This window comes from Larkinella humicola (genome assembly GCF_008727875.1).
Taxonomy (GTDB): domain Bacteria; phylum Bacteroidota; class Bacteroidia; order Cytophagales; family Spirosomataceae; genus Larkinella; species Larkinella humicola.
In genome coordinates this window covers 115,344-173,014 of record NZ_VTWS01000010.1, presented here as the reverse complement: position 1 = coordinate 173,014, position 57,671 = coordinate 115,344, and the positions used below count along the sequence as shown (strand labels likewise).

Annotated in this window: 42 protein-coding genes (2 of these 42 cut by a window edge); 11 read left to right on the top strand and 31 right to left on the bottom strand. The window is 54.2% G+C overall.

What is annotated here, in order from left to right; all coding sequences use genetic code 11:
- Both F0P93_RS28360 and F0P93_RS28355 read left to right on the top strand, forming a co-directional pair.
- Positions 1 to 188, top strand: partial view of a response regulator gene (locus F0P93_RS28360; protein WP_150881180.1) — the 3' portion only. 241 nt of this gene lie to the left of the window's left edge; only the last 188 of its 429 coding nucleotides appear in the window; the start codon falls outside the window, past its left edge; it ends in the stop codon at positions 186 to 188.
- Between the two features lie 142 nt (positions 189 to 330).
- Positions 331 to 1,248, top strand: coding sequence for a hypothetical protein (locus tag F0P93_RS28355; protein ID WP_150881179.1), 918 nt, complete (start codon positions 331 to 333; stop codon positions 1,246 to 1,248).
- 112 nt (positions 1,249 to 1,360) lie between these two features.
- Here the strand turns inward: F0P93_RS28355 and F0P93_RS28350 are convergent, their stop codons facing one another.
- Positions 1,361 to 4,744, bottom strand: a complete 3,384-nt coding sequence (locus tag F0P93_RS28350) for a 3-keto-alpha-glucoside-1,2-lyase-like domain-containing protein (RefSeq protein ID WP_150881178.1) — start codon at positions 4,742 to 4,744, stop codon at positions 1,361 to 1,363.
- Positions 4,745 to 4,781: 37 nt separating this feature from the next.
- Entirely contained in the window at positions 4,782 to 6,053 is a 1,272-nt protein-coding gene (locus F0P93_RS28345) for a Gfo/Idh/MocA family oxidoreductase (RefSeq protein ID WP_150881177.1), read from the bottom strand.
- A gap of 310 nt (positions 6,054 to 6,363) precedes the next feature.
- Here F0P93_RS28345 and F0P93_RS28340 point away from each other — a divergent pair, with 310 nt between their 5' ends.
- On the top strand, positions 6,364 to 7,767 hold the full coding sequence (locus tag F0P93_RS28340) for a Gfo/Idh/MocA family protein (protein ID WP_150881176.1): 1,404 nt from the start codon (positions 6,364 to 6,366) through the stop codon (positions 7,765 to 7,767).
- A 108-nt stretch (positions 7,768 to 7,875) separates the two neighbouring features.
- On the top strand, positions 7,876 to 8,574 hold the full coding sequence (locus F0P93_RS28335) for a 3-keto-disaccharide hydrolase (RefSeq protein WP_150881175.1): 699 nt from the start codon (positions 7,876 to 7,878) through the stop codon (positions 8,572 to 8,574).
- Positions 8,575 to 8,665: 91 nt separating this feature from the next.
- Here F0P93_RS28335 and F0P93_RS28330 read toward each other — a convergent pair whose 3' ends face one another.
- From F0P93_RS28330 to F0P93_RS28320, 3 genes are all read right to left on the bottom strand, one after another.
- Positions 8,666 to 9,433, bottom strand: a complete 768-nt coding sequence (locus tag F0P93_RS28330) for a LytR/AlgR family response regulator transcription factor (RefSeq protein ID WP_150881174.1) — start codon at positions 9,431 to 9,433, stop codon at positions 8,666 to 8,668.
- Complete coding sequence (locus F0P93_RS28325) at positions 9,405 to 10,607, bottom strand: sensor histidine kinase (protein ID WP_225309685.1); 1,203 nt, start codon at positions 10,605 to 10,607, stop codon at positions 9,405 to 9,407. Before F0P93_RS28325 ends, F0P93_RS28330 begins: the two co-directional genes overlap by 29 nt.
- 141 nt (positions 10,608 to 10,748) lie before the next feature.
- Positions 10,749 to 15,668 (bottom strand): glycoside hydrolase family 44 protein, encoded by a 4,920-nt coding sequence (locus F0P93_RS28320; RefSeq protein WP_150881173.1) that lies wholly within the window; start codon positions 15,666 to 15,668, stop codon positions 10,749 to 10,751.
- 291 nt (positions 15,669 to 15,959) lie between these two features.
- Here F0P93_RS28320 and F0P93_RS28315 point away from each other — a divergent pair, with 291 nt between their 5' ends.
- Entirely contained in the window at positions 15,960 to 16,994 is a 1,035-nt protein-coding gene (locus tag F0P93_RS28315; RefSeq protein ID WP_225309684.1) for a DUF3500 domain-containing protein, read from the top strand.
- Between the two features lie 20 nt (positions 16,995 to 17,014).
- On the opposite strand, the gene F0P93_RS28310 is transcribed toward F0P93_RS28315, so the two are convergent.
- Positions 17,015 to 18,397, bottom strand: a complete 1,383-nt coding sequence (locus F0P93_RS28310; protein WP_150881172.1) for an FAD-binding oxidoreductase — start codon at positions 18,395 to 18,397, stop codon at positions 17,015 to 17,017.
- Positions 18,398 to 18,403: 6 nt separating this feature from the next.
- On the bottom strand, positions 18,404 to 18,808 hold the full coding sequence (gene arfB, locus F0P93_RS28305) for an alternative ribosome rescue aminoacyl-tRNA hydrolase ArfB (protein WP_150881171.1): 405 nt from the start codon (positions 18,806 to 18,808) through the stop codon (positions 18,404 to 18,406).
- A gap of 133 nt (positions 18,809 to 18,941) precedes the next feature.
- Between arfB and F0P93_RS28300 the strand changes: the two genes are divergently transcribed.
- Positions 18,942 to 19,259 carry a hypothetical protein gene (locus F0P93_RS28300; protein ID WP_150881170.1) on the top strand — a complete coding sequence of 106 codons (318 nt, stop codon included), beginning with the start codon at positions 18,942 to 18,944 and terminating at the stop codon, positions 19,257 to 19,259.
- 203 nt (positions 19,260 to 19,462) lie between these two features.
- Here the strand turns inward: F0P93_RS28300 and F0P93_RS28295 are convergent, their stop codons facing one another.
- From F0P93_RS28295 to F0P93_RS28255, 9 genes are all read right to left on the bottom strand, one after another.
- Complete coding sequence (locus F0P93_RS28295; RefSeq protein WP_150881169.1) at positions 19,463 to 20,647, bottom strand: FG-GAP repeat domain-containing protein; 1,185 nt, start codon at positions 20,645 to 20,647, stop codon at positions 19,463 to 19,465.
- Between the two features lie 77 nt (positions 20,648 to 20,724).
- The gene (locus F0P93_RS28290) at positions 20,725 to 21,579 is read right to left on the bottom strand and encodes an MBL fold metallo-hydrolase (protein WP_150881168.1); all 855 of its coding nucleotides are present in this window, start codon (positions 21,577 to 21,579) and stop codon (positions 20,725 to 20,727) included.
- A 105-nt stretch (positions 21,580 to 21,684) separates the two neighbouring features.
- On the bottom strand, positions 21,685 to 22,710 hold the full coding sequence (locus tag F0P93_RS28285; protein WP_150881167.1) for a methionine synthase: 1,026 nt from the start codon (positions 22,708 to 22,710) through the stop codon (positions 21,685 to 21,687).
- A complete protein-coding gene (locus F0P93_RS28280) occupies positions 22,650 to 23,648 on the bottom strand; it encodes a phosphotriesterase family protein (RefSeq protein ID WP_150881166.1) in 999 nt (332 codons plus the stop codon). The genes F0P93_RS28285 and F0P93_RS28280 overlap by 61 nt, the downstream gene beginning before the upstream one ends.
- Positions 23,645 to 25,009 carry an FAD-dependent oxidoreductase gene (locus tag F0P93_RS28275; RefSeq protein WP_150881165.1) on the bottom strand — a complete coding sequence of 455 codons (1,365 nt, stop codon included), beginning with the start codon at positions 25,007 to 25,009 and terminating at the stop codon, positions 23,645 to 23,647. The genes F0P93_RS28280 and F0P93_RS28275 overlap by 4 nt, the downstream gene beginning before the upstream one ends.
- A 19-nt stretch (positions 25,010 to 25,028) precedes the next feature.
- Entirely contained in the window at positions 25,029 to 25,907 is an 879-nt protein-coding gene (locus F0P93_RS28270; RefSeq protein ID WP_150881164.1) for a sugar phosphate isomerase/epimerase family protein, read from the bottom strand.
- 31 nt (positions 25,908 to 25,938) lie between these two features.
- A complete protein-coding gene (locus F0P93_RS28265) occupies positions 25,939 to 26,727 on the bottom strand; it encodes a sugar isomerase domain-containing protein (protein WP_150881163.1) in 789 nt (262 codons plus the stop codon).
- 28 nt (positions 26,728 to 26,755) lie between these two features.
- Complete coding sequence (locus F0P93_RS28260) at positions 26,756 to 27,634, bottom strand: ROK family protein (protein WP_150881162.1); 879 nt, start codon at positions 27,632 to 27,634, stop codon at positions 26,756 to 26,758.
- A 140-nt stretch (positions 27,635 to 27,774) separates the two neighbouring features.
- Positions 27,775 to 28,566 (bottom strand): SDR family NAD(P)-dependent oxidoreductase, encoded by a 792-nt coding sequence (locus tag F0P93_RS28255; RefSeq protein WP_150881161.1) that lies wholly within the window; start codon positions 28,564 to 28,566, stop codon positions 27,775 to 27,777.
- Between the two features lie 256 nt (positions 28,567 to 28,822).
- On the opposite strand from F0P93_RS28255, the gene F0P93_RS28250 reads away from it, so the two are divergent.
- On the top strand, positions 28,823 to 29,554 hold the full coding sequence (locus tag F0P93_RS28250) for a GntR family transcriptional regulator (RefSeq protein ID WP_150881160.1): 732 nt from the start codon (positions 28,823 to 28,825) through the stop codon (positions 29,552 to 29,554).
- 3 nt (positions 29,555 to 29,557) lie between these two features.
- On the opposite strand, the gene F0P93_RS28245 is transcribed toward F0P93_RS28250, so the two are convergent.
- Together F0P93_RS28245 and F0P93_RS28240 are read right to left on the bottom strand one after the other, a co-directional pair.
- Positions 29,558 to 31,216 (bottom strand): sensor histidine kinase, encoded by a 1,659-nt coding sequence (locus tag F0P93_RS28245; protein ID WP_150881159.1) that lies wholly within the window; start codon positions 31,214 to 31,216, stop codon positions 29,558 to 29,560.
- A 28-nt stretch (positions 31,217 to 31,244) separates the two neighbouring features.
- Complete coding sequence (locus F0P93_RS28240; RefSeq protein WP_150881158.1) at positions 31,245 to 32,438, bottom strand: Gfo/Idh/MocA family protein; 1,194 nt, start codon at positions 32,436 to 32,438, stop codon at positions 31,245 to 31,247.
- A 121-nt stretch (positions 32,439 to 32,559) separates the two neighbouring features.
- Between F0P93_RS28240 and F0P93_RS28235 the strand changes: the two genes are divergently transcribed.
- From F0P93_RS28235 to F0P93_RS28220, 4 genes are all read left to right on the top strand, one after another.
- Positions 32,560 to 32,925 (top strand): DUF8478 family putative metalloprotein, encoded by a 366-nt coding sequence (locus F0P93_RS28235; protein ID WP_150881157.1) that lies wholly within the window; start codon positions 32,560 to 32,562, stop codon positions 32,923 to 32,925.
- 144 nt (positions 32,926 to 33,069) lie between these two features.
- Entirely contained in the window at positions 33,070 to 35,367 is a 2,298-nt protein-coding gene (locus tag F0P93_RS28230; RefSeq protein ID WP_150881156.1) for a TonB-dependent receptor, read from the top strand.
- Positions 35,368 to 35,614: 247 nt separating this feature from the next.
- Positions 35,615 to 35,926, top strand: a complete 312-nt coding sequence (locus tag F0P93_RS28225; RefSeq protein ID WP_150881155.1) for an isoamylase early set domain-containing protein — start codon at positions 35,615 to 35,617, stop codon at positions 35,924 to 35,926.
- Between the two features lie 138 nt (positions 35,927 to 36,064).
- Complete coding sequence (locus F0P93_RS28220; protein ID WP_150881154.1) at positions 36,065 to 37,486, top strand: sulfatase family protein; 1,422 nt, start codon at positions 36,065 to 36,067, stop codon at positions 37,484 to 37,486.
- Between the two features lie 52 nt (positions 37,487 to 37,538).
- Here the strand turns inward: F0P93_RS28220 and F0P93_RS28215 are convergent, their stop codons facing one another.
- From F0P93_RS28215 to F0P93_RS28155, 13 genes are all read right to left on the bottom strand, one after another.
- The gene (locus F0P93_RS28215; RefSeq protein WP_150881217.1) at positions 37,539 to 38,474 is read right to left on the bottom strand and encodes a hydroxypyruvate isomerase family protein; all 936 of its coding nucleotides are present in this window, start codon (positions 38,472 to 38,474) and stop codon (positions 37,539 to 37,541) included.
- Positions 38,475 to 38,491: 17 nt separating this feature from the next.
- Positions 38,492 to 41,602, bottom strand: coding sequence for a PVC-type heme-binding CxxCH protein (locus F0P93_RS28210; RefSeq protein WP_150881153.1), 3,111 nt, complete (start codon positions 41,600 to 41,602; stop codon positions 38,492 to 38,494).
- 65 nt (positions 41,603 to 41,667) lie between these two features.
- Positions 41,668 to 42,660 (bottom strand): FAD:protein FMN transferase, encoded by a 993-nt coding sequence (locus F0P93_RS28205; protein WP_150881152.1) that lies wholly within the window; start codon positions 42,658 to 42,660, stop codon positions 41,668 to 41,670.
- A 12-nt stretch (positions 42,661 to 42,672) separates the two neighbouring features.
- Positions 42,673 to 43,827, bottom strand: coding sequence for a hypothetical protein (locus tag F0P93_RS28200; RefSeq protein WP_150881151.1), 1,155 nt, complete (start codon positions 43,825 to 43,827; stop codon positions 42,673 to 42,675).
- Between the two features lie 233 nt (positions 43,828 to 44,060).
- Entirely contained in the window at positions 44,061 to 45,443 is a 1,383-nt protein-coding gene (locus tag F0P93_RS28195) for an FAD-dependent oxidoreductase (RefSeq protein ID WP_150881150.1), read from the bottom strand.
- A 119-nt stretch (positions 45,444 to 45,562) separates the two neighbouring features.
- Positions 45,563 to 46,999 (bottom strand): RagB/SusD family nutrient uptake outer membrane protein, encoded by a 1,437-nt coding sequence (locus tag F0P93_RS28190; RefSeq protein ID WP_150881149.1) that lies wholly within the window; start codon positions 46,997 to 46,999, stop codon positions 45,563 to 45,565.
- Positions 47,000 to 47,117: 118 nt separating this feature from the next.
- Positions 47,118 to 50,423, bottom strand: a complete 3,306-nt coding sequence (locus tag F0P93_RS28185) for a TonB-dependent receptor (protein ID WP_150881148.1) — start codon at positions 50,421 to 50,423, stop codon at positions 47,118 to 47,120.
- A 236-nt stretch (positions 50,424 to 50,659) separates the two neighbouring features.
- Entirely contained in the window at positions 50,660 to 51,688 is a 1,029-nt protein-coding gene (locus F0P93_RS28180; RefSeq protein ID WP_150881147.1) for a FecR family protein, read from the bottom strand.
- A 105-nt stretch (positions 51,689 to 51,793) separates the two neighbouring features.
- Positions 51,794 to 52,369, bottom strand: a complete 576-nt coding sequence (locus F0P93_RS28175) for an RNA polymerase sigma-70 factor (RefSeq protein WP_150881146.1) — start codon at positions 52,367 to 52,369, stop codon at positions 51,794 to 51,796.
- A gap of 123 nt (positions 52,370 to 52,492) precedes the next feature.
- Positions 52,493 to 53,848: a hypothetical protein gene (locus F0P93_RS28170; protein ID WP_150881145.1), complete on the bottom strand. Its 1,356-nt coding sequence runs from the start codon at positions 53,846 to 53,848 to the stop codon at positions 52,493 to 52,495.
- Positions 53,849 to 53,858: 10 nt separating this feature from the next.
- The gene (locus tag F0P93_RS28165) at positions 53,859 to 55,184 is read right to left on the bottom strand and encodes a hypothetical protein (protein WP_225309683.1); all 1,326 of its coding nucleotides are present in this window, start codon (positions 55,182 to 55,184) and stop codon (positions 53,859 to 53,861) included.
- The gene (locus F0P93_RS28160) at positions 55,181 to 56,677 is read right to left on the bottom strand and encodes a RagB/SusD family nutrient uptake outer membrane protein (RefSeq protein ID WP_150881144.1); all 1,497 of its coding nucleotides are present in this window, start codon (positions 56,675 to 56,677) and stop codon (positions 55,181 to 55,183) included. Before F0P93_RS28160 ends, F0P93_RS28165 begins: the two co-directional genes overlap by 4 nt.
- Before the next feature lie 19 nt (positions 56,678 to 56,696).
- Positions 56,697 to 57,671, bottom strand: partial view of a SusC/RagA family TonB-linked outer membrane protein gene (locus F0P93_RS28155; RefSeq protein WP_225309682.1) — the 3' portion only. It continues 2,469 nt past the right edge of the window; only the last 975 of its 3,444 coding nucleotides appear in the window; the start codon falls outside the window, past its right edge; its stop codon occupies positions 56,697 to 56,699.

Below are 57,671 nucleotides of genomic sequence, written 5' to 3'. Positions count from 1 at the left end.
ACCTGATGCCGGTGCTGATTTTCAGTACGTCGAATGCCCAGCCCGACATCGACCGGGCGTATGAACTGGGAGCCAATTCGTACGTCAAAAAACCGGATTCGTTCAATGACTACAAATCTGTGGTCGAAGACCTCTGCAACTTCTGGTTGCGCGTAGCCTCCACCCCTTCCAGCCGCTTTTATCGGTAAAGCCAGTAGAATCCTTCCGGGATTTTTTTATCTGATTTAATCAAAAACCTTTTGCTATACCGGAAGTTATAAAGACATTACTACGGTTTTTGGTAACCGCAGTTTTGGAAGAATTTCTATTCACTAACTCGTAACAAACGGTATGGAATCGAATGTGTTTCATGATTCGCAACAGGCGGACCTCGTATCCAACGAAAATGCTGATACAAAATACGGTCAGGATCAGGCCGATACACATATGGTCAAATTAGTCAATGGGAAATTAGTGCCGACGGCCCATCTCGAAACAGAAGTAACCGACGACCTCAGCGATCGGTATACCGACGATGTGGAGCGCGGTCTGAACTCGCCCAACCAACGGACGTATGATGTAGTCGATATCAAATCGGATCATCCTCAGGCGGATATGATTCCGGAACTCCCGTCGACTCCCAACCCGAACAATCCGATTCCGTCGTCGCCTGATTCACCCAATCCGCCGACGCCACACACTCCCGGCCCCGAAATCCCGGATTTTCCGTCGACCCCGAAACCGGACAAACCCGAAATTACGGAACCCAGTGAACCCGGGCGGTCGCACGAAGTGAACAACTCCGGGAACGCCGATGGCCAGATTTCCAACGAAGGCAACACAAAAGATACGCCCACCAGCGGACTGGCGGATACCATGCCTGGCGCGGATGTGCCGACGCAAAGCCAGCACCCCGGAGAAAAAGAAAAAGCCCCGGATCTGGTCGACTCCGACGCCAACCAGGGCCCCGGCCCGGCCAATTACATCAAGCCCAAAACCGACGAAGGCATGACCGAAAACCCGGATACGGGCTCCTCGGAACATCCCTACGACGTCAACGAAAAAGACAAGGAACCGTATCAATCCGCCGAACGCCCGGAAGAAACCGCCCAGATGCTGGATCAGCCGAAGGAAACGCTAGACGAAAGCGCGATCAAAAAACAGCCAATGCAGGAATCATCCGCTCAGGCTGCATCGGAGCTGAAGTCGACCGATCAACTGGATCGAAAATACAACGATCCGGCTGCGGCACGGGAAGATGTGGTATAATAAAAAGAATGTAAAATAATAAATGCTAAATGTTGAATGTAAAAGTACCCGCGTGGGGAACACTTTTACATTCAACATTTAGCATTTTACATTTATAATTTGAAGTTTCATTTCACAGTTCCTTCACCCGAATGTTCCGAAACCGCAGCACGGAACCGTGGCCCAGAAAACCGATGTGGCCTTTGGTGCGTTGCAAACCGGGATGTTCTTTATGGTCGAGAGTCCCGTTTTTGCTGGCTTCGGCAATATCACCGTTCAAAATCTGAACCCCGTTTAATACCACTTTTACCTGAGTGCCTTTTACAGTTACTTCCTGTTCGTTCCACTCACCCAGCGGTTTGAGCGCCCCGCGTTTCGCCGGAATCACGCCGTAGACCGAGCCGTGGTACTGATATACCTCCAGCTTTTTGTAAATATCTGCGTCATTATCCAGAATCTGGAGTTCCATACCCACATAAGCGGCATCACCTTCCAGCGGAGCGCGGATGCCCAAGCCATTGTTCGCTCCGGGAGTTAGCTGAAACTCGAACCGGAATACAAAATCCGCGTATTCTTTTTTCGTGTACAGATTACCTTTCCCCCCGTTGTTGTACCAGACGATATCGCCATCTTCGGCCACATAATCCTTCGTATTGCCGGTCCACTGGCTGAAATCACTGCCGTTGAACAACGCCTGAAAACCGTCCTGTTTTTCGGCTTCGGTCACTTGATACGGTTTGGGTTGGGGTAATTCTTTGATGTAGATATTCCGGTAGGCCACGTAAGTACCATGCGCCTGGAGTTCAATCTGTTCCGACGGAAAAATAGGCTGGCTGCGATCCCAGTAATTTTCCAGCACCGTATTGTCCGTTACCAGTTCGCCATTCAGATAAACCGTCACGCGTTCGCCTTTCATGATGATCCGGAACGTGTTCCACTCGCCCACCGGGTTATCGGCCCGTTTCAGCGGTTTGCTGGCAAACTTCTGGTTGTTATACAATCCGCCCGAGCCAACCTGTGCGCCCACATTCGTCCGCGCCGGGTCCCAGATCTGCACCTGCGGGGTGCCTCGCAGGTAAATACCGGCGTCGCCTTCTTTGGTAATTTTCCAATCGACCAGCATCTCGAAATCCTGGTACGGTTTTGTCGTGCAGATGTTGTTTCCATGTCCGTTGAAAACCAGCAACCCGTCTTTCACCGACCAGCCTGCCCGCATGAGTTCATCGGCATTCTGCTGTTTCAACGCCAGCGAATCGGCGCTCATTTTGCTTCGTTTGACCGGGTTTTCTACCAGCCCTTTCCAGCCCGAAAGATCTTTTCCGTTGAAGATCGCCACAAAACCGTCGCCAGCTGGCAGGGTTTGCAAGCGTCGCTGGATGGCCTGTCGCTGGGCGTCGCTGTCGGGACCGGTGATGACCTGGCTGGCTTTTTCCAGCAACTTCCGCACCACATCCCCCGTAAAATCCCGGCTGGATGAGGCCACTGTTAAAACCGTCGCGGCCGCCTGTTGTTGAACCGCCGGATCGTCCAGATAGTTTCCGGTAAAAACCAGCGCCAAAAACGTCCGGCACCGGCTGACCGATTTCAGGATTTCGTTTTTTTGCTGCGGAGTTCGGGCTACTTCCATCGCATCCCGGAGCAGCAGCAGCCGCTGGTCGGCCGGAAAAGTCGACCGATCGATCAGTTTGAGATAATCGCTCAAAGCCGATTCGGACACCACACTGGTCTGCCGCGCAATCGCCAGCAAAGCCGGAGCCGCTTCGGGCGTCGACCACTCCGACAGAGCCGCTACGGCAGCAGGCTGGGCAATGCCTTCACCTTTCCCGAACGATTCCTGCACAATTTGTAACGCTTTCGGCCCGCCGATGCCGGCAAAAGCCCCCAGAAAACGCGGTTGGGCTGCCGTTGATGCTTGTTGCATTGTGCTGAGTAACAAGTCCGTCCGCTGGAGCGAGTCGCCCACCGAAACCGTCGCGGCTGCCAGCGCCTGTTGCAACGAGCGAATGGCCTTGGGTTGTGTTGCGTTGGTTAATAAAGTCACCAGTTGCGGAAGTTGCTCCGATCCGACCAGAAACGGTAACGCAGCCGCAGCCGCCTGACTGATGGTGGTGTCGCTGTCCTGCGCCTGAGCCAGTACCTGTTGCACGCTCGATCCGGCAGCGCGGGCACCGAGCACCGACAGCAAAGCCGCCCGGGCTTCGGCGGGCATGCTCGGCAGCGCGTGGGTGATCTGGGCCACAACGTCCGGGCCTTTCAGGGTCAACACCGCATCCCGGATCGCGCTAATCTCCTGCGACGTACCCCGCTTCAGCAACGCCAGCAAATCCGGCAACGCCTTTTGCTGACCTGTGCGGGCCAGAGCCGAAATAGTCGCCAACCGAACCGCCTGATCGTCACTTTTGAGGCCCGCTAACAAAACCGGTGTCAGAGCCGCATCGCCGGTTAGTCCCAGTTGGGTAATCAAATCCGCCTGCACGTCGCCGGTGGTTTTGGCAATCAGTTTGGCTAGTTGCAGATTGAGCAGTTTGTTCTTCAAACCCGTCGCCAGTTTCAGGGCCGCAACCCGGTATTCGCCCAATGGGTCCTGCACCGCCGTGGTGAGTAGGGGCAGGCTTTTTTCCCGGTTGTTATCGACCAGAATTTTCAGCGCGGCCGAGCGCGTATGAACCTGTTTCGCATCCGTGCACTGTTCCAGTAGTTTCCGGGCCAGGGCGTCGGCCTGCAGTTTTTTGCCCGACGCCGAGAGTTGTTTGATATAATCGAGGTAACTGGCCGTGGCTTCCGTTGCATCGTACGTAAAACCGCTTTGTTCGGCGGCTTTGGCCAAAACCGGTCCGGCAGTCGGAGCCGCCAGTCGAGCCAGGGCATACATTGCCACCTTGCTGAGTTTCGGATCGCCCTGCTCCACCAACGGCAGCAGCGCCGGAGCTGCGGCCAGGTAGCGCGTGTCGCCCAGGGCTTTCACCAGAGACAGGCGGATCGCTCCCTGCGATTCGGCCAGGGCTTGCAACACCGCTTTCTGAGCCGAGGGTGTGTTGATCTTGACCAGCGCCCGAACCGCCGGGGCGCAAAGCCGTTCGTCGGTCAGATAGGGTTTCAGAAACACAACGGCGTCGTCTTTTCCGACAATCTGCAATTGACTGAGGATAAACGCCTTATTTTCCGGGTCGGTTAGTTTTTCCAGCGACTGCCCGTAGGCCCGCACCGCCACCGCCCGTTGTGCTTCCTTGCCCGGTTTGGTAACGTAATAGGAATAACCGCCCAGCGCGTATTCCAGAGCTGTGTTGTCGCCTTTGCCGGGTGCCACCAGCCGGGTTACCATTTCCTGAAGGCCGGGCGACCCCAAAGCGGCCATCGCGTCCATGCTGGCGATCAACTGCTTACTGTCTAAAGCGGGTAATTGCGCCAGCTCGTCAGCGACCCGGTTTTCGAGGGGGCGCGGATCGGGTTTGGGTTGCGCCCAACTGGTTGTAGTGAGTAAAAACAGGCCCGCAAAGGCCATCTGAGGGAATTTCATGACAGGATAACGAGGTTAAAAGGGCCAACGGCAGTTATTACAGAATCCAGGGTGCGCGCATGGGCTGGTCAATCAGCCGATTGGCGCCCTCGTCGTTGACAAATACCTGATTGACCGGATCAAATTTCAGTGATCGGCCCAGTTGCAGGGCGATCTTCCCCATGTTGATGAGGGTGCAGGACCGGTAACCATTGGCTTCGTTGAGCGCAAACCGCTTGCGCCCCCGAACGGCATCCACAAAGTCGGTTTGCTGCGGCAACGGTTCGGGAAAAGCGGCCAGTTTCTTTTGCAACTCCGGAATGTCGGACTTGAAACCTTGGTACAATTTCCCTTTCGGCCCTTCGATATACGGCATGTTGACATCTTTGCCCTCACCATCCAGAATGATTTTACAGCCATCGGCGTAGGTATACTCGATGCGTCGCCAGGTGCCAACGGCGTCGGGATGTTGCTGGGGTGCGTCGATTTCGACCGAAATCGGGCTGGTGTCGTCTTTGCCCAGAAAATACTGAATGGGGTCTAGATAATGTTGTCCCATATCGCCCAAACCGCCCCCATCGTAATCCCAGTAGCCCCGGAAGGTGTTGTGAACCCGGTGTTCGTTATACGGTTTGTAGGGCGCCGGCCCCAGCCAGGTTTCGTAATCCAGCTCGGGCGGCACGGGCATGGGGTCCAGGTCGGTTTTCCCGACCCAGTAAAACTTCCAGTCGAAACCGGTGTGTTTGCTCACGGTTACTTTCAGGGGCCAGCCCAGCAAACCGCTGTCGACCAGCTTCTTGATGGGTTTGACGGGCGTTCCCATGCCGTAGAAATTGGATTCAAACCGAAACCAGGTGTTGAGCCGAAAAATCCGGCCGTGTTGCTGCACGGCTTCCATCACCCGTTTGCCTTCGCCAATGGTGGTGGTCATCGGTTTTTCGCACCAGATGTCTTTTCCGGCGCGGGCTGCTTCGGCCGCCATGATGCCGTGCCAGTGGGGCGGGGTGGCAATGTGGACAATATCGACTTCGGGCAGTTGAATCAATTCCCGAAAATCCCCGAAGGTTTTGAGCGCGGGGTCTTTGATGATCCCTTTAGCCAGTTCCAGGTGCCGCGTATCGACGTCGCAAATGGCCGCCACGCGCGTTCCGGCGTAGGGAATGTGTCCCCGGCCCATGCCACCAACGCCGATAATGCCTTTGGAAAGCTGGTCGCTGGGCGCCAGATAGCCTTTCCCCAGCACATGGCGCGGAACGATGGAAAATGCCGCCAGGGTTCCCAGCGAGTTTTTGAGAAAGGTACGTCTTGAAGGGATTTTTTTTACTGCCATCTCGTCAGTTTGTTATAGTCAGTCCCCTTCGCTATTCGGTATTCAGTGTTCAATATTCATTATTCACTATTTGTATTTTTTAGAACCAAATAACGAATACTAAAAAACGAATATCGAACACTGAATAACGAATAACGAAGGGGTGAAAATACGGTCTAAATCTGCATTTTCGGGTGGATTTACAATACTACTACTTTTCTCCTGAATAAGACCACTACGCGCCCAATCCGCCTATTTCACGACGCCTTTTTCCGGACTTATTATAAAAAGTCGTAAATTACGGCTTCCTGTAAACGCCTAATTTAACTTTATGGAAAACCCTGAACAGGTTCCTTCTCGTCGGTCCTTTCTAAAAACATTGGGACTGGCCGGAACCGCAGCCGCAGCCGTTCCCGCTTCGCTGGCTCAAGCCGGTGCGGCTCCAATGTACCTGAATTTAGTGAAAAGTCACAGCAGCACAGCCGCTAACGATAAAGTCCGCATCGGGCTGATCGGAACGGGCGGTATGGGCATTGGGGATACGGAGACCGCACTGATGGTCGAAGGAACCGAAATCATTGCCGCCTGTGACCTCTACGACGGCCGTCTGCGCCGGGCCAAAGAGTTGTGGGGCGACGGTTTGTTCACCACCCGCGACTACCGCCAGGTGCTCGAACGGTCGGACGTCGATGTCATTATCAACGGAACCACCGACCACTGGCACGAAAAAATTTCGACCGACGCCATGCGCAAAGGCAAGCACGTCTATTGTGAAAAGCCGATGGTGCAGAAGGTTGAAGATGGCCATACGCTGATCAAGGTTCAGAAAGAAACCGGTAAAGTGTTTCAGGTGGGCAGCCAGTTTGCCAGTTCCATCATCATCGCCAAAGCCAAGGAACTGCTGAAAGCCGGTGACATTGGCGAACTGGTTTTTGCTGAAGCCCAATATGACCGCCATAGTGCCATGGGTGCCTGGCAATATTCCATTCCGCCGGATGCATCGCCCCAAACCGTCGACTGGGACACCTATTTGGGAACCGCTAAAAAGCGTGAGTGGGACCCGAAGCGGTTTTTCAGATGGAGAAATTACCAGGACTACGGAACGGGGGTGGCCGGTGACCTCTACGTTCACCTGCTGACGACGCTCCATACCATCACGGGTTCCAAAGGCCCCAACCGGGTGTATGCCAGCGGTGGGCTGCGGTTCTGGAAAGATGGTCGTGATGTTCCCGATATTCACCTCGCTATTTTTGATTACCCGAAAACCGCCGAGCATCCGGAATTTAACCTGACGACGCGGAGCAATTTCGTCGATGGTGGCGGTGGCGGTTATCTGGTTCGGCTGGTCGGTACGGAAGGCGATCTGTCGGTTGGCTGGGATAGCCTGACGGTTCGGCACCACAAACTGCCCAAAGCGCCCGGTCTGTCGATCAGCAATTTCCCGAAAGACCAGCAGGAAGCGTACCTGAAGGAATACAAAAAAATGTATCCCGAGCGTCCCGAAATGGAAGGTCCGCGCGAAATGGTCTATAAGACGCCGAAAGATTACAAAGGCGACCGTTACGAACACTTTGTCAACTTCTTCGATTCGGTTCGCAACCAGAAACCGGTGGCCGAAGATGCAACCTTCGGGCTTCGGGCGTGTGGGCCGACGCAGTGCGGCAACATCAGTCTGTTCAAAAAGCAGATCGTCAACTGGGATCCGAATGCCATGAAAATTCTAAATGCTGTATAGGTTTTACGGTTTTCAGTATACGGTTTTCGGTGGCTGACGCATGATTTGGAACGCGTCAGCCACCGAAAACCGTATACTGAAAACCGCAAACCACAACCCTACAAAACCATGAAAAAAGCAACCTTTGCCCTGGCCCTGCTGGCGGGCGTCATTACCCTCATGAGCCTTTCGAATGCTGGCTCAAAACCCGGCAAATGGGTGTCGCTGTTCGACGGAAAATCCACGAAAGGCTGGCACAGTTACCTGAAAGACAAGGCCATTGGCTGGAACATCGAAGACGGAACCTTGACGCCCGACGGCACCGGCGGTGACCTCGTGACGGACAAGGAATACGAGAACTTCGAGCTGGAATTTGAGTTCAAACTGCCACCCAAAAGCAACAGCGGAGTGGTTTACAAAGTGATCGAAGATCCGGCGAACAAGGCCACGTACTGGTCCGGCCCCGAATACCAGGTGATCGACGATACCGGCTACCAGTTGGGCGACGGTGCCAAGCTGAAAGGCAGCCAGTTGACCGGTGCCAACTACGACATGATCGCACCCAGTGACTTGACCATCAACAAACCCGCCGGTCAGTGGAACAAAGGCCGGATTGTGGTGAACAACAACCACGTCGAGCATTACCTGAACGGCAAGAAAGTGGTGGAATACCACTACGGCGGGGACGAATGGCAGAAGATGGTGGCCGGCAGCAAGTTCAAAGACTGGAATTACGCCAAAGCCCATACCAAAGGCAAAATCGCGCTGCAAAACCACAGCCCGAAAGAGGTGGTCTGGTATAAAAACATCCGGATTCGGGAATTGTAGAATTTAGAAGATTTGGTTAACGGGTCGTTGCCGGGACGGTTTTTGAAACTGCCCCGGCAACGACCCGTTTTTTATTACACCAAAAGGGCATTTACCCCAGAAACGCCTGAATTTTATCCCGGTAATTGCGGGTCCATTTCAGCGTCTGCCCCAGCTTGAGGTGAACGATGTAATCGCCGTTGAAATGGGTTTCCACTTCCTGAACGTAGGCCAGATTGACAATGTGTGAGCGGTGCATCCGCACAAACTGGTTTGGATCGAGCCGGGTTTCGAGCTTCGTCAGGCTGTCGTACACGATGTGTTTGCCGGTGGCGGTGTGCAGGGTGATGTAATTACCATCCGCATCCAGATACTGCACATCGTTCAGATTCACGAAATACATCCGGCCCTGCTCCTTCACCAGCACCCGCGACAGGTACTCGCGCGGGGGTGCGGGCGTATGCGCACTGAGCAATTGGGCCAGCAGGGCCTCAATTTTGGGCTGGTTCTGGTTGTTGAGCCGCTCGATGGCCCGGCCCAGCGCCTGCCCGAATCGAATTTCGTCAAAAGGCTTGAGCAAATAATCGATGGCGTTGACTTCGAAAGCCTGGAGGGCATACTGATCGTAGGCCGTCGTGAACACCACCGTTGGCTGGTGATCGGGCCAGACTTTCCGCAGCACGCTGAAGCCGTCGAGCCGGGGCATCTGAATGTCGAGAAAAATCAGGTGCGGGCGGTGAAGCAGAATTTTCTGCACCGCTTCCAGACCATTGGCCGCTTCGTCGACCACCCGGAGCAGGGGCGTGTCGGCCAGCAACGTCCGGATCACCTCACGGGCCGCCAGTTCGTCGTCAATGATGAGCGTGTGATACGGATTCATGGGATACCGTTGAAGTTAACAAGGAACACTGGCAAGGAATCCGCAGGCTGACGGTGGTGGTGCCCCCCGGTGGCTGATCGAACTGCATCGTCGCCTGTTCGCCGTAAGCTTTTTCCAGCCGCGAAAGGGTGTTGGACAGGCCCAAACCCATCCCGGACGTATCGTGCAGTTGTTCCTGACCCAACCCATTGTCGAACACCTGAATCACGACGGTTTCGCCAAGCCGTTGCGCCGTGATGCGAATTAGCGCGCCTTCGGTGAGGTCGGCAATGCCGTGGGTGATGGCGTTTTCGACGATGGGTTGCAGAATCAACTGCGGCAGCAGGCATTCTTCCGCTTCGGGCGCAATCTCGTAGTCGACCATCAAACGGTCTTCGAAGCGAATTTGCTGGATCGACAGGTACTGCCGGGTCAGGGTCATCTCGTCGCGCACCGAAATGAAGTTGGCCTGCTGACGAACCAGCACACTCCGGAGCAGGTCGCTCAGCGTGGTCACCATCAGGGCGGCCCGGCGGGTCTGGTTTCGCAACATTAAACTGACCACCGTATGAAGCGTATTGAACAGAAAATGAGGATTTAACTGCATTTTCAACGCCTGCAACTGCGCATTGGCCAACTGGCTCTTGAGCTGTTCGTTGACCAGTTCGGCCTGCAAATGTTGCTGTTTCAGCGATTGCAGTTGGTAGACGTGCGTCAACACATTATAACAAACCACCAGCAGCATGTACTGGGCAAAGGCGTTGCCAAAACTCAGAAAAAAAACCGTCATCACCCGCCGGACAGTGATCGCCTTCCCCTGCTCGTGGGCAATGGCGGCTCCCAGCAGCAGGTGTTCCACCACCAGTTCCACCCCATACAACACCGCAGCAATCAGCAGGTGCGTCAGCACCTGGGTGACAAACCGGCTGGCGCGCTGGGTTTTGAGGAGCGAAAACCGCTGGGCGCAGAAAATGACCAGGGGCGTTGCACCCCACCAGTACAATAACTCGATGAGCCAGTAGAGCGTATCGGTGAAATACAGCCGGGCGTTGGGCGTGAGCAGCCAGACCATAATGGCCTGACCATACCAGATCAGCGAAAAAAAACTCCAATAGAAAAAACTGTACCACCAGAACTGGCGGACGGTCAGCGGCAGACCCGAAGTCTGCAACAAGCGATCGATGGCGGATTTCATGTGTGAACAGAACGACGATAATCGGGTTCCGGCGACTCTCTCCAATGACAAAGCAATTTTTCTTCCACTCCTCCCTTTCTTCCAAACAAATACACGGCAGCCCGCGCGGACTGCCGTGTAAAACCGGGTAGAACACCTGCACTACTGAACAATCAAGTGCTTCGTTATCAGCGATTTCCCTTCCAGAATCACCAGATACGTACCACTCCGCAGATTCCGAACCGGCACGGTTATTTCCGTGGCATGTTCGGCCACATCGGCGGTATACACCACCACGCCAACGTGATCTTTCAGCATTACTTTCCGAACCTGGGTATCTACGAAATTATAGCGAACCAGCACCTGTTCCTGCCCCACAGCCGGGTTGGGGTAAATCATAATACTTTCACTGGCGTCACTCAACGTCGCCGAATAGGTGGTTTTGCATTGGCTGACGAGGTCGGTGACCACCACGGAGTACGTCCCCGCCGGAACTTCCCAGATGTTCAGGGTGGTGGCGCCATTGGACCAGTCGTACGTATAGATGCCACTTCCGCCCGTAACGTTCAGGTTGATATAACCCTTGCCGTTCAGGTAGCTGACGTTGGCCGTGACGTCTGGTGCCGAACCGGACCCTTCCAGCGTCACCTCTTTTTCAATCTGAAAACCGCCGTCGCCTTCCAATTTGATGCGAAAGGTCCCCGGCACCAGCCCCCCAAATTCGGGATTGTTGATCCCGGCCGGATTCGGCTCGCCGTTGATGAAGTACCTATTGTTACCACCCGAACCCTTCACGGCGGTTACCCGGATTTTGCCATTGGGCGCACAACTGGGGTTCTCAGACGTCAGTTCGATTCCGGGAATGACGATGGTGTAGGACGCTGTGGCGCTACAGCCCGTAGCCGCATCGGTCACCTTCACCTGGTACGTTCCGTCGAGAACTTCCCACAGATTTTGGGATTCCGACCCTTCCGACCATTTGTAGATGTAAATTCCGCTGCCACCGGTAACATTCAGATTGATGTACGCTTTTTCATTTTCGATACTGACCTCCGCCTGAACGACCGGTTTTTCACCCTTGTCCTGCACGGAAACGGTTTTGGCAAACCGAAAATCGCCGTCGCCCGTAATGACAATCTCGTAATCGCCCGCAGCCAGATCGCTGAAAACCGGCTGGTCGGCCCCCGCCGGATTCGGTTTTCCATTGATGGCATACTTCGTGTTACCTCCCGAGCCTGTAAGATTTTGTACCTCGATCCGGCCATTGGGTTTACACGTCGCGTCGGTCACCACGAAGTCCGCGCTAGCGGTTCCGCCTGTTGCGATTATGGATGCTTCGATGGTACAACCGCTCACCTGATCAGTCACCGTGACGCGATACGTCCCGGGCGTTATGTTGGTCAAATCTTCCGTCGTGCCGCCATTCGACCAACGATAGCTGTAGGAACCGCTGCCGCCCAAAACGGTTAAATCCAGCATCGTCTGGTTCTGCACAATGGCAGCCGACAGCGGATTGGTGCCCCCACCAACGGGCACATTTTCGTAATACAGAAAACCGTCGTTCCCCTCGATCCGCAAATCGTATTTTCCGGGGGCCAGATTGCTGAAAACCGCCACATGCTCCCCGGCCGGATTGACCACGTTGTTCAGGTAAAATGAATAGTTCGAAACCGCTTCGCTGCCGTTGATGGAAACCACCCGGATGGCTCCGGTAGAACCGCAGGCCGCATTTTGCGTCGTCAGTTTGACATCAGCGACATTGCTGCCCCCCGCTTCGATGTCATCGACCCAGAAATCGTAGGCCTTGTCCAGTCCGGTCGACAGAAAACCGATCCGCGTCACCTGTTTCGTATCAATTTTATCACCCGCCAGCAGCGCGCTCATCGGAACCCGAACCCGCTGGTAATCACCGGAGAAAGTAGTCACATACCCCCCTCCGCGCACTGGTACGGGTGAGGTGCTTGCGGCAGAACGATCTTTCAGAAACACCTGAAAATCGAAGTTTTCTCCGGGATTGCTGACTTTCACGTAAAACGTTAGGTAACCCTTGGTGCTCAAGTCTTTGATGGCTTCGTCGTTGGTGTTTTCGTTCCAGTCCCAGACCATCGCGGCAAAACCGTTGTCGGCCATATCGAAGTGCATTTTCATGCTTTTGGGAGCCTTGTTGCCGTTGGCTTCATCGACCACGCAGGTCGTCACCGCGTTGAGCGTGGTAGGTTTTCCGGTATTCACCACATCGCCATCCCAAAGAACCACGGAGCTGGCTGGTTCATTCACCGTGAACTGAACGGACGCATCGCCGGAGTTCCCCTCAGCATCCACAGCCGCAATGTTGAGTTGCTTCGCGCCTTTGACAACACCCGTCGGAACCGTTACCGTAGCCGCATAACGGCCATTTTCGAGCGTCATGGCCTGTTTATTGGCAAGCCCCAGCGGAGCCAGATCGACGGTTACCGTCCGCAGGTTGTTGTCCGGATCGTCTACCTGGGCAAAAATCGTAACGGTCGTTTTTCCATCGGCGTATCCGGCGGTCGGCGTAACGCCCGTTTCGCGGATAACAGGTTGCAAAACCGGGTTGGAATACGGCAGTACCCGCACGTCGTCAATCCAGACATCGAACGGTTTCTGGGCCGTGTTGCAGTTAAAATTCAACTGCCAGATCTGTCCGAGATCAATTGGCGAGTCGGTCGTGAAGGCCGACAGCGGAATTTTAACCCGCGTGTAGCCACTGGAATTCAGCGAACCGAGGTAGCCGCCCTGCTTCAACCACACGGTGTTGGAGGTGTGCAGTTGCGCCGTAGCGTCCCGCAGACTTACTTCGATATCGGAATTTTCGGGCGCATTGGATTTGAGGTAGAACTCCAGGGCTCCGAAATCCCGGATGTCCCGGGCGTCGGCGGGGTTGTCGTTGTCGGAAAGCCGCCAGGTCATCGTGTTGTAGCGGTTATTGGCGTGTTCGAAGTGCATGAACAGACTACCCGGCTGGTGCTGGCCACCGGTTTCGCGCCGTTCTATTTTTGCATTTCGCGCCTGCGTATCACTCGGATCGTAGTAAGAACCCCCGGTGCCCCGCTTGATTTCGTCGCCATCCCAGATCACGGTTTCCGCCGTTCGCTTGATAACCCGGTATGAAACGGCGGCTTCGGCCGTGTGATTGGCGGCATCTTTCGCAGTAATTTTAATGGATTTCGATCCGGCCGCGGTTCCGGCGGGCACCTGAACCGACAGGCGATACAACCCCGCTGCCGTCGCACTGGCCGTAAACGCTACGGCAGCACCCCCGCCCAGCGGACTCAGATCGGCCGTTACACCGGCAAGGTCGTTGTCGCCGTCGGCTACTTTGGCCGTCAGCTCAAACGTTGCCGTCCCGTCGGAATAGCCCGCCGACGGATTGATCGTCGTTTCGGTGATGTCGGGATAAATGGCAATGTTTTCTTCCGACAAAACGAAATGGCAGGCTGTCAGCGCTGGCAGGACGTATTGGAAGGTATTGTTGTTGATGGTTCGAACGCTTTTCAACTGTTTCAGCACCGGGCTGGAATTGTCGAACGCCCAAACCGTCGCACTTTTGTATTGTCGGCTGCCGCCGATGGTAAACGTGGCGGTTATGGGACCATCCTGGTTTTTGCTGAGGGCCACGACGTGCAGTTTCGAATCGTCACTGCCGTTGATGGACGCAAAAACCGAGGTATTGACCAGATCAACCGTACTTGATTCCACCGAAGTATCGCCAAAATGACCACCCTGCCCGTCGTAGTTCCGGTACAGGTCAAACCCCGATTTGATAAAATCCACGACGCCACCCCAGTAGGTAGCCAGGTAAACGCCCTGCTTGCCAAAGATTCCCAGCGCGTCGGCCTGGGCAATTCCGCCGGAAGCATGCGTCAGACCCATGTAGCTGTATTCGGTAATGGCCAGTTTCGTTCCCGGATAATACTGCCCGATGTGCTGGTGCATTTTGGGCAAAAAGGGCAAAAACAGTTGCCGTTTGACCGGATCATCGCTCACGAACGTCCCCTCACTATACGTCGGGTCCCACAACGAACGGGTCATGGCCATGCGGGCGGCATTGTTGGCGTAGTCGGTCCGGTTGTCGGTCGGACGAAGGCCGTCATTTCGCCGTTCCGGATACCAGTGTACGTCCAGCACGTCGAGCAACCGCTTTCCGCCCTGTTGTTCTTTTTCCCGCATCTTCCCCAGGTACAGATCCAGAAAAATGGGATAATTGCCCTTTTCCTGGTCCCAGTCAGGCGCAAATTGCAGGTTTTCAAACTCCGAGATCCCAAACGACGCGGGGCCAAAAACTTCGGCCGTGGGGTCCATTTCCTTGATGCGCTGGGCCAGTGCAAAGGAGTTGTCCATCAGGTAGCGAACGCTGACCGGCGTTGTGCCCCACATCCGGCTGTGGGAGCTGGCCCACAAGCCCGGTTCGTTGTCCAGCGCATAGCCCCGAACACCCCGCGCGGTGTTGCTCCGGCCAAAGTGATGTTGCAGGTAATTCAGTTCCTCGTCCACGTACACCTCGCCATCGTTGACATCCGGCAGCAAGGTGAACGGACTGGGTTTGCGGTAGTTGACAGCCGCCCAACGGCTCGACGGAGCCGCCTGCTCCGGCGTAACCGCCCCGTTTTTATCCTTCGTCACGTATTTCGCCATGGGAAGCGTCACCAGCGAGTAGGCGTTCTGGTTCAGCGACCGCTGGTGGAATGTCGACAGGGCGGCTCCCGGAACATCGTACTGATTTTCAGGCACATTTTGCTGTCCGGGGACGTAATTATCGCTTTCGTGAAACCAGTCGAAACCGGCGTTCGACGCATTGTTTTCCCAGTTGTAGTTCGTAATGCGGTTGCCGCCCAGCCGTTTGGCGGTCGCATAAGGATACTGATCGTTGGTGCCGTAAATCAGCGGGCTGATCGGCTTGCGGGAGTTTTGTGGATTGATGTTGAAGCTGACCTGGATCTGGCTGTAGGCGTAGCGACTCAACAGAATGAGCATTAGGCTTAACAGGGAAGACCTCCGGAAAAACCGCCATTTCGGAAGTCGGAAGCTCCGAAACCGGGTGTTGTTTACAGGTTGTGGCACGGTGGTAGATGATAAGTGAATAGTGGACTTGTTTTGTTGTTATACTGAACGTCCGGACAAAGGGTCAAAAAAGGATTGATCCGGTTATTTATCAGACAAAATACAGAATCTAGAAGCCCTGGATTAAGCAGAAATGGCTGAACTGGACTTTCTATTATTCAAACGGGGGTTTGCAGCGGATGAAAAAAAGGACGGATGTGACCCCGGTTCACTGGGTCGGTTCTGAAAAACAAAAGACAGCACCATAAACCGTAAAATTCCGTATCTTCCCCCCAAAATTCCTAAGCCTTCATGAAAAAGTACTTTATTCTCCTGACCGGTTTTTTGCTGGCCTTCACGGCCCCTTCCCGCGAACCCATCGGCAAGGAAATGGCAGCCGCCGTGACCTCTTTCCTGAAAACCCTCGATGAAGAGCAGCGCAAAGTGGCGATGTTTCCGTTCAATGATGACGAGCGTTTTGTGTGGTATTATACGCCGGTTCCGCGCAAAGGGCTGTCGATGAAAAAAATGACGCCCGAACAACAGAAAGCCGCCATGGCGCTGCTGAAACTGGCCATGAGTGAGCAGGGCTATGAGAAGACAACGGCCATCATGGACATGGAAAATGTGCTGCGCGTTCAGGAAAACCGCCCGCCGAACGACACCCACCGCGATCCGGTCAACTACTTTTTCACGTTCTTTGGCGAGCCCAACAGCAAGGAACCCTGGGGTTGGCGGCTCAATGGACACCATTTATTGTGGCAATTTTCGTCGCTGACGGGCAAAATATCGGGCATGACGCCCACGTTCCTCGGCAGCAATCCGGACATCGTTCGGGTCGATGTGCCCCAAAAAGGCAAGCAAATTCTGAAACAGGAAGCCGAATTGGGGCTGGCGCTGGTGAATTCACTGAACAGCGATCAGTTGAAGATGGCCCTCCTGAACGAAACCTCTCCGCAGGAAATTTTCTCCACCAACGTTCGGAAAGTATCCATCGAAAAAATGGAGGGCATTCCGTTTCCGAAACTGACAGAAAGCCAGCAGAAAACCTTTCTGACCTTGCTGGATACCTACCTGAACAACTACCACGTGACGCTGAAAAATCAGCAGATGGACAAGCTGAAAAAAATCGGTCTGGACAAACTGGTGTTTGCTTGGGCGGGCGACCGGCAACCCGGTTTTGGTCCCGGCAAAGGCCAGTATTACCGCATTCACGGCCCCACGCTGCTCATTGAATACGACAATGCGCAGAATCAGGCGAACCACACCCATACTGTGGTGCGGGATTTAACCAGCGATTTTGGTGAGGATGTGCTGGCAGAACATTACAAATCGCAGCACAAATAAGACAGCGTACCAGCGTTCCGCTATGCGGGCGGCAGCAATTTTCCGGGGTTCATGAGGTTGTTGGGGTCGAGAGCCTGTTTGATAGCCCGCATCACGCCGAGGGCTTCGCCGTGTTCCTGAGCCAGATACGCCAGTTTTCCGACGCCAATCCCGTGTTCCCCCGAACAGGTTCCTTCCAACGCCAGCGCCCGATGCACCAGCCGCTCGTTCAGGGCTTTGGCTTTTTCAAACTGGCCGGGAGTTGCAGGATCGATGGGGATGGTGAGGTGAAAATTGCCGTCGCCCACGTGTCCGAGAATGGGGGCAAAAAGTCCGGTTTCGGCCAGATCAGCCTGCGTATCGACGATGCACTGAGCCAGCCGCGAAATCGGTACGCATACATCGGTCGACATCATACTGGAACCGGGCACCATCGCCAGGGCGGCCGGGGCGGCATCCGTCCGGGCCCGCCATAATTTCAGGCGGGCGGTTTCTTCCTGTTCCCAGATCAAATCAGTCCCCCCAAACCGACTCGCAAAAGCCTGTACGCGCTGGATCTGCCCTTCGATTTCGGCCGGTGACCCGTGAAATTCCAGAAATAACGTCGGTTTTTCAGGATAACCGAGACCTGAATACCGGTTGACGGCCTGCATCATCAGCGCATCCAGCAACTCAATTTTAGCAATTGCCACCCCGGCCTGAACCGTTTGGATGGCGGTATTGACCGCAGCTTTCACATCCGGGAAGGAGCAAACGGCCGCATAAATGGCCTCGGGGTAGCTATGCAGTTTCAGGGTCAGTTCTGCCAGAATCCCCAGGGTTCCTTCCGAACCGATGTAGAGCCGGGTGAGGTCATAACCGGTCGAGGATTTCCGGGCCTTACTCCCCGTTTTGATCACCTGGCCGTCCGGCAATACCACTTTCAGCGACAGCACATTGTCTTTCATGGTCCCGTAGCGAACCGCATTCGTCCCGGATGCCCGGGTGCTGGCCATACCACCCAGCGTGGCATTGACGCCGGGGCCGATCGGAAAAAAGAAACCGCTGCCTTCCAGCCAGGCATCCAGTTGATTCCGAGTCACTCCCGCCTGGACCGTGGCGCACCGATTGGCCGTATCGACTTCCAGAATTTGATTCATCAACCGCAGATCGACGCAGACGCCCCCTTTCAGTGCCAGAATGTGACCTTCCAACGAGGTTCCGGCTCCGAACGGAATGATGGGAAGCTGATGTTCCTGGCAAAGTCGGACGATCGTGGCAATTTCTTCCGTGGTTTGAGGATAAACCACCCAATCCGGTGGCTGGCAGGGGTGGTAACTAAACCCGGCCCCGTGTTGCTTCCGGATTTCCAGCTGGTCCGTTACCCGGTCACCCAAAAGAGCCTGTAGTGCCGTGGAAACGCTTTGTCTGAGCAGATCGTCCATGCGGTTTTAGTCGAAATCAACCTTCTTTCTACGTTCCTTGATCTCACCCCTTTTTTTCTTCGCCACCAGTTTCTCTTCCCGCGATGCCTTCGTCGGCCGGGTGGCTTTTCGGGGCTTTTCTTTCTCAAAAGCCTTACGGATCAACTGGTAGAACTTCTCGGTGACCTTGTCGCGGTTGCCCAGTTGGGTTCGTTCGGTCTGGTGGTAGAGCACCAACACGCCTTCGGTCGTGATTTTGTTGACGAGTTTTTCGAGCAAAACGGCTTTTTCTTCTTCCGTCAACACCACCGAGTGGGGAATGTCGAAGTATAATTCCGCTTTTGTTGCTACCTTGTTCACATTCTGACCGCCTTTGCCCCCACTGCGGGCAAACTGGAACTGTAATTCGGGGTATAGTCGGGTTGGGTCCATGTTCTGTAAAAACTTGACAAAGCTACAAACAATCCCCGATACCAACGGTTCAGTTTACAGGAATACGATAGAGCATTCGAGCAAAATGGAACCCCAAAACGATTTTTTAGACAGCCTTCCCGACACAAGCGAATTGCTTGACACAACGATCGACACCCTGACCAACGGCGTTGCTGTGGATGGCGGCCAGGCCGACACCAACTTGCTTCAGAAATGGATCGACATCCTGAAACAGAACGAAAATACGCAGCCCCTGGGTGAAAAATTGTCGGAACTAAGCGACGCACTGACCACTCAATCGCCTGATCAGGCTACGACCCAGCGTCTCCTGAATGAAATTGCCGACGATACAACCGAATTCGCAACCCAAGTGGGGCCTGAAGGTGAACTTCCTCCTCAACTGGAAGCGCTTGCTGCGGCCTTGCGCAACCTGGCCATTCAGCTTTCGTGACTAGCCACTGACCGGGGGACCGGGGGTTCTACCCCCGGTTATCCGTGTGCAACACCTTCGGTGTTTGGGTAGTCTTACGGATAAACCCAACGGGTTATTTATGGATAACCGGGGGTAGAACCCCCGGTCCCCGGTCAGTGGCCAGCCACCGGTGTAGCCCCCCCGGTCCAACCCCTCGTATACTGGCACCGCCCGCCCTATCCCTAACGCTGATTCCAGTAAATCAGCAAATTCAGCGTAGCCCGACCGGATGCAATCAGATCCAGATCGCCGTCACCATCCAAATCGGCGACCTGCAGGTCTTCGGCCGCCATCATCACGCTATCGTCCAGAACGTGTTCCTGCCAGGTATGCAGTGTTTTATCGGGTACAAAAAGCCGCACACCCACTTTCTTTTCGGCATTGGGATTGCGCCAGCCGACGGCAATCTGGTCAACGCCGAGTTTCAGGAAGTCACCACAAGCGAGCGCGTGGCCCTGACTCAACTGCTCCGTCAGTGTTTGCTGAACACCGTACATCAGCTTATCCGGCGCATCGGCAATCGGGCCGTTTTTATACACCACGAGCTTGTTGCCGTGCATGGGTTCGACGGCGGCCACGAACGGCATTTTGGCAGTCTGAACCCCCCGGCGCACCTCCCCCATGCCGTTTCCGGCACCAATCCAGCGATCCACCGGCGTCCATTTTCCACTGCGATAGGCCACCGTTTTTCCGCCTTCTTTACTGCCAATCAGCATCCGGGTTTCGGAACCATCCTCCCAGATTTCGAAATTGTGCGTCAGGTGCATCGTTGAATCGACCAGTTGCATCCGCCACGGATCGCGGGGATTTTTCGGTTTTTCATACCCCAGAATCCGCACACCCCGCCCCTCACCATTTTTGTTCCCCAGCCCGTGCAGCGGCACCACAATCAATTGATACCGGTTTGGTGCCACTTTAGCCCAGCGCATCCGGTGGGTCGTCACTTCGTGGTGCAGCCGAACAGCTTCCCAGATTTGGGTCGGATCGTTCGGGCGAATCAGGTAAAAAACCGCCCCGGATGTGGTGGAATCATTCGTTTCGGACGGGTTCCAGCCCGCTCCGACCGCCACTTCCACTTTGCCATCGCCGTCGATGTCGCGGGCGGCAATACAGACGTTATCCTGCGGGGTCAGATTCTGCGCCATGATGTGCCGCTGCCAGGCGTCGGACGGTTTTCCCGGGTTTCGGTACCAGACAATTTCTTTCTGGTCGGCCATCAGAATATCCGGTTTTTTGTCGCCGTCGACGTCACCGATGGCCAGACCATAGCCAATATCAATCTGATTATCAACTACCTGAATCTTGAAAGTAGGATTTTGGGCGTAGAGCGGCCCGGCAAGCAGAAAAAATGCAGCTATTTTTTTCATGGGAAGAAAGGCAAGGTTCGTAGATAGACCTTTCTCCAATATTCGGCATTCACCCGGCAATAATCAACAGTTCCGGCCTATTCCTTTTTTCCGCTCCAGCGCTCGCCCAATCGCAGCACTTTATAGGGCGTCTGCTGTCGTTCCGCTTCATGAACAAACTGGGCGGGGTCTTCGGTATTGAATTCAAACAGGTGGTAATGATGCGGAATTACCAGACCGGCACCGATTTCCTTTCCCAGGCGGGCAGCTTCTTCGTGATTCAGGTTTCCGGCCACGCGCCGTTCGGGTTTGTTGCCATTGATCGGCAGAAAGGCCACATCGATTTGAAACGGTTTCAGCGTTTCGACCATCCCGTCATACCAAAGGGTATCCCCGCTGTGATACACCGTCCACGGTCCGGCCTGCACTACAAACCCCATGAATTTGCAACGCCCCTGATCGTCGCGCTCCAGACTGTTATGAGCCGCCGGAACGCCGTGAAACGTAAAACCAGCCACTTCAGTGGTTTCGCCGTCGTTCAGGCCGATGGGAAAACCGGGATCGCGTTTGGTTCGATCGGCCACAAAAAACCGGTTGGCTTCCGGAATGACGAATTGAATTTCCGGATTGGCATTGAACAACGGGATCAAGGTTTCCGCGTCCAGATGATCAGTATGGTTATGACTCGACGTAACGACATTGATCCCGGTGAGTAGCCCCGGATCAACAACCCGTTCCGACATCCGAACGTGCGGCTTGTCGGTTTGGGCGTATTTAACCGACAGCGAATCGGATAAATATGGATCGAACAACAGCCGTCGACCCTGCCATTGCAGCAAAAAACCGCTCTGCCCCAACCACCAGAAGTGCAGGTGATCGGGTTGGGAACGGGCGGTTTTCAGATCCGAAAGAAAGGTCTGGTCTTTTTGAAAAGCAGCAATCAAATCGTTCATACAATGGGTTTTCAATCAAAATTACGCGCATAAAACCGCCCTTCACGGCAACGGTTTTCAGATCAAACTGGCGAACTCGGCGTTCAATACCGAATTATTGAATATTTACCCCAACCGCACTTTTTTCGCGCCAGCCACCATATTCGTCAGTTTCTGGCGGGCGGCCCAGCGGGCGGTCTGGCTCAGACCACAATCGGGAGCAACGGCCAGTTTTTCGGCGGGAATGTATTTCAGACACCGCTCGATGCGCTCGATTACGTCTTTGACGGTTTCGATGTAGTAATTCTTCACGTCGATGATGCCGACGGCCACGTCCATTTTTTTGGCAAATTCCGCTATCAGTTCAATTTCGTCAAACTCGCGGTTGGCCATTTCAACGTGCACTTCATCAACGGCCAGATCCAGAAAATCCGGCAACATCGGGTGGATTTTCCGGTACCCCACCGGTCGCCCTTTGAAATTCCCGAAACAGAGGTGCGTCGACAGGCGGCATTTCCCCACCACCGGCGCGACCGTCCGGTTAAAAATATCGACAAACCGCTTTGTATCTTCCTTGTAGGCATAACACGACATCGACGGCTCATCGACGGTGATTTCCGTACAGCCAGCCGCCACCAGGTCTTCCAGTTCCTTCCGAACAAAAGGCAATAGCGCTTCCGTGATGTCGTAGCGATCTTTGTAGCGGTCATTCGGCAACATCCGGCCACTGAGCGTATACGGACCTGGAATCGAAGCCTTTAGCGTAGGCCCAGCCGGAGCCAGTTTCTTCAATCGTTCGAATTCCCGGACGGCTCCCAGTCCTTTCGGCGCGGTCAATTCTTCCACGATGGAATGTTTGCCGCGCTGGTCGTGGGCGGGTGGGCCAAATTTGCGCGTCTCCGAATGGTTGGGTTGCAGGCCTTTGATGTAGCCATAAAACGACAGATTGAAGTCCAGCCGGGTTTGCTCGCCGTCGGTAATGACGTCCAAACCGGCGGTGGTCTGGTCGTGAACAGCCGCCACCACGGCATCTTCAATCATTTCCTCAATGTCGGCCTGACCAAACTGGTCGAGGTTCTGGGACGCAAATTCTAGCCAGCCCGGAAACGGGTAGCTGCCGATGACGGTGGTGCGGATGGGGTTGGGTTGCATGAATAAAGCTGTTTAGGCGTATCGATGAATAAATGTTGAAAATAATCGGCTAAATCCAGTCGGTGCAGGTCATCGCGGAAGGTGGTCAGAAGCCACGTCAGACCCGGTTTTCCGCCGTACGACTGCCAGTAGGTGTTTCGGGCAGCATCCATGCCCACGGTGATCTGGTCCGGAAATTCGGGCAGCAGTGCTTGCAACAGCGTATACGTCCAATTTTGCTGTTCCGGTTTCCAGCGAAAACCGCTGTCGTATTCGACCCGAACGCCGGTTTGCAAAACCGCCCGATTGTAGGCAATGTCTTTGTACCGATCGACGTGCGAGAGTACCACATGCTGCAAATCCGCTCCCAGTTTATCGAATAATTCCGCCTGGGCGAGGGCGTGTTTGCCTTCGTTCGTATGCGTCAAAATGGGAATTCCGGTTTCCCGATGCGCGTTGACCACCGCCCGAAAAACCGTCTCCTGGTGCTTCGTAAACGGTTCGTCACCCGTGGCCAGTTTGATCAACCCGGCTTTGTGCGGGGTTCGTTCGATGACCGGCCTGCTGTAGTCAAACGCGTCGATGCCTTCTTCGATATCGGCCATAAACAGACGCGTCAACTGATCTTCCGAATACCGGTAGCGCCAATGGTCGGGCGGGTAATACATTTCCAGATGAAGCCCGGTCGGTGCCAGGATCTGCATACCGGTTCGGCGCGATACCTCCGCCAGTTTCAGCACATTGCGGCCACAGTTGGCGGGCATCGCGTCGACCATCGTCCGGCCTCCGGCGTCATACACCCGCTGCACCTCCTCCGAAATTTTAGCAAGATCATTCAGCAAAAAATCCGGGTTGCCGCGCGTCGGAAAGCTTTCGTCGATCACCACATGCTCGTGCGAATACGTGATTCCCAGTTGCTCCGGATTAATATCCCCCAAAACCGTTCTGACAAAGCTCATCGTTTCCAGCCATTTCGCGAAGTATCAGCCACCGCATCCGGCAGTTCTAAAACTGCCCCAATATCGTATAATTTCTCCTGCAACAAACTGACAGCAATCTGATTAGCCGCTTCGTCATAAGCCAGTGACTGCACAGCCGCCAGACCCGCAGCCTGGCCCATCGACATAGTCTGCGCCATCGACCGACACGACGCGTGGGCATCATGCGTGGCCGAAAAACACCGCCCCACCGCCCAGGCCGACTGGCTGCCTTTCGGCACAATCGTACCGTAAGGAACCCCATAAACACCATCGCCGGGAATGTACTCCCAGTGTGTTTCGTCTTCTCCGTTGAGGCCCTGCCGGTGGTCCTCGATGGGCGCTCCGCAGAGAAAAATCCGGTCATTCGGCAGCTTACCCGACAAACATTCTTCTTTGGTCAGGCGGTGTTCACCGTAGACGCGCCGGGTTTCGCGAACGCCAATCTGGTGCGACAACCCGATGATGTTCGACTGTTCAAAACCGGGTACGGCATCCCGGAAAAAAGCTTCGTAGACAAACGCCTGCTGTCGCCCTTCGATCTCGGCCTGCGTCAGTTCGTCCGTTTTCAGGGCGGATAAACCGCTCACTTTCACGGCCACCGTCGAAATGCAGCCTTTCGCATTCATTTCGTGCGCCGAACCTTCCTTGCGGGGTAAACGATGCTGACCGGTTTCGACGGCCATCCGCATTTGCTCCGCCAGCCTTTTCTTACCGCCTTCGCGTTCGTACCGTTCCAAATCGACATTGCTCATCCGAAACGTAGTAGTCATGCTTTGAGCCGGTTCGTGTTCGCCCGCCGTTTCGTAGGCAAAACCCGCCAGGTGACAGAAATCCGCATCACCCGAGGCATCGATGACCCGTTTTGCCAACACCTTGCCAAAACCGGCTTTGTTCCAGAAGATACAGGCATAGCGTTCTCCTTCCTGACTCACATCCACCAAAGTCGTGTGCAGCCAATACCGGATGCCGCTTTGCAAAATCAACTGATCCCAGACGAGTTTCAACCGTTCTGGGTTGTAATTAACGCCCGTTCCGGCTCCGTAGGTATTGGGGCGCAGAAAGACCGCACCGGCTTTGTCGAGTTCATTCACGACGCGGTCGGGCCAGCCACCAACCACCTTGCGGGGTGTGGAACCGGGTGTAAAAAAACCGTAAAACGTGTCCAGCATCTGCGTGGAGGTTCCGCCCGGAAAACCGTAGCGTTCCACCAGCATCACCGAAAACCGCCTTGTTTCGGCAGCCGCCAAAGCCGCCACGCATCCCGCCGACCCGGCCCCAATGACCAGGATGTCGGTTTCGGCCAGCAACGGTAGTTGGGTATGGTTTAAAAATGGATGCATGTGAAGGCTTCTCGGATGATTAGACTCCAAATTTCTGACGGATGACGTCACGACTCATTTTCAGACTGTCCCGAATGGGCCGGGTTGGTTTAAAACCGGGGGGAAAAGCCAGTTCAACGGTGATATCGCCCGCAAACCGGTTTTTCTTCAATTGTCGGGCCACCGCTCCCCAGTCGGCGATGCCTTCGCCCAGAGCTTCCGACCGGGTTCCCGTCCAAAGGTGGTCCCGCAGGTGGAGGTAAACGATTTTATCCGAAAATTTTTGCAGGAAAGTCAGTACGTCCACTTTGGCCTGAAACAACCAGTCCAGATCGGGACCCAGAGCGATGTCGGGTACGCGCTGCAAGGTGTTTTGCAGGTCATATAAATCATCGGCTACTTCGTAAATGTGGTTGTGCAGATTGGGAACGACCTTGTTCTTTCGGCAAATTTCCTGAATTTTTTTCAGGGTATCGGCCTGAACATCGAACTGCTCGGGCGTTTTCTTTTTCGGGGTGCTACCAACCGAGATGCCCAGCGTTCGGCCACCCAGTTTACCTAACCGCTCGACCACCTTTTCGGCATCGTCCAGAATCTCCGTCTGTTTGCTTTGATCCCACATCGGCTGGCTATACGAAGCCCCAATGACAGCAACCCCGCTCTTGCGGGAACTGTCGCCAATCCGGTCGACGGCGTCATCGTGCCGCAGATTGACTTCCATCAACTCGACGGCTTCAATTCCGGCATATTTTGCGTCCGAAAACACCTGGTCCAAAACCGGAAAGCAATCGTAAGCGGGCTTGTCCGATGAATAAATCCAAACGTGCAGGCCAACGACGGGTTTGCGATCGACGGTGGAAAAAACATCCGGTCTGGCCAGCGCCAGGGTGCTGGAAGCAAGAAAGTCACGACGGTTCATAGGGCTCCATTCAAGGTTTTTGACGTACTTTTTAGCGAACAACGGTCTTTTTGCCAACCTCGGCATACAGCTTCGCCAGCCGGTGCGCGTGTTCGTCATAGGCGGATTCAAACAGTTCGATGGCTCGTTCAGCACCTACCAGCGCGGTGGCCGTCAGCACTTTGGGTGGTTGACCGGCTTCGGTCAGCAAGCGGGCCAGTTCGGCTTTGATGCTGTTCACGATCAAGGCCCCTCCGACCGTACTTCCGGGCGCAACCGGTGTTTCCAGTCCCGGAACCGTCACCATCGCATCGCCAACGGGTGCGCCGGTGTCCAGAATCAGGTCGGCGAAATCGCTCAGTTTCAGGCCGTCTTTGCGTTTGCTGGTGCTCTGATCCGAATGTTCTTTGGTGATGAGCGCCACCACTTTTACGCCCCGTTTCTGAAACTCCTCCGCCATCTCGATCGGAACGACGTTGCAGCCGCTCGACGAAATGATCAACGCCGTATCCAGTTCTGAAAGATCGTAATTGCGCAAAATCCGCTCAGCCAGCCCGGAAACATTCTCCAGAAACATCGCCTGACGCTGGCCGTTGGCCCCCACGACCAGGTTGTGAAACGTAAGCGACAATTCGACAATGGGATTGAAACCCGGAAACGAACCGTAGCGCGGCCACATTTCCTCGACCATGATCCGGCTGTGTCCCGAGCCAAAGACATGCACCATCCGACCCGCCAGAATCGTTTCGGCAAACCACTGGGCGGCCTGTTGCAGTTGTGCTTTTTGCTGCTCAACCGTATCGATCAGTTGGCGGCATTTTTCTAAATACGTTGTTATCATACAAACTTTTGGTGGATCTCCAAACTCATTATATTGCAAAACCGGCAGCCCCGATGGCCCCGGCCCAATCTTCAAAATGCGCTTTACGGATGGCGGTTTTCTTACCGGCCGGTCGCCATTCAAACACCGCCAGAAAGGCCTCCAGCGGACTGAACAAAGCCTCCCCGGCCTGCGTGATTCCCCCGCCCAACACGACCACTTCCGGCGAAAAAGCATTCGCAAAACCGGCAATGGTGACAGCCAGTTGCCGAACCGACGTCAGCCAGACCAGCGTGGCCAGCGGTTCCTGTTGCCGGTACGCATCAACCAGTTCCTGCGTGGTCTGGTACGTGCCGTACGACCGGCGGAAAACCGTCGCGTTGCCGATCGCATCTTCCAGACTAGCCGGTATCTGGGTGATATCCAACTGGTTACTATCGGCATTGACCGACACATGACCCAAATGACCCGCCATCTGGTAATAGCCTTGGTACAGATTTCCGTCGATCAGCAACCCGCCACCAACGCCCGTTCCCAACGTGAGCATCAGGGCATTCCGAATGCCTTTGGCGGCCCCATACCGGGCTTCCGCCATCAGGGCCGCGTGGGCGTCGTTCAACACCCGCACGGGAACGCCCAGAAACGCTGACCAGACGAAGCCTTCCAGTCCCGGCAGTCGGCCCGGCATACAGGCAATGGCGTCGTTGGCCGGGGTGGGCAGACCGGGTGCCGACAAGCCCACGCCCGTTACCGGTTCGGGAGTAGCGGTTTTCAGTTGGTGGTAGGTATCAGCAACGGCCTGTTTCCATTGTCCGTCCTGCCCATCATTGGTCGGGCAGACCACGCGGTGTAACACTTCACCGGTTTCGACGTCGATCAAAACACCTTTGATGCGGGTACCGCCAATGTCGATGCCGATTGCGTTCATTTTTTTACGGTATTCGGTGATTCGGTTTATGGTATTCAGTTTACGGTATTCGGTTTACGGTATCCGGTTTACGGGGGCTGGCGCATCCATATTCTCGCGTCAGCCACCGTAAACCGAATACTGTAAACCGTAAACCGTCCTCAGTATTGACCCTCGCTGACGCTCCAGCCGCCGTCGACGGACAGCACCTGACCCGTTGTATAGCGGGAATAATCCGACATGAAATAAATAGCCGCCCCGTCTAAATCCGTGGGCTGGCCGATGCGACCGCAGTCCAGGGGTTGTTTGGTGGCGACAAACTTCAAAATGGTTTCGTCGGTGGCCGCTCGCTGCGCCATGGGCGTTTCGACCAAACCGGGCGCCAGCACGTTTACCCGAATGTCGTGGGGCGCGTAATAGGCGGCAATCGATTTCGTAAAACCGATGATGGCAGCTTTGGTGGCGGCATAGGCGTGGGTCGAAAAGTATTTCGGTGACGGCGAATAGCCCAGCACCGACCCCATGTTCAGGATCGTTCCGCCGGTATTCTGTTCCTGAAATGCGCGGATAGCCGCCTGGTTCGACAGCATCAGCGAGGTCAGATTCAGTTCGAAAGTTTTGTTCCAGCCTTCGAGCGTTAGCTGATGCAGCGGACCGTCGCCAAACCGTCGGCCACTGCCGCCCGCAACGTGGTAAAGCCCGTCGAAACCGCCAAACTCACCCTGACAAAGCGCGATGGCCGAAAGGGCCGTGGCCGGATCGGTGGCGTCGCCGTTCAGCGCAAAACCGTAACCGCCCAACTGGGCTTCGGCCGCTTTGCAGCTTTCCTCATTCCGGCCCACCACGACAACCCGTGCGCCCTGTCCGACAAAGGCGTGGGCCGCCGACAGCCCCAAACCCGTTGTTCCACCAATGACCACAATCCGCTTGTTGGCCAGCCAGAGTTGATCCATCCTGAAAAAATAAACGGTTAAAATCCTGTAACGCCCCGTTCCCCTAAAGGGGACTTGGACACAGCAGCATCCAGATGCAAAAAGTCCGGCTCCGGCCGCCCGGCCTTTAGGGGAACGGGGCGTTAGGGCGTTGATACGAAAAATCAAATTACGAACGACGAAGGTATAAAGGCAATTTTAGTATTGCAATAACTTATTATAATAAGTTTCAGATTAAGCAGATTTTCGTATACTTGTTCACCAACAACCTTTCTCTATGAACGATCGGCCCACCCGCATTCCCCAGTATCAGTACCTCTATGAATCCTTACGCCAGCAGATTATCCGGGGTGATTTCAAATCGGGTGATCTGTTGCCTTCTGAAAAAGACCTCCAGAACCAGTTTCGTCTGACCCAGCCCACCATCCGGCAGGCGCTGGGGCTGTTGGTGCAAGATGGCTACATCCGCAAGCACCAGGGTAAAGGCAGCATTGTGCAGCCCCTGCCCATCGGTTTGGGCGTGATGTCGATTGTTGGGCGGCTGGCCAATACCGCCAACGCGAGCCGCACCGAGCGGATGACCACCGCCATTCTAACCAAACCAAAGCTTCATCCTTTCCCGGACGATTTTCTGTTTACCCCCACCGAAGACGATACGAAAGCCGGATTTTATTTTCTGGAACGACTGCGGGCCGTGGAGGAAGAACCGGTCTTTTTTGAGAAGATCATTCTGCCGAACCGCTATTTACCCGGTTTTTCGCGCCAGCGGCTGGAAAACCGCTCCCTGTTCGATCTTCTTCGCGCCAAATACGGTTTGCTGGTGAAAGGCGGAGAGCAGAAGGTGCTGGCCGTGGCGGCTGATGGCGATCTGGCGCGATTGTTAAGCGTTCCGATCGGCAACCCGGTTTTGCGGCTCGACAAACGGCTCGACACCAACCGGCCCGATTTCAGTTTTTATTCTTCGTTATACGCCCGAACGGATCGGTATATTCTGCACGGAAGGTTCTGAACGTCAGGCTGGCATGACGATTGTGAACGTAGCCCCTTTATCGGGCGCACTGTCCGCCATAATGATGCCGCCGTGGTTTTCCACTATTTTTTTGCAGATCGCCAACCCGATTCCGGTTCCTTCAAAGTCTTTTTTGGCGTGTAGCCGCTGAAAAATGGCGAAGATTTTCGTGGCGTACCGGTTATCGAAGCCAATGCCGTTGTCCGAAACATTCAGCTCCAGATACCGCCGGGCTTTTGTCAGACCCGGTATCGAAATCTCATTGGAGGATAAAAACCGGTGTGAAATTCGAATCAGCGGGGGCGTGTCTTTCCGGGCAAACTTCAGGGCGTTTGTCAGCAGGTTCTGAAATACCTGCCGGAACTGGGCCGCCACCACGGTAACGACCGGCAGCGCATCGGATTCAATGCTGGCATTTGCCTGCTCGATCTGGTATTCCAGCGACTGAAGAACTTCCTCCAGCAGCCGTTGTAAACTCTGTTTTTCGAACGTCTGATCGGACGCGATCAGGGATACCGACAACACATCACCAATCAGTTCGTGCATACGTTGGGCCGCGTCAATGATTTTCGACAAATACATTTGCCCCTCTTCGCTGAGCTGCGTTGACTGACTCATCAGCAGCCGCTCGCCAAAAGTCGTTATTTTCCGCAACGGCTCTTTCAGATCGTGGCTGGCGATGTAGGCAAATTCCTGCAAACTGGCGTTCGACTGTTCGAGTCGGCGGTTTTTCTCCTGCGCCTGCCGCTCGGCTTCCACTTTGTCCGTTATATCCAGCGAGATGTTCAGCACGTGCTCAACGTTCCCTTCGCCATTGCGGTCGAAAATGGTACCGTACGTCTGAAACCACCGGTAGTGTCCATTCCGGTGACGCATCCGGTAGGTAAACTCCGCTATCTGTTCACTTTCGCCCCGTTTTCCGGACGGCCGATTGGCTTTTTCCAACGCCCGGTTATTGTCTTCCACCAATTTGGGCAGGTCGTCGGGATGAAGAATGGTCATTAAGAAACCGGCACCTTCCTCCAGCACCTGCCGGGACGAATAGCCCAGCAATAGTTCAAATCCCTGACTGATAAACAGATACTTCCCGGTATGGATGTTGTACGTCGCAATAATCGCCGGAGCGGTGTCGGTTATTTTCGTATTAAAATGGAGCTGTTCGTTAATACTGGTATTTAACAAACTGATATACTGCGCCATCATCCGGCTTTGCAGTTCGAACGCATACCGGTCCAGTTCCCGGATAATCTGAATAAATACCGACAAATCGGTGGTATAGCGCGGCAAAAAAAACGTCAGAGCCTGTTTCCGAACGTAACTGATGAGGCCCATATCGCTGCTGGCCACCTGGTTCCGGCCAATCATCGGTAGCTGATCCTGCGCCCAGCGCACTACGGTCGCGTTGATGTTGGCAACCGTCCGGTTCTCGATGAACGCAGTCAACAATTGCGTGGTCGTTTTCACCGACAGCGCAAGAAGCTGATCTTCCGACAGGGACTTATAAAAAGCCAGCATCGGAAGATCGACTTCCCGGAAAAGGCGAATAAACTCGGCCGCCAATTCTTCGAGGTGATGTTCCAGGAGGAATTGGGCAAAACCGGGCAGGTATTCGAAATCCAGTTCATCGGAACCGGATTTCAGGCTATTGAAAGGTACCGACAAGGTAGTGGTGTTAGAAAGTACCGATTCTCTAGGTCAGGTCGCGTTCCGAAATCCGTCCGGTTTGCTTGTCCTTCAGGATCACCTTATGACGGCCATCGTGCGTAACCTCTTCTTTGATGAGGTAAAATTCTTCGTCGTAATCCACCAGGGTCGATTCCTGCGTCAGCCCTTCGCGACCGCGCCAAACCGGCAGATTCACTGGCTCCCACTGTTTGGTTTCGGCGGATCGATAGGCGGCATCCAGAATGGCGTTCACCACGTAGCCATCGTAAAACGTTTCCGCCGGTTCGCGCCCCTGGTCGGCCGCATTGAACATGTCCGTGAACATGTGATTATACCCCAGATCGTTCACTTCGTCGCCGACCGGGAACAGCCAGCCGGTGGTGCTTTCGGCTTTTTCGGCCACGTAATCGGCCCCTTTTCCGGTCGTGAACATCTCAAAACCGGTGCGCAGGAAGTTGTTGATCCAGATGGTGCCTTCGGTGCCCATCACTTCGTCGCGCAGGTCCATGCCCCCCCGGAACGTCCAGCTTACTTCAAACTGCCCGATGGCACCATTCTCGTATTTCACCAGCGCAATCGCGTGGTCCTCGGCATCAATGGGTTTCACCTGCGTGGCCGCCCAGCACATTACCTCAACGGGTCGAACGTCCTTGCCGATAAAATTCCGGGCAATCTCGACGCAATGGCAACCGAGGTCGAGCATGCAACCGCCACCAGCCTGCTCCTTGTCCCAAAACCAGTCGCTGTGTGGCCCCGGATGCGTTTCGCGGGATTTGGCCCAGAGAATCCGGCCCAGTGCCCCATTCTTCACACTCTCCAGCGCTTTCAGGAATTTGGGTGTGTAGCAGAGGTCTTCCAGATACCCGGCAAAAATACCGGCTTCTTCCACGGCCTTCATCATCCGCAAAGCCTCGTCGGCATTACGGCCCAGCGGTTTGGTGCTGACCACCGCTTTTTTGTGTTTGGCACACAGCATGACGGCCGCTTCGTGGATGTTGTTAGGCAACGCAATGCACACCATATCGACTTCCGGATTGGCAATCACTGCCTCCATATCCGTTCCCCAGATGGAACAGCCGTAGTCGTTGGCAAATTTTTTAGCACTTTCTTCCCGGCGGGCGTAGATGGCAACCACCCGGTCACGTCCGCGTTGACCGTGGATCGATTCGGCATAAAACCGGCCAATAAAGCCGGAACCCAGCATGGCAATTTTTCGCATGTGTCGAAGGAAATTTAAGCGAATAAATTCAATCCTGTAAAAAATTTAGACAAGTCTAAATCTATTCTCTATATTTGTTAAAATGGTTACAGACGCAATCTACAACTTATTATAAAGAGCCATGTACTGGTTGCCGGTTTATCGACGAAAAATTGCCCGCGTCCTGCTGATCCTCTTCAGCCTGATGATGGTCAATTCGGTGGTTTTCCGGCACGCGCACAAACTGGCCAGCGGGCGGATTATCGTTCATGCCCACCCTTTCAAACCCGTTGGCGACAGTCCTTACCAGCCCAATACGCACACGACCAATGAGTTAGTCTGGCTCGAAAACTTTACCAACGTTCTGTATGACGGCCTGACGCCGTTCGTGTTTGCCTGTGTCGTTCTGAGCGCACCGGCCATCCAGCGGTTTGGGTCGGTTTATTCGTTTCAGAGCGCGTACGTCTTCCCTTACTTTTCCCACCGGGGTCCGCCGGTTGTTGGATGATCGTTTCCTGCTGAATCGCTCCCGGCGATTCTTTTCAATGCCCTGCTGCCAGTAGCGTCGGTGTGTGCCGGTTTATAACCGGTTGAATCATCGCGCATTGACGGCATTCGGGCCTTCACTCCTTCTGATCGATCCCATACACCCATGCTCAAAACGATATACCTATCGGTTCTGTTTATTTTAGGCAGTACCTTTCTTGCCCATGCCCAGTCGACGGCCACCGTCGAAGGCAAAGTAATTTCCAAACAGAAACCGGTCGAACTGGCCACGGTGGCGCTCAAAGGCACCCGGTTCGGCGTTCTGACCGACACGGCGGGGGTATTCCGTCTGACCGGCATTCCGGCGGGTCGCTACCAACTGGTGGTTTCGCTGGTGGGATTTGACAGTTACCAGCGAACCGTCAATGTCACGGCGGGCCAGACCATTCGCCAAACGGTCGACCTGCGCGAAGCCGCCAATACGCTGGGGGAGGTCGTGATTACGGGAACGATGAAAGAAGTTTCCAAGCTAGAAAGCCCCGTTCCGGTGGAGATTTACACGCCGAAATTTTTCCAGAAAAACCCTACCCCTAACATCTACGACGCCCTGCAGACCATTAACGGCGTTCGGCCCCAGTTGAACTGCAATGTCTGCAACACCGGCGACATTCACATCAACGGGCTGGAAGGGCCGTATACGATGGTGCTGCTCGACGGGATGCCGATTGTGAGTTCGCTGTCGACGGTCTACGGTTTATCCGGCATTCCAAATTCGCTGGTGGAGCGGGTCGAGGTGGTGAAAGGCCCGGCGTCGACGCTCTACGGTTCGGAAGCCGTGGCCGGTTTGATCAACATCATCACGAAAAATCCGCTGAAAGCACCGACCGTGACGGCGGATGTCTTCGGGACGAGCTGGCAGGAATACAATGCCGATCTGGGCGTGAAGTACCGGGTTGGCAAAGCCAATTCGCTGATCGGTCTGAACTATTACAATTACCAGAACCCCTACGACAAGAACCACGACGGGTTTACGGACGTGACGCTGCAACACCGGATTTCGGTGTTCAACAAGTGGCAATTCGAACGGAAAGAAAACCGTCAGGCCAGCATTGCCGGACGGTATTTTTATGAAAACCGCTGGGGCGGGCAAACCAACTGGACGCCCGAATTCCGCGGTACCGACAGCCTCTATGCCGAAAGCATTTACACAAAACGACTGGAACTGATTGGTTCTTACCAACTCCCGACGACGGAAAACATCACGCTCCAGTCGTCGTTCAACAGCCACAACCAGAATTCGTATTACGGCACGACCTCCTTCAACGCGACCCAACGGATCTTTTTTGCCCAGTTGCTGTGGACAAAGGAATTTAACAGCCGGGTTAGCCTGCTGGTCGGAACACCCTTCCGTTACACCTTCTACGACGACAACACGCCAGCCACCCGCTCAGCCGATTCGCTGCGCCCTACCAACCAGCCCGACCGGACGGTTTTACCCGGCGTTTTCGTGCAGCCGGAGTTTACGTTCAACGAAAAACATAAACTGTTGCTGGGTTTGCGCTACGACTACAATTCGCGGCACGGCAACATCCTGACGCCCCGGTTTTCGTACAAATGGGCACCCAACCGCGACAACATCATCCGGCTGAATGCCGGAACGGGGTACCGGGTTGTCAACCTGTTTACTGAGGACCACGCAGCCCTGACCGGCGCCCGGCAGGTAGTGGTGCAGGATGAACTCAAACCCGAACGAAGCTGGAATGTGAACCTGAACTACACCAAACAGATTGTATTCGGAAGCGGTTTTCTGGGCATCGATGCCTCGCTGTTTTACACCTATTTTACCAACCGGATCATTGCCGATTACGAAACCGATCCCAACAAGATTTTCTTCGACAACCTGAACGGTCATTCGACCTCCAAGGGCGTCAGTGTAAATTTTGACGCCAATTTTGCGTTCCCGCTGAAAGTCAACGCCGGTTTTACGCTCATGGACGTGTATAAGGTGGAAGACGATGCCGACGGCCAGGCTGTTAAAACACGCCAGCTGCTAACCGAACGCATTACGGGTACCTGGACGGTTTCGTATGATTTCGGACGCGGTTTTTCGACGGATTACACCGGGAATCTCTACGGCCCGATGCGGCTGCCACTGCTGAGCTCCGACGATCCGCGGGCTCTGAATTCGCCGACCTGGAGCATTCAGAACATTCAGTTGACCAAAAAATTCAACAGTGGTTTCGAGATTTACGGCGGCATTAAAAACCTGCTGAATTTTACGCCCCCGGCCAACAGCATTGCCCGCGCCAACGACCCGTTCGACAAGCGCGTCGTGTTCGATCGGAACGGGCAGGTGGTGGCAACGCCCGACAATCCGTACCGGCTGACCTTCGACCCAAACTACGTTTTTGCCCCTAACCAGGGCATCCGCGGTTTTCTGGGCATTCGTTACACGGTGCGCTAGGGACGGTTGCGCTGTGCAACGATTGACGGTTTGATCCTGTCCTTGCCACTGAACCCAAGCGGTTCAAACAATTTAACGGGCCGGATCGTTTTATTGGAAAAATTCTATTTCAATCGCTGGCTTTTTAAATTATTGTATCGAATAATAGAACAATAACAAGAAAGCTCAGTTTTAATGATTTGATAACCATTGCATTACTCATTTTTCCATATAAATTTACAACCGTAAACCAAACACTCTACTCTATATGGCACTTGCAAAACAGTATGTAAAAAGCAAGCCTACAATTTGCAAAGTAACGTTTACGCTGCCTGCTGACGCCGTTAATGGTGCGAAAGCGGTTGCTTTGGTTGGTGATTTTAACGGCTGGGATGCGTCGGCTACGGCTCTGAAGAAACAAAAAGACGGTTCATACAAAACAACGGTTGAACTTCCGGTGGGTCAGGAAACGCAGTTCCGCTATCTGATCGATGGTGAAACCTGGTTGAACGATTCGGAAGCCGATAAGTACATTAGCAGCGGAGTTTCTGCTGACGAGAACTCGGTGGTTGCTTTGTAATTGATTTCCATTTCGTGTCCACAGTCGGATGCGTGTGATAGCCTGATCTCCCGGTCGGGCTATCTTGTTTATCAGGGATCTGACCGTAGTTTTGGGTTTTGGTAGCAGTAGTCAGCCACAACGAACCTTGGCCCGAGCATGAAGAAATACGTCAACAGAGTCCTCCTCTTCCTTTTAAGTGGTTTTTTATACCCGGTTTTCGGGCAGAAAAAACCGATGAATGTGCTGGTTCTTTATTCCGACGATCAGCGGTACAACACGATCCATGCCTTGGGAAATGACGCCATTCAGACGCCCAATCTGGATCGACTCGTCAAAAACGGCGTCGCCTTTACGCGGGCGCAGACGATGGGTGGACTACACGGCGCGCTCTGTGCCCCAAGCCGGGCGATGCTGCACACGGGCCGCTACTTACACAGTTTATACAAAACCGGCGATGTGATTCCCAAAGAACACACCACGCTGCCCGAATACCTCCGAACGAAAGGATACCAAACTTACGCGATTGGCAAATGGCACAACGACAAAGCTTCGTTTTCGAGGAGCTATGAAGGGGGTGCCGCCCTGTTTTTCGGCGGCATGCACCTCCCGGAAAAAGGCGGTCAGGAGCATCCACAGTATGTCAATTTTGATCCCTCCGGGCAATATAAGGAGCCTAACAAAAAGGCCGATCTGTATTCGTCGGAACTGTATGCCAACGAAGCCATTGACTTTCTAACCAACCGAACACCGGAAAACCGCCCTTTTTACTGCTACGTTGCCTTCACGTCACCCCACGACCCGCGCACCCCGCCGGGAGCGTTTCGGAAGTTATACCCGAAAGAACGGATGAAATTGCCCGCTAATTTTCTCCCGCAGCACCCTTTCGACAATGGAGAACTGAATGTGCGCGATGAGAAACTGCTGCCGCGCCCGTTGACTGAAGAGCAGGCGAAAGAGGAACTTGCGCTCTATTACGGCATGATTTCGGAGTTAGATGCCCAGGTTGGCCGGATTCTGGATGTGCTGAAAAAGAACGGTTTACTCGAAACGACACTGATCGTTTTTGCGGGCGACAACGGGCTGGCAGTGGGCAGTCACGGGTTGCTGGGCAAACAGAATCTGTATGAACACAGCATGCGCGTACCGCTGATTATGAGCCATCCGGCCCTACCTCAAAACAGACGCGTCGATGCGCTGGCCTATCTGGCTGATATTTTCCCAACGGTGACGGATTTTCTCGGACTCCCGGTTCCGGCAACGGTTGAAAGTCAGAGTTTGCTCCCCTTTGTCAAAGAAACCAAAAAGCCGGGACGGGAATCGGTTTATTACGCCTACCGGGATTTTCAACGGGCTGTGCGAACCCACGACAACTGGAAACTGATCAAATATAACGTCAACCGGCAGGAAACTACGCAGTTATTCGACCTCAACAAAGACCCCTACGAAGTGAACAACCTGGTGAACAACCCGGTTTTTGCGCAAAAAAAGAAGATGCTGGAAACCCGCCTGATCAGCGAAATGAAGACGTATCACGATTTTCTGGACCTCAGCCAGCCTGATTGGGGGAAGAAACCGTGATTCAACCATCGAATGGCGTGCCAGTCGGTGGACGACTGGCACGCCATGAATACTAAACCGTAAAGCTATCTGACTCGACGTAGGCTTTGATCAAAGCGGTTTCGCCTTCTTTGCCCGGAAAGGCATTGCCGTGTTCCATGCCCCAGATAAAGTCCTTGTTTTCGGCTTTACCTTTTTCGTACACGTGTTTGAAAACATTCTTGTAATTGATTTCGCCCGTCGTTGGCTCCTTCCGGCCCGGATTGTCGCCGATCTGGAAATAGCCGATTTCGCTCCAGCACCAGTCGATGTGCGGAATGATGTGCCCTTCGTTTTTCTGCATGTGGTAGACGTCGAACAGGATTTTGCAGGCCGGGCTGTTGACGGCGCGGCAAATCTCGTAGGTCTGATCGGAAGTGCGTAAAAACAGGTTTGGCGTGTCGCTCAGCGGTTCCAGCACCATCGTCAACCCGTTGGGGGCCAGAATGTCAGATCCCCGGCGCAGGGCGTCGATCACGTGGCCGGTTTGAATGCCGATGGGCAGATTGCGCTGGAAATCACCGGGAACCACCGTCATGAATTTCGCATTCACGCGTTTGGCCACCTCGACGGCTTTTTTGCAGCCATTCAGAAAAATGTCGATGAACTCCTGTTTGCCAGCCGCGAGCGTATTCTGTCCGTTCCCGCCTTTGTCGACCACAAAAACGCCCATTTTCATGCCCAGCCGGGTCATTTCCTTCGCGATTTTCTCCTGCTCCTCCACCGGACGCCCCATCATGCCGTTGTCTTCCAGGGCCGTAAAACCGTTGTCGGCCATGAATTTTAGCTGGTCGATCACATCTTTCCCGGCACTGTTCGTAAACATCCCGAAGTGGGGGGCATATTGTAATTTGAACTTGTTTTTCACCACCGTCTGCGGCTGTACAGCGTTCGTACCCGCCAGGGCAGTGCCGGCAAGCGTTGCACCGACAAGGCCTAACGTTGATTTGACAAAATCGCGTCGTTGAATCATGATAAAGGAAGGTTCTATTTTTTCTTTAAACTCGATAAGTAATCCACTAAATCGACCAGTTCCTGCGTAGACATATTTTCCTGCAAACCGGATGGCATCATCGAAGCATCCATTTGCTTCATGGAAACGACGTCACTCATTTTGTAATCGCTCACCACGCCACCCGGAAATTTCATTTGCAGGTCGGTTTCGGTTTTGCTGGAAATGATCCCGGAAACCGTGCTGCCGTCTTTGAATTTGACCTCAAACCCCTCGTAGCCAAAGCTAACCCCCGCATCGGGATACAAAATAGAAAGGTATTGCCCTTCTTTCGGCAGCTTGCTCCCGATTTCGGACAGTTTGGGGCCAAAATCCATGCCTTCGCTGTTGATCTGGTGGCAAATGGAGCAATTCGTTTTGAAAACCGTCATCCCCCGACCCGCGTCGCCGGTCATGGCCAGCAGATCCGGAATGGCGGGCAGTTTCTTGCCTTCTGCGCCTTTGGCACCGTCGAGGTAACTGGCAGCTTCCGTCCGGACTTTCTTCCGCCAGGTGTTAGCAACACCCTGGACGGCCGCCGTTTTGTATTCCGGTTTAATCTGGCCGGAGCGCAGGAGTGACAGAATCATTTCTTCTCCGTCGTTGCTACCGCCGATGGCGCGGGTGGCCTCTTTCCGCAGCAGCGTCGGGCGTTTCTCGTCCAACGCAATGGTTTTCAGCATCTCAAGCGACTCCTTAGTCCCCACCCAGCGCAGAGCCGACACCATGTTGATGGCGGCTTCCGGGTTGCTGCCATTCAAAATTTCCCAAACCTGCTTCCCACCACCCTGCTTCAGCAATTGGCGGGTGGCATCACGGCCCACAATGTCATTGAACTGTTTCTGACTCAGAGCCAGCAAGCGCGGATTTTCGGCTACGGGTTCATACCGGCTCACCATTTCCATGTATTCGGGCTTGCCGTAGGTTTCGTCCAGCAATTTGGTCAACGACGCCATCGCTTCCGGCGAGTTTTTGACGAAGTTCTGGTCGAGGTGACGCAACGCCAGTTTGGTAATCTGTACATCGTTCGGGTTGCTTTTCAGAATGCTCAGCAAAGCCGTCGATTTTTCGGTAGCTCCCGGATTGAAATCGAAAGCCCGGAAATACCGCAAGCGGCTCGTCAGATCGGTTTTCGAATCACCCGCCAGACTCGCCAGCAACGGAACGGATTCTTTGGTGCGGGCCCGCCAGACGATGTCTTTTCCGGCATCGGTAGCCACCGGATTCGCGCCCGACCGTTTCAGCCAGGCGGCATAATACGTATCCCACTGGCCATCAGCCCCAATGCCGAGCGCTTCCAGATACCAGCGGTCTTTGCCATCATGCTTGGCCGCCAGTTGCGCCCACAAATCCGGTGCTTCGGGCGATGTGTTCCGGCGCAGGGCAATGGCACATTCCCGACGAACCTGCGGATCCATGTCATTCACCAACTGCTTCACATAGGGAATAATGTCGGTTTTCAATTCACGAGCCGCCCGCAAACCGGTGATGCGCAGATTCGGATCGCTTTCTTTCAGCGCGGTTTCAATGTATTTTTTGCCTTTACCGTCCAGCTTGCTCAGCAACCAGAGGGCGCGGGCTTTCATACGCGGATCGGGTGACGTTTTGTAGAGTTTCGCCAGGTCTTTTTCGGCTTTCACACCCAGATCGTGGAGTTTGTTCCAGGCAGCATAACGAATCGCCATGTTCGGGCTTTGCAGCGCTTCAACGGCGCCGGCCGTCGTAGCCAGATCGACTTTCGGTATTTTGTACGGCGTATTCGGTGGGGCCACGCGGTAGACCCGCCCCCGGTTTTGATCCCCCGCCTGGTGACCACCCACACCGGGATCATACCAGTCGGAAATGAGCAGCGAACCGTCGGGTGCGACGCACACATCCGAAGGCCGGAACCACTGGTCACGCACGCCTTCCAGCAGCGGCACGATGGTGGCTTTGTAGCCCGCGCCGTCTTTCGTGACCGGATACGACCGAACGATATTTGGCCCCGCGTCGCAGTGAATCATCTGACCCTGAAACACTTCCGGCAGCAATTTTCCTTCATACAGAATAATACCGGTGGGCGAACCCGCGCCGGTTTGCAGCAAATTCGGCACCACGCCGGGGTCGTTCAGGTGCCAGTGTTGCAGCGGAATGGTGGCTTCCAGGTTGGTGCGGTTCACGCGCCAGCCCGCGCCGGTCATTTCGTCAGTATAGCCGTAATTGCCATACTCCATCACGTAATTGATCCGAACGCCCTTGTTGCCGTCGTCGTCATTGTCCGACTGCCACATGGTTCCGTAGGAATCCAGCGCGACTTCGAAGTTGTTCCGGAAGTTCTGCCCCAGCACTTCCATCTCACTGCCATCCGGGTTGCACCGGAAAACCATGCCCTGGCGGTAATTTTTGGTATCGATTTCCTTGCCGGTCGTGCGGTCAAAAATGGCTTTGCCGTCTTTGTCGCGGATTTGCTTGCCTTCGTTCCCAAAATTGAAATACCACTTGCCATCGGGTCCGAAAACGAAGGAGTGCATTCCGTGGTCGTGGTCGGCACCACTCAGTCCGGTAAACAGCAGTTCTTTTTTATCGGCTTTATCGTCGCCGTTTTCGTCCGTAAACACAAACACATTCGGGCTATCCGACACAATCACCTTGTTGCCCTGCACCCAAACGCCCAGTGGAGAAACCAGTTCCGGCCCTTGATAAAACGTTTTGGTGACATCGGCCTGTCCATCGCCGTTGGTATCTTCCAGAATCAGAATCCGGTCGCCTTCGGGGCGGGTGGGGTTTCCGCTGATGTTGGCGCGGTAATTATACGCTTCGCAAACCCAGACGCGGCCCCGGGCATCGACGTCGATGTTGGTCGGATTCGTCAGCATCGGTTCGGCAGCAAAAAGCTTTGCTTCCAGACCCGGGGCCACGTTCAGACTTCCTACGGCATATTTCGGATCGTGTTTATCGTCGTCTGATAATCCGGCAAATAAGCGGTCGAGGTATTCGCTGGAAGCCTGATTGAGGTTGTCGTTTTGCCAGGCACCGACCAGGACGCCCCCGACGATCAGCCCGGCGGTAGACCAGGCCAAAGCCCGCCGTGACAACCGGAAAAAAGAAGAATAACGAGTTGAGTTCATAAACGCCCCGTAAGGTTTGTGAGGGTTGGAATAAAACGTGTAAATGTAGCAATAAAACCCAACTATTACTTGATAAACTCCCTGATCCCGTCCGTGGCAACGGTTTTCAGATTTCCCGCATCGTCTTTGTAAATGAGATAGGCATCCAGTTCGCGGTGTTGGGCCAGAAACCGCCGGGTTTCGGCCAGTCCCAGCACCAGAAAAGCCGTGGCAAAGGCGTCGGCAGTCATGGCGTCGTTGGCAAAAACCGTGGCACTCAGCAGCGCGTCGGGTTTGGAAAAGCCGGTTTTGGGGTTGATGATGTGACCGAAGGTTTCACCGTTCTGGCGGTAAAAATTGCGGTAATTGCCAGACGTCGCCATCGCCCGGTTGGCTATTTGAACCGACGACTGCAGCCCGCCGGGCCTCACCGGGCTTTCGATCCCGACGTTCCACCATTGCCCGGCGCTGCGTTCACCCCGGCAGCGAACCTCCCCGCCCACTTCCACCAGGTAGTGATCGATACCGTTTGATTCCAGAAAACCCGCCAGCACATCAACGGTGTAGCCCTGCGCCAGCGCGTTGAAATCCAGCCGGACGTTCTTTTTGCGTTTTTTGACCGAAACCGTATCATACGAAATATACTGAAAACCAACGTATTCCAGCAGCGAATCGGTATTGGGCAGCCAGGGTTCGCGGGACTTTTTGCCTTGTTCATAAGCTTCCACCAGCGGTTTTACGGTCGGATCGAAGGCACCGTGGGTAGCCCGATACACGTCGTCGGATTTTTTGAGAACCGGGTAAAAATAAGGCCGCTGAAACCGGTGCGACTCGGAGTGGTTGAACTGCGAAATTTCCGAATCGGGGCGGTAGGTGGAGAGACAAAGATCGATTTCGGTGAGCAGCGAATCGACCGGTTTTTTAAAATTGCGCTGGCGTTCATCGCGGTATTTGATGTGGTAGGTTGTGCCCTGCGCTTCGCCTTCCAGACTAACCATCGGCACCTCCGCAGACCGCTGAAAATCAGTCGATTTCCCCCAAAACGGAACCAGCACGATCAGCCATACCAGTCCTTTCATGCGTTGTTTCGACTATAAATGGTGCTTCGTTTTGTAGGCATTCAGTTGCTCCGTCACGCGTTGATCGTCAATATTCGCACTTTTCAGGTAGATAAACGCTTTTTGAGCCAGGAAATTATTGTCACTTTGCAGCAGGCTGGCAATGATCCGACCGGTTTTCGGGTCCGCTACTTTTTGCTGTTTAAAGAGATCCAGAATATTACTCAGCAACTCGCCGTTGGTCGATTTCAAATTGGTCGCCAATGCGGTTTTCACGGTTTCATTTAAATGCGGAGCTTCTTTGAGTTTCGTAACGATCAGATTTTTAAGGGCGTAATTTATCTTGGGAAATTTCTCAAACAGCAATTGCTGCAACGAATCCGATTTCAGTTCGGCGGGACTCAAGGCGTTGATGGCGCGTTCGGCGAGATTAAACCGGTTGTTATCAATGAAACTCAGGACGGTCGTTCGGAGCGCGGGCGTCAACTCGACCTGCCCGCGAAGGTGGTTCAGTGCCCAGATTTTATCGCCGGAATCCGAGCTTTCCAGCACCTTCAATAGAAAACCGGGCGACAGCCGTTTTTCCGTCAATTTAATCACTTCCTTTTGCGCGGCACCATACACAAAATGCCACATTTTGTAGGTCGTATACACGGCTCCTTCGACCACGTAATCCAGCACATTTTTCGAGGTTGCCGACGAAACCGCATCCAGTCCCGAAGTCGCCAGATCGGCTTTAGGCACCAGTTCCTCGTACGAAAAGTTGGCCAGTGGCGAAAACGGATCGGCCAGCAGGTCGTTCAACCGGGCGTATTCGGCGGGTTTGAACGGTTCGTGTTCTGTCTTGCTCAGAAATTCCCCTTCCGGCAATTCATAGCCCAGATACCGCCCGGTGACGTTCCAGTAGAGCACAATGTCCAGCAACCGGCATTTGTTATCGAAGCAGACACTCGTTTTGATTTTCCGGAAATACGAAACCGGATACCCTTCTTTTGAGCGAATCTGAAACAGGGTATCGTTGCCCGCATCGTCTTTAAACTGACTCACAAACGCCTGAATTGTATCCGGTTTTAGCTGAATCGTTTGCGACTGGAAATAGCGAATTTTGTCCTGCTTCCGGTAAGCCGAAAGCAGGAGTATTGTTAGAATAACCGCGTTGAGTAAACCAATGCTGAACCAATCTCGCATACTAAAATTAACGTAAACTGTGAGATTATTGACCCCGGAGGGGTCCGATGTTACTAGCAAATCGGTATTTATTTTAAGAGATTCAGGCGTACCGGAGGTACGCGATATAGGCTTAGTTGCGTACCTCCGGCACGCCTGGAGTGCTCACAATACCGGTTTGCTAGTAACATTACGTGCCGCTGGCACTTAAACAACTGGTAGGCAAGGGCATCATCCCATAGTTCGCGTTAAAACTACCCTTTTTGAGCCGAAACCGGCACGATTCCGCCGTGTTCTTCAAGCAGTTTCCGGAGGTCTTTCATCGACACCTCCAGGGGCGTTTTGTTCTGCAAATTGGCCAAAACCGCAGCGGCACCAGCGGCCTGGCCCATGCCCATGCAGGAGGCCTGCACCCGTAGCGCCGAATTCGCCAGCCGGTCGCTGCTCACCATCCGCCCGGCCACCAGAAAATTCCGGCTGTTTTTCGGCACCAGCGCCCGCAGCGGCACCGTCGGCACCACGCCTTCTTTTAAATGATCGGGAACCACGCCGTTTTCGTCGTGGACGTCGATGGGATAATACGAATACGAAACCGCATCATCGAATACTTTCCCGGTGACGTAATCTTCGTGCGTAATTTTGTAATGGCCGTCGATGCGGTAGGTTTCCCGCACGGCAGTTTCGTTCTGCACATCTGCCAGCCGGATTTTTTCACAGCCGGGCAGCGTTCGCAGAAACCGCAGCGTCGTTAACAGCGACGATCGCCCTTTTAAATTCGCCACGGTATGGGTTTCGGAAGTCGTGGAATCGGCTCCCATCACGTGCTGGATGTTGTCCCCGGCACTTTTCAACAGGCCCACAATGTTGTTCCGAAAGTCGGTTTTGACGAGTTCGCCCTTCTGGATCGCTTCTTCATACCGGCCCTTGATCAGCTTTAAATCCAGCGATTTAAAATCATAGCCTTCCAGCCGGAACATCAGCGTTCCGGGCTGCGTGACCGATTCCCGTAGCAACGGAAAACCGGCCAGCGAAGCCGCGTAGGCATTCCCGGTGCAATCGATCAACTGGTTGCAAATGATTTGCGTGCTGGTTCCCTTCCCCACGGTTTGAACGGTCCAGTTTCCTTTCTGAAACGTCGCGCTGGTGGGGGTTTCATAAAACCGGATTTGTACACCCGCGGCAACGGCTTTTTCCTCGATCAACATCGCATATAACTGCCCGTTTAGCCGCACCTGATGGCGGGGGTGGTTTTTGCCGTGGGGAATCGAGAAATCCGGCAAGGTATCGTCGTTCAGGGCGACGGCTTCCTGCACCATTTCCCAGCCGATGCCGCCGATGACCTGTTTGCCCCAGGCAAAAAAGATTCCCGGATAATTCACCCCGCCGGTGGTCGTTGTGCCGCCCAACTGACTGCCGTTTTCGACCAGGATGGTTTTGCGTCCGGCCCGGGCCGCCTGAATGGCCGCCACCACGCCCGCCGTGCCGCCCCCGATCACCAGGATGTCGGTTTTCAGCGTCTGCTGAACCAGTTTGTAAGGCTCGCTCAGCCGTTCGCCTTTCGATAAGGTCGGTACGGCCATCCCGAATGACAGTGCGCCGAGCGAGGTTAAAGCCGATCTTCTTTTTATTTTTTCCATAATTATACAGTTTACGGTTTTCAGTTTTCGGTTTACGGTGGCTGACGCATGCTTGCTGACGCACCAAACAAGACGCGTCAGCAAGCATGCGTCAGCCACCGTAAACCGAAAACCGGTTGTCAATACCCCAAATTCTGATCTGTCGCCGGGTTCAGGGCTTTGTTGTAATTCATTTCCGAAACCGGGATGGGCCACAGCAAGTGTTTGTCGGCGACGACTTTGCCTTTAGCCGCCAGAATCACAGCTTTGGCGGTTCCGGTTCGTTTGAGATCCAGCCAGCGTTTTCCTTCCAGTTGGAACTCATAACTCCGCTCTTTTAAAACCAGATCGACGAACGTCGCAGCGTTGTAATCGGCCAGTTTGAAATCCACTGTCGACGCCACGGCGGGGGCTTTGCCGAACGCCCGGCGATGCACCTGATTCAGGGCTTCCATGCCAGCGGCCGTGGGACCATTGCCCGCTTTGGCCGAAGCCTCGGCGTAGATCAACAGCACGTCCGAATAGCCATACACCGGATCATCGTTTCCGGCTCCGTTTTGTCCCACCGCAGCCTGGTCGATAAACTTCGAACTCACGAGTGTGTTGGCCCCCAAACCGAAGTTGATCAGGTCCCACATACTCTTGCGGAGATCACCGGCATCCCAGGATTTGTAATAGGCACTGGTCACATCGACATAAATCACATACGCGCCCCCGAAGTTGAATAATTTTGTATCCGGGTGGTTGCTGATCCAGAGCATGTAATTCCCCTGGCCAACCTGGCGCATGTATTTCAGATAAAAAATCTCCTCCGATGTCGACACCAGATCCGGCCCAAACACCTTGGTTTGGAAGTCATTTTTGGTGGCCACCGGCACCAGCGAAAACAGGCTGGATTTCATCACTTCTTCGGCTTTGTCGCGGGCTTCGGCAAATTTCCCGAGTTGCAGATTGACATCCGCCAGCATCGTTTTAGCCGCCCACTTCGTCGGTCGGCCCACCTGCGCCGGTTTTTCCGGCAGGTTGGTTTCAGCCTCTTTCAAATCACTCAGAATCAAGGCATACACCTCATCGGCGGTGCTTCTTTTCAGGTTGATATCGGTCATGTTGCCTTCCGTCCGAATCGGAACACCGCCCCAGTTGCGTACCAGTTGGAAGTAATTGAACGCCCGCAGAAACTTCGCTTCAGCGACGAATTTATCCACATCGGCTTTGCTGATCGCCGTGCCGGTGGGGGCATTTTTAATCACCAGATTCGCGTTCCGAATGCTGAGGTAAAACGAATTCCAGAAACCGGACACCCGCGAAATGTTGGCGTCGTTGAAGCCCTGAAATTCGTGCAACGGAGCCCAGCTTCCGCGCCCGGAGGCATAGTCGGCCTGGCATTCGAGCGTCGCTTCGTAATTGGAATACATGGTGCTCCGAAGGGGTGAAAAAATGGCGTTCACCGCCGTTTCAACATCGCTGGCCGTGTTAAAAAACGTTTCGACCACAATGGATTTGGGGGCTTCCACCAGCGCGTCTTCGCAGGCCGTCAGAAGCAGGGGTATCGAGAGGAGAAGGAGTATCTTTTTCATAGTTTCAATTGCGATTGAGTAATTGAGTGATTGAGTGAAACAATTGGGCGAGCCTGGAGGCTAACAATAGTGCTGATCTTTTCACTCAATTACTCATTCGCTCAATCACTCAATAATTTTAAAACCCTACCCGCACGCCGACGGTGACGGATTTTGAGGATGGATAACTGTTGAAATCAAAGCCCTGGTTGGTCGAGTTGGCTCCGCCGTTGGAGTTCACTTCGGGGTCCCACCACGAGTAATTGGTCAGTGTCAGCAAATTCTGTCCGCTGGCATACAATTGCGCGTTCCGAATCCAGTTGACACCCCAGGTTTGCAGCGGCAGGTTGTAGGCGAGTTGGATGGTCTTCAGCCGCAGGTAGGAACCGTCTTCGATGTAGCGGTTCGACACACTCGTCCGGCTGGAATTGCTGATGATCGGGTATTTTGCATTCGGATTGGTGGGCGACCAGTGGTTATAAAAAACCTCCTTCGGCATGTTGAGGCCAAACCCGTAGTCCATCGTATTGACAATCGCGCTGGCGTTGAACAGGTCGTTGCCCTGAACACCTTGCAGGAAAATGGTCAGATCGAAGTTTTTGTAGCTCATGGCCGAGTTGACGCCGAACGTAAACGTGGGATTCGGGTCGCCGATGTAGGTTTTGTCCTTGATGCTGATGGCCCCGTCACCGTCGAGATCCTTGAACTTGATTTTGCCTTTGTCATCGTAGCCCTCTTCCACATAGCCCCAGTACCGCCCGATGGGTTGGCCTTCGCGCAGGATGTTCGTCACATCGTTGATCGCAACAACACTGACGGTTCCGCCCAGAATGTCCTCGCCCCCCTGCAACTTCACCACTTTGTTGCGGTTCAGGGAAAAGTTGGCATTCAGATCCCACCTGAACGTCCCGGTAAGAATCCGCGAATCGACGCCCAGTTCGAAGCCCTTGTTCTGCACCTGTCCCACGTTCTGAATCGTGCTGGTAAAGCCCAGCGACGACGGCAGGACGACAGTATTGAGCAAATCTCGGGTGTTTTTAATGTAGTAATCGAGCGTAAACGTCACCCGGTTTTTCAGAATCCCCAGATCGATTCCGACGTCTTTTTGTTCCGTCGTTTCCCATTTCAGGTTTCCTGGCAGGCGCGTGCCGGGCGCAAACGTGTTGTATAACGCATTGTCATACACGGTTTTGCCCGACGAAAGCTGGTTTAGTGTGGCATACGCCCCAATAGCCTGGCTACCGGTCAGGCCCCAACTCGCCCGGAATTTCAGGTCCGAGATGAATGTATTTTCTTTCAGGAAATCCTCGTTGGAGACACGCCAGGCAAAAGCCGCCGACGGAAAAAAGCCCCACTTGTTGCCTTCGCTGTATTTGGACGAACCATCGCGCCGAAAGCTGGCCGTCAGTAAATACTTCCCATCGAAACCGTAATTGACGCGCGCCAGATACGAGAGCAAAACCGACTTGGAATACCCGGAATTGGGAATACCCGGGGTGATGGAGGCACTCAGGTCATAGGTGCCAAAAATATCGCTCAGAAAACCGTTCCCGCCCGCAGACAGGGACGTACTGACAAAATCCTGATAGGTAAACCCGGCAACGGCCGACACGGAATGTTTTTGGAAGCTTTTGGTGTAGCTGATCGTATTTTCACTCAACAGGCTGGTAATCTGATTCGTACTGACATTGGCAACACCCGCCGAGTTGACAAAATTGCGGGTGCGGTACGAATCCGTGCGGTCATCGCGGTTTTCGATACCGCCCGCAATCTTGATGGTCAGATCGGGAATGGGGCGAAAAATCAAAGCCGCATTCACCAGCGCCAGGTTCGCCCTGATCTGGTCGGATTGTTCGTTGATAAAATTCAGCGGATTGATCAAATCCGTTGCGACAAAGGGATACGAAGTGGCCAACACGCGATACGTGCCGTCATCCTTGTAGGGTGTCAGCGTCGGCGGAGCCGAAATCGCCCCCGAAATCATCGAGTTGCCGCGGCTCCCTCCCCCACTGTCTTTGCGCCCGGTGTTCAGGCGGGTCAGTGTGCTGGAGAGGTTGAAACTGAACTTCTTGCTGATCTCGTGATTGACATTAGCGCGCAGCGAATACCGTTTGTAATCGCTGCCTTTGACAATACCATCCTGGTTGAACACACTGCCCGACACCGAAAACTGGGTTTTCTCATTGCCCCCGCTGATGTTCAGCGCCGAGGTGATCATGGGTGCTTTCTGGAAAACCAGATCCTGCCAGTCGAACCCCTCGCCAAAACCGTCGATCTGCGCCTGTGTGAAGTAAGGGGATAATTTATCGTTGAGAGCCTGTTCGTTGTAGAACATTGCGTATTCTTTCGCGTTCATCAGATCCAGTTTTTTGATCAGCTTCTGGCTGGTGTAACTGGTTTCGAAATCGACGTTGGTTTTGCCGGTTTTTCCGCGTTTGGTGGTGATGATCACGACGCCGTTGGCACCCCGCGAACCATAAATGGCCGTGGCTGAGGCATCTTTCAGAATCTCGATGCTTTCAATATCGGAGTTGTTGAGGGCCGTCGGGTTGCTGCCCGAAATCGGAAAACCGTCCACGACATACAGCGGCTCGTTGCTGCCCTGAATGGAATTGGTGCCCCGAATCCGAACGCTGACACCGGCTCCGGGCGCGCCGGTATTCTGCAAAACCTGCACCCCGGCCGCCCGGCCCGACAACGCCTGCAACACATTGCTGTTCGGAAAAGCGTTCAGTTCCTTGGCTTTGACCTGCGAGAGCGAACCGGTCAGATCGCTTTTTTTGACGGTTCCGTAGCCCACCACCACCACTTCCTCCAGGCTTTTGGTATCGACTTTCAGATCAACCGCCAGATCCGAGCGGTTTCCAATCGCAACTTCCTGGCTTAAATAACCCACGAACGAAAAAACCAGGGTGGTGGCCTCATTCGGCACGTTGAGTTTAAACCGCCCATCGGCGTCGGTGCTGGTTCCGCGCGTCGTGTTTTTGACCACCACACTCACGCCCGGCAAGCCTTCGCCTTTTTCGTCGGTCACTTTTCCGGTAATCGCCCGGTCGAGCGGTTTTTCCGTTTCGGACTGGGTACTTTTCGGTGAAAACCCGGGATTGATGGCGGGCGAAACCGGCGGTTTGCTGAGCAGAATCTGCTTCCGGCCCACGACTTCATACGACACGGCGGCATTGCGAAAAAGCTGATCCAGTACGCTGGACAAAGGCTGGTTGGTGACGTTGAGCGACACCCGGCGGTCGGCCTGAATCTGCTGCGGGATGTACGAAAACGTCACCTTCGCCACCTTTTCGATTCGGGATAAAACGACGCTAATTTCCTTGTTCTCAATCGACAGCGTAACGGGTTGTTCCAGCAGCGCCTGCGCCCGGACGGTTTTGGCGTAGGTCACCCCCACGACCAGAAACGTACAAATCAGTTGGGTAAACGTGATACGCATAAGGGTAAGGACGAATGCGTGAGAGATTCGAGGTAATTTCATACCTTTGGATGTTTTTGTTTGAGGATTTAGGCAAAGACAAAGAAGCCCTGCACATCTGAAAAGATGCGTCGGAACACGATCCGGCGGCTGGAGCTTGATCCGGTCGGTGATGCTTGGACCCATCACCGACCTTCTTTTTTTGAGTTGCGTTAGAATTACATCATTCCTTTCGGGTTAAGTGTGAAACGGTTTGGTTACTGGCAACCCGGACCGGAGATGACGATCTGGGCGTCGATCACTTTGTAGCTGGCTCCCAGCAGTTTACAGATGATGTTTAGTTTGTCGTATAGGTCTTCCTGCTCCAGCGAGGTTGTAATGAAGCAGTTACTCATCACCTCCTCGTCGTACACGACATCGACGCCGTACGTTTTTTCGATGGCCGTCATCAGCACCGAAATCGGCGCGTTCTGAAACGTAAAGGTGGGGAGTTCGGCTTTCTGAACCAGCACGACCGGTTTTTCCACCAGCGTTTTCACCAGCCGGTGCTCCAGATCCAGGTAGGTCACCTGCTGATTGGGCGTCAGGACAACGCCAATGGTTTCGGGGTCGGATTTGGTTTTAGCCGCCGTCGCCAGTGTGGGGGAATACACCGACACGCGCCCCGTCCGCACCGAAACCGTAATGTTGCGGTTGGCCGCATTGGCCTTAATCCGGAAACTGGTTCCTAACACTTTGGTTATCAAATCATTTGAATACACCAGAAACGGCTGGTGCGGATTTTTCTGCACCTCGAAAAATGCTTCGCCCGTCAGGGTAACTTCCCGGTTCTGGCCGGTGAACGTGGCCGGATACCGGATTTTGCTGCCGGGCTCCAGGGTTACTATGCTCTTGTCACTCAGGGTGATTCGCTTGGGAAGGGCCGAGGTGTTGGTCTTCTCAACAAAGGACGGTTTTGCATCCGAAACTTCGAACGCTTGTGTCGGTACGCTCGTCGTTTTCCAAATCTGAAAATACCAGCCGAGTCCCAACAATACGGCCAAAGCCGCAGCGGCTGCCCAGTAAGGCCGGAAATGAAGTGGACGGGCCGGTTTGGATTTCAGCGTCCGCTGGCTCAGATCCTGCCAGTTTCGGGCCAGCAGTTGGTTCTTTTCATCGGCTGTGGCCGGCAAGTCCACCTCTGCATCCAATGACGCATACCACTGGTCGATCAGCGCCCGCTCTTCGTCGGAGCAGTCGCCGTTCAGGTATTTAGCCAGCAATTCCTGGTATTTTGCGCTATCCATCGGGCTGAGTGGTTCGTTCAAAAGGCATAGACGAATATCACCGAAAAACCCCTAAGGCTAAACGCGATTTTTTTGAGATTTTTTTGCAGGTTTTACGAATACCGCTCAGGAGAGAAAAAACAACACCCAGACCGCGACGAAGTCGCGCAGGTTCTGGCGAAGAAAGGCTGTGGAACGGGAAAGGTGGTATTCGATGGCTTTTTCGGACAATTCCAGCCGCTGGGCAATTTCACGAATCGAAAGCTGCTCAAACCGCCGAAGGATGAAGACCTCGCGGGTTTTCTCGGGAAGCTGCGCCAGCGTATTCTGAATGGCTTCCGTCAGCTCGTTCAGTTGGACGGTTTCGGTGGTTATAAACGTTTCGACCGGGAAAAACAACCTGAGCTGATCGAGGTAATGTTCTTCCAGGATGTTCCGACGGATGTAATCCACCATCAGGTTTTTGAGCGTGACGCCCAGAAAAGCCGGCAAATTCAGAATTCGGAGCGAATCCCGCTTCTGCCAGAGCATCACAAATAACTCCTGTGCCAGTTCTTCGGCCACCTCTTTTCGCCGGAGTTTGCGATGCGCCACCACGTACATTTTATACCAATACCGCTCATACAACTCCCTGAAAGCCTGCTCGTCATCGTCGCGGAGCAGGTCTAACAATTCAGCATCAGTGCGTTCCGAGCGGGGCATTTGCGTGGCGATTTATTACCAAAATTGTAACAAATCTCCAAATATTTCAAAATGTAGCGGTTTTTTAATTTTTCAAGACGGGTTCTCTTTCCATGGGAACCGGTTAAACCTTTTTTACAACTACTAGAAAAGCTGATTTAGCTTCGCTTCATAATACGCCGGGACAACCACGAAAAACCGGGATGTGTACAGCCGCTGCCAATCGTAATGCATCCACGCATTTTTCAATTCTGGCCGATAGCGCTCGATTAACGCCTTATTGCCGGACAAAAGCACCACCCAGCAGGCAAACAACGGTTCGCGCATGTGTTTATCCTCGTAGGGCCTCGCTGGTGACAGCGTATTCCACTCCCGAACCTGCCGGAGTGCCACCTCGAGCGTAGTGGCAATGTCGGGCTGCGGTTTCCACAGCGTATTCAAAACCCGCCAGTTTTCGGTAAATACCAGGTCGTGGGCGTTGTCGAAGTTTTTGTAGCGCGATACATGCAGAGCCGCCCGTTCAGCTCCCGCCAGCAAGCCTTTCCGGAATTTTTCACGCCGTTCCGGGTTATCCTCCAGTTCGACCAACGCCTTCAGCATGGCCTGTGAAATCCCGGTGATCCAGAATTCGTTTTCGGTTTTGTTGCCTTTTTCCGGGTTGACGGTTTCATACGGAATGCCTAAGGCACACACTTCCAGCCGGTTCATCGAATCGCCTTCGGGAATCTCGTTCAACCGCTGGTGGTAGCCGTCCAGCCAGTGTTTATTTTTCGTCACATCGTACAACGCCCGGTAAATAAACACCAGCCGCACCGAAATCCGGCAGCCTTTGTCGGTCAGGTTTCCGCGAAAACCGTAGCCAGCCCGGTCACATGGTAGTTGCCAGTTCGTTTTTTCCAGGGCCTTTCCCACCGATTCCATCCGATTGATCAGGCGTTTCTGTTCGGTCGCGTCGGGAATACCGCTTTTGACATACCGCCAGATGCCGTAGAACCACGGCCCGGTCTGGTCGTCGGAACCAGCGACGTGGTGACTTTTTCCGTCGGTCGAAATGCCCCGGGCAATGAAACCGGGGACGTTTCCGACGGTGGCCAGCAAAACCAGACCATCGGCCACTTTACGAGCTGCCAAAGCATCCTCTTTTTTCCGGCTCAATTTCCAGCGATTGCACAGTCCGTCGAGGTAAATGCCGTTGAAAAACGCCCCGTTTTCGATGGGCGACCACCACGACAGCCCATTCGGCTGATCCGATTGACATTCTTCCGGGGTTGGAATACAATTGGAGCCATCGCGACTGGCGTAATCGTACAGAATACCGGTTTGCGAACTCATGAACCGCTTTTCAATTTCCTGACCCGCCCGTTCGATCTGGTGCCGGAGCGAATCGTCAGACGGCGAAACCGACCGGTTTTGGGCGCAGGCGGGGAGAAAAAGCAAGAAGCCGATCACTGACAAACCCGTCGTAAAACCCACTTGAAAAGATTGGAAGCACTTTTTCATCATAAACCGTTTACGGATGCTGAAGACGAAACCAGACGGCTTCGGCGGGAAAAAACTGGGAATAATAGAGTCGGTCAGGCCGGAAATGAGTCAATGCACCCCGGATTTCGGCGCGATGCTGTTCCACCAGTTTCCGGTCGGGGGCCATCGTCACAATCCACGCCATCCATAATGGTTCGCGGACGAAGCCCAGCTCCTGATTCCGGCGCGGAGACAATTTGACCAGCTCATTCAACTCCGTTTGAGAAACGTCCAGCGCGTCCTGTTCGCTATGCTGCGGTTTCCACCACTGGTTCAGCGTCCGCCAGTCGTGCAGGAACGTTTTCTGATCGTTAAGATCAAACTGATGCCAAAGCGTGATTCCACTGGCGGCACTGCGCGCGCTGGCATTCAGCCCGTCTTCATACGCCTTTCGCAAAACCGGGTCTTTTTCCATTTCCCACAACGCCCGCACGTCCACGGTACTCGATACGCCCGTCCAGCGAAATTGCTTGGGAACGTCAAACTTCATGCCTTCCACACAAATCTGGAGACGGCTGCGTTTAGCTTCCCCGCCCACTTCGCGAGCCGCTTCGTGGTAAAGTTGGTCCCATTTGGCGTCGCCGGTCAACTGGTGCATCGCTTTCAGAATGAACAACAAACGGGGGGCACCTTCCCAATTGAACGTAGCAAACGAGTTGCGAAACCGTGCCGGGGCATACGACATCGTCGGCAACCGCCAGGTATTCGCGAGTAATGCATTGGCGACTTCCGTCATTTTGGCAATGATCTGACGGCGTTCGGGCGGGTCGGGCATACCAGTGTCGAGGTAACGCCAGAGGCCGTAAAACCAGGGCGACGTCTGGTCGTTCGAGCCCATCGCCGGGGGCGTTTTGCCGTCCGTAGCCACGCCACGCCCGATAAAACCGGGGGTATCGCCCACCGAAGCCAGAAACAGAAGCCCCTGCGCCAGTCGCTTCGCCTTTTGCCGGTCGGCTTCGTTTCGGCGGTGCATCCAGCGTTGGCAAATGCCGTCCAGATACAACCCATTGAACATCGACCCGTTTTCAGTCGGCGTCCACCAGCCCAACGCATTGGGTTTATTTTCCCGAAATTCGGCCGCCGTCGGACGATCAAACCGACCGTCAAAATCCGCAAAATCGATCAAAATGGCATGTTCGTCGATAAACCGTCGCCAGATTTCCTGGTGCGCTTTTTCAACGTTCAGGCTGTCGTTTGCTTCCCATAGGCGGTTGGTTTCTTCGGAAATCATACCGGTTTTTGGCTGGAATAAACTGAATACCAGCAGGATCAATCCCGTAAAGCTTAAAACCGTTTTTTGCCGAAATTGCCTCATTTCCAATCCGGGTTTTGTTCCAGTTTGGGGTTTGCCCGGATTTCATCCAGCGGAATCGGATAATACCGGTGTTTCGGCTGGGGGGCGCGGGTCGGATACACTTCATTGACCGCTTTCGGAATCACCGTCAGAAACGTGTTGGTGCGGGTCAGGTCGTACCAGCGGTCGCCTTCGGCAAAAAACTCCCAGCTCCGTTCCTGCAAAACCGCCCTGATAAAATCGTCTTTGCTCAGGCCGGTCGGGAGATTGGCGAGTCCCGCCCGGTTTCGAATCGCGTTGAGGTATTGGTAGGCCGTCGCCGTCGGGCCGTTCAGCCGGGCTTCCGCTTCCGACGCAATCAGGTACATATCCGCCAGCCGCAGCATCGGTACATTGTTCCGTCCTTTTGCGCCAACCGAGTTTCGATCCATGTATTTTTTGATCAACACGCCCTTCACGGTATAGGGCGTAATTTCCTTCTGCGGAACCACTTTCCCCGCGACGCTGACGAAGCTGGTGTCCAATAATTGCCGCCGTTTGTCGGTGGGGCTAAACGAATCGAAAAACGCCTGAAAGGCAAAAATGGAGCCGAACGTCGTGTTTCCGTAATCCCGGCTGGCGCTGTTGGCGGGGCCGCAGAATCCCATCAATGTCGTACCACGCGCCCGGGTGGCGTTATCACCTTCAAAGGCAAACATATTTTCCTGCCGGGCCGCATCCTCTTTTTCGACGTCGAACACATCAAGCACACTCGGCATCAAGGTGTATTTCCCGGACGTAATGACCTCCTGCGCCTTCGTTTTGGCGGTTGTCCAGTCTTCGGCGTACAAAGCCGCCTTGGCATACAGCCCGATGGCTACTTCTTTGGAAGCCCGGCCTTTGATCGTGGAGGCTGCATACGACGGCAGTCTGGCAATGGCGTCGTCCAGGTCCTTGAAAATCTGTTTATAGACCTCAGCTTTCGGACTTTTCGCCACCAGCGCGTCCGATTCACTCTGGCTGGGTGAGGTCCGGATGACCACATCCCCGAAGTTTTTCGCCAGCGTAAAATGATAGAACGCCCGCAGGAACAGGGCTTCGCCCACAATGGCATTCCGGCGGTTGGTTTCCATCCCGATGGCTGGCACCCGGTCGATTACCCAATTGGCGTTCTCAATGCCTTTGTAGCAAAACTGCCACAAACCGTAAGGACTCTCGGCCGTCCGGCCAAAGCTTTTTGGCCCCGAATAGTCGGTATCATAGCTGTAAACGGCAAAGACGTTGCGGCCCACCACCGGTTTTACCCAGAGCTGATCCCCGGCAAAATCACCGGCAAAAACTATGGGAGCCTGGTCGAACAGGTCGTTGATCGACCCGTAAGCCGCCGTTAAAGCTGCTTCGGCGTCCTGCGCACTTTTGTAAAAGTTGGTCGTGATGACCGACGAATACACGGTTTCGTCTAATTCCTGGCAGGCACTAAACCCGAAGGCCGCCAGAACCGCCACCAGAATGGATGTTGAAAAAGGTCGTTTCATGAAAGTCAGGAGTTTAGGATCAGAATGTACACTGAAGACCCACTACGTACGATTTGGCCGCCGGATAGGTGCCGTTGTCGTAAAACAGCGCGTTGGCACTCCCGTAATTATTGGATTCGGGGTCCCAGCCCTGGTAGTTGGTCAGCGTAAAAAGGTTGTTTCCAGCCACATACGCCCGAATACCTTTGGTGAATTTGACACGGGGTAGGTTGTAGGCCAGCGTTAAGTTCTTGACCCGGATGTACGAATTGTCTTCCACCCAGCGATCGCCCACCGGCAGGTTCGTGCCCTGCGCCGGTTTGACATACTCGTTGTTGGGGTTGGTCGCCGACCAACGGTTGGCCGTCCCCTCCAGCAGGTTGACCTGCCCGGATGGCGTTTCGAACGTAAACCGGAAACCGTTGAACAGCCGACTCCCCTGCACGCCCTGCAGAAAACCGCTCAGTTCAAAATTCTTGTATTTCACCAGCGTCGAAAACCCGAAAAAGTACTTGGGCTGCGCATTCCCGACAATCACCTGATCATCGGTGCTGATTTTCCCGTCGCCATTGACATCCTTGATTTTAAAACCGCCCGTCCGGGCGTCATAGCCGGGGAGGAAGGTTTCGCCGGTCTGGTTAATGCCGTCCAGCCTGTACGTCCGGTAGATCCCCAGCGGTTGCCCGACTTTCAGAATGGAATAGCTCGACAGGGCAATTTCGTTCTGAATACCGTCCAGCGCCAGCACCTTGTTTTTGTTGAAGGTGATGTTTCCCGAAGCTTCCCACTTGACCGCGCCCGTCAAAATCTTGCCACTCAGTCCCAGTTCCAGCCCTTTGTTCTGGATCGAACCGTAGTTCCCCGTGATAGTCGTGTAGCCCGACGACATCGGCAAGGCTTTGGTGAAGAGCAGGTTATCGGTTCGTTTGTGGTAATAATCGGCGACGACAGTCAGCCGGTTATTCAGAAAAGACGCATCCAGACCAATGTCGAGTTGCGTCGCCTGTTCCCATTT

Bases quoted from the DNA above. Each gene is read 5' to 3' on its own strand.
- F0P93_RS28355 (WP_150881179.1), top strand. From the start codon at position 331: ATGGAATCGAATGTGTTTCATGATTCGCAACAGGCGGACCTCGTATCC.
- F0P93_RS28350 (WP_150881178.1), bottom strand. From the start codon at position 4,744: ATGAAATTCCCTCAGATGGCCTTTGCGGGCCTGTTTTTACTCACTACA.
- F0P93_RS28345 (WP_150881177.1), bottom strand. From the start codon at position 6,053: ATGGCAGTAAAAAAAATCCCTTCAAGACGTACCTTTCTCAAAAACTCG.
- F0P93_RS28340 (WP_150881176.1), top strand. From the start codon at position 6,364: ATGGAAAACCCTGAACAGGTTCCTTCTCGTCGGTCCTTTCTAAAAACA.
- F0P93_RS28335 (WP_150881175.1), top strand. From the start codon at position 7,876: ATGAAAAAAGCAACCTTTGCCCTGGCCCTGCTGGCGGGCGTCATTACC.
- F0P93_RS28330 (WP_150881174.1), bottom strand. From the start codon at position 9,433: ATGAATCCGTATCACACGCTCATCATTGACGACGAACTGGCGGCCCGT.
- F0P93_RS28325 (WP_225309685.1), bottom strand. From the start codon at position 10,607: ATGAAATCCGCCATCGATCGCTTGTTGCAGACTTCGGGTCTGCCGCTG.
- F0P93_RS28315 (WP_225309684.1), top strand. From the start codon at position 15,960: ATGAAAAAGTACTTTATTCTCCTGACCGGTTTTTTGCTGGCCTTCACG.
- F0P93_RS28310 (WP_150881172.1), bottom strand. From the start codon at position 18,397: ATGGACGATCTGCTCAGACAAAGCGTTTCCACGGCACTACAGGCTCTT.
- arfB (WP_150881171.1), bottom strand. From the start codon at position 18,808: ATGGACCCAACCCGACTATACCCCGAATTACAGTTCCAGTTTGCCCGC.
- F0P93_RS28295 (WP_150881169.1), bottom strand. From the start codon at position 20,647: ATGAAAAAAATAGCTGCATTTTTTCTGCTTGCCGGGCCGCTCTACGCC.
- F0P93_RS28290 (WP_150881168.1), bottom strand. From the start codon at position 21,579: ATGAACGATTTGATTGCTGCTTTTCAAAAAGACCAGACCTTTCTTTCG.
- F0P93_RS28285 (WP_150881167.1), bottom strand. From the start codon at position 22,710: ATGCAACCCAACCCCATCCGCACCACCGTCATCGGCAGCTACCCGTTT.
- F0P93_RS28280 (WP_150881166.1), bottom strand. From the start codon at position 23,648: ATGAGCTTTGTCAGAACGGTTTTGGGGGATATTAATCCGGAGCAACTG.
- F0P93_RS28275 (WP_150881165.1), bottom strand. From the start codon at position 25,009: ATGCATCCATTTTTAAACCATACCCAACTACCGTTGCTGGCCGAAACC.
- F0P93_RS28270 (WP_150881164.1), bottom strand. From the start codon at position 25,907: ATGAACCGTCGTGACTTTCTTGCTTCCAGCACCCTGGCGCTGGCCAGA.
- F0P93_RS28265 (WP_150881163.1), bottom strand. From the start codon at position 26,727: ATGATAACAACGTATTTAGAAAAATGCCGCCAACTGATCGATACGGTT.
- F0P93_RS28260 (WP_150881162.1), bottom strand. From the start codon at position 27,634: ATGAACGCAATCGGCATCGACATTGGCGGTACCCGCATCAAAGGTGTT.
- F0P93_RS28255 (WP_150881161.1), bottom strand. From the start codon at position 28,566: ATGGATCAACTCTGGCTGGCCAACAAGCGGATTGTGGTCATTGGTGGA.
- F0P93_RS28250 (WP_150881160.1), top strand. From the start codon at position 28,823: ATGAACGATCGGCCCACCCGCATTCCCCAGTATCAGTACCTCTATGAA.
- F0P93_RS28240 (WP_150881158.1), bottom strand. From the start codon at position 32,438: ATGCGAAAAATTGCCATGCTGGGTTCCGGCTTTATTGGCCGGTTTTAT.
- F0P93_RS28235 (WP_150881157.1), top strand. From the start codon at position 32,560: ATGTACTGGTTGCCGGTTTATCGACGAAAAATTGCCCGCGTCCTGCTG.
- F0P93_RS28230 (WP_150881156.1), top strand. From the start codon at position 33,070: ATGCTCAAAACGATATACCTATCGGTTCTGTTTATTTTAGGCAGTACC.
- F0P93_RS28225 (WP_150881155.1), top strand. From the start codon at position 35,615: ATGGCACTTGCAAAACAGTATGTAAAAAGCAAGCCTACAATTTGCAAA.
- F0P93_RS28220 (WP_150881154.1), top strand. From the start codon at position 36,065: ATGAAGAAATACGTCAACAGAGTCCTCCTCTTCCTTTTAAGTGGTTTT.
- F0P93_RS28210 (WP_150881153.1), bottom strand. From the start codon at position 41,602: ATGAACTCAACTCGTTATTCTTCTTTTTTCCGGTTGTCACGGCGGGCT.
- F0P93_RS28205 (WP_150881152.1), bottom strand. From the start codon at position 42,660: ATGAAAGGACTGGTATGGCTGATCGTGCTGGTTCCGTTTTGGGGGAAA.
- F0P93_RS28200 (WP_150881151.1), bottom strand. From the start codon at position 43,827: ATGCGAGATTGGTTCAGCATTGGTTTACTCAACGCGGTTATTCTAACA.
- F0P93_RS28195 (WP_150881150.1), bottom strand. From the start codon at position 45,443: ATGGAAAAAATAAAAAGAAGATCGGCTTTAACCTCGCTCGGCGCACTG.
- F0P93_RS28190 (WP_150881149.1), bottom strand. From the start codon at position 46,999: ATGAAAAAGATACTCCTTCTCCTCTCGATACCCCTGCTTCTGACGGCC.
- F0P93_RS28185 (WP_150881148.1), bottom strand. From the start codon at position 50,423: ATGCGTATCACGTTTACCCAACTGATTTGTACGTTTCTGGTCGTGGGG.
- F0P93_RS28180 (WP_150881147.1), bottom strand. From the start codon at position 51,688: ATGGATAGCGCAAAATACCAGGAATTGCTGGCTAAATACCTGAACGGC.
- F0P93_RS28175 (WP_150881146.1), bottom strand. From the start codon at position 52,369: ATGCCCCGCTCGGAACGCACTGATGCTGAATTGTTAGACCTGCTCCGC.
- F0P93_RS28170 (WP_150881145.1), bottom strand. From the start codon at position 53,848: ATGAAAAAGTGCTTCCAATCTTTTCAAGTGGGTTTTACGACGGGTTTG.
- F0P93_RS28165 (WP_225309683.1), bottom strand. From the start codon at position 55,184: ATGAGGCAATTTCGGCAAAAAACGGTTTTAAGCTTTACGGGATTGATC.
- F0P93_RS28160 (WP_150881144.1), bottom strand. From the start codon at position 56,677: ATGAAACGACCTTTTTCAACATCCATTCTGGTGGCGGTTCTGGCGGCC.